The sequence below is a fragment of the Bacillus sp. EKM208B genome, assembly GCF_011800725.1.
Lineage (GTDB): Bacteria > Bacillota > Bacilli > Bacillales > Bacillaceae > Bacillus > Bacillus velezensis.
Map to the genome: position 1 here is coordinate 1 of NZ_JAANHO010000001.1, position 57,671 is coordinate 57,671.

Here is a 57,671-nt window from a genome sequence, read left to right on the forward strand (position 1 = left end):
TAGCTAATGCGCCGCGGGTCCATCTGTAAGTGGTAGCCGAAGCCACCTTTTATGTCTGAACCATGCGGTTCAAACAAGCATCCGGTATTAGCCCCGGTTTCCCGGAGTTATCCCAGTCTTACAGGCAGGTTACCCACGTGTTACTCACCCGTCCGCCGCTAACATCAGGGAGCAAGCTCCCATCTGTCCGCTCGACTTGCATGTATTAGGCACGCCGCCAGCGTTCGTCCTGAGCCAGGATCAAACTCTCCGATAAAGTGTTTGACTGACTACGCACATCGCTGTGCGATTTATTTAAAACTTTGAATTAACAGGTACGTTTTGTCTTGTTTAGTTTTCAAAGAACTTTGTTGCTCCTCTCGAAGCGACCTCTTAATCATAACATTTTCAGTTTGCTAGGTCAATACTTTTTTAAAAAATATTTTCGCTAGGCTTGCCTTTCTATTAAAAAGACAACAAAAAGAATTATATCAGCATCATCACTATGTGTCAAAGCTTTTTTTCATTTCTTTATATAGTAAAAGCGCAGCCTGTTACAGCTGCGCTTTTTCGTTTATACTTCTTCCGTTTCTTCCGGCTGCTCTTCTTCATTCTTTTCCACAAGCGCCACAGTGGCTACATGCTCTTGATCAGACATGCGGATCAGACGGACGCCTTGTGTTACGCGTCCCGTAGTGGAAATATCATTAATATCCATTCTGATTAACACGCCGCTTGCCGTAATAATCATTAAGTCCTCTTCGCCTTTTGTTGCTTTCACGGTTACTAACGGACCGTTGCTGTCAGTGATTTTACATGTTTTAAGGCCTTTCCCGCCCCGGCTTTGAACTCTGTATTCTGAAGCAGGTGTGCGTTTGCCGTAGCCGTTTTCTGTCACTATGAGGACGTGGGAGTCTTCTTCAAGAATCTCCATGCCTACAACGACATCATCGTCTGTCAGCGTGATGCCTTTAACACCCGCAGCTGTTCGTCCCATTTGTCTTACATCTTCTTCAGGGAAACGGATCAGCAAACCGTTCTTCGTTCCGATGATGATTTGTTTCTTGCCGTCAGTCAGGCGGACGGCCATCAGTTCATCGTCTTCCCGGAGACCCAGGGCGATCAGCCCGTTATTCCGTATATTCGCAAACTGGGACAGTGCCGTACGTTTCGACACCCCTTGTTTGGTCGTAAAGAAGAGGTATTGCTCCTCATCAAAAGTGCTGACCGGAATAATAGCATTAATCCATTCGCCTTTTTCAACCTCCAGAAGGTTAATAATCGGAATGCCTTTTGCCGTACGGCCGTATTCAGGGATTTCATATCCTTTAGAACGGTATACTTTCCCTTTATTAGAGAAGAACAGGATCGTATCGTGCGTTGATGTGGAAATTAAGTGTTCCACAAAGTCATCTTCATTCGTTCCCATTCCCTGTACGCCTTTTCCGCCCCGTTTTTGGCTGCGGTATGTGGACGCCGGGAGACGTTTAACATAGCCGTTATGGGTCAGTGTGATGACGATATTTTCTCTCTCGATAAGATCTTCATCTTCAATTGTTTCAAGACCGGACGTCACGATTTCAGTGCGTCTCTCATCATTGAAACGCTCTTTGATTTCATTGAGCTCTTCACGGATGATCTCAAGAACTCTTTCTTCATTGGCTAAAATATCTTTCAGCTCGGCGATAAGCGCAACAAGTGATTGATATTCCTCTTCAATCTTTTCGCGCTCCAGACCGGTTAATCGCTGAAGGCGCATATCCAGAATGGCTTGCGCTTGTTTTTCAGTCAGTGAGAATTGTTCGATCAAACCCGTTCTCGCAATTTCAGCCGTCTGGGAACTGCGGATAAGAGAAATAACGGCATCTAAATGATCGAGAGCGATTCTTAAACCTTCCAGAATGTGAGCTCTCGCTTCCGCTTTGCGGAGTTCGTAAGCCGTTCTGCGCCGGATCACAACCTTTTGGTGATCAAGATAATGCTCCAGACATTGTTTCAGGCTCAGCACCTTCGGCTGTCCGTCAACGAGCGCCAGCAGGTTGATTCCGAAAGACGTCTGCAGGGCCGTTTGTTTGTACAGGTTATTCAAAATGACGTGAGCATTGGCGTCACGGCGGATCTCAATGACGATTCTCATTCCGTTACGGTCGGATTCGTCTCGCAGGTCGGTAATTCCTTCGATTTTTTTGTCCCGGACAAGATCTGCGATTTTTTCAATTAATCTCGCTTTGTTCACCTGATAAGGAAGTTCCGTAACAATAATTCTTTCTTTTCCTGATGATGTCTCTTCGATTTCAGCCTTAGCCCGGATTGTGATTGATCCCCGTCCGGATTCATATGCCTTGCGGATGCCGCTCCGGCCCAAAATCTGACCAGCAGTCGGAAAATCCGGGCCCGGGATGTATTCCATCAGCTCCTGGTTTGTAATCTCAGGATTCTCACTTACGGCAAGCACGCCTTCAATGACTTCTCCAAGCTGATGGGGAGGAATGTTTGTCGCCATTCCGACCGCAATACCGGCAGCCCCGTTTACGAGCAGATTCGGAAATCTCGAAGGCATGACGGCAGGCTCTCTTTCTGAACCGTCATAGTTATCTTGATAGTCAATCGTGTCTTTCGTAATGTCACGCAGAATTTCCATTGCGATTTTTGACATTCTCGCTTCTGTGTAACGCATCGCGGCCGCTGAGTCGCCGTCAACCGAACCGAAGTTGCCGTGTCCGTCAACAAGCATGTAGCGGTAGTTAAAATCCTGCGCCATTCTGACCATTGATTCGTAAACCGCTGAGTCACCGTGCGGGTGGTACTTACCGATAACTTCACCGACGATACGGGCAGATTTTTTATATGGTTTGTCACTGGTCATGCCTAAATCATTCATTGCGTACAAAATCCGTCTGTGAACCGGCTTCAGACCGTCACGCACATCCGGAAGCGCCCGGGATACGATAACGCTCATTGCATAGTCCAGAAAGGATGTCCGCATTTCCTGACTGATATTGACTTCACGTACTTGTGGTGTGTTTTGTTCACTCATTAAAAAAACCTCCCTGAAGTATCACATGAAATAATGTGGGAGTAGATTGTCCATTATGATCTTCAATACGATTTCACTATTCTCCATTATATCAATAAACTTGTGTTTATACACATTAATTTAGTAGAATATACGGGTTTTGCGGGTTTTCAGAGGCTTTAGAAGCCACTTTGAGAAAAAAGCCTTATTTCTTAACGAAAATAAGGCTTTCTTGGTTAAATATCAAGATTTTTCACGTATCTGGCGTTTGCTTCTATGAAGTTTCTCCGCGGTTCTACTTTGTCACCCATCAGCATTTCAAAAGTCTCGTCAGCGTCCATTGCATCTTCAAGATTGACTTGCAGAAGCGTTCTGGTCGCAGGGTCCATTGTCGTTTCCCAAAGCTGAGTCGCGTTCATTTCTCCAAGACCTTTATAACGCTGGAGGCCGGGCTTAGGTGATTGCGGAAGCTCTTTTAACAGCTCATCAAGCTGCTTATCGTTATAAGCGTATTCCACCCGTTTTCCCTGCTGCACTTTATAAAGCGGCGGCTGGGCAATGTAGACATAGCCGTTTTCGATGATTTCCCGCATGTATCTGTAGAAGAACGTTAATAAAAGCGTTCTGATGTGGGCGCCGTCAACATCGGCATCCGTCATAATGACCACTTTATGATAACGCGCTTTTTCAAGATTAAAATCTTCTCCGATTCCTGTTCCGAGGGCCGTGATCATTGATCTGACCTCATTGTTTGAGAGAATCTTATCAAGTCTGGCTTTCTCAACGTTCAGAATCTTACCGCGCAGCGGCAGAATGGCTTGGAAATGGCGGTCCCGTCCCTGTTTCGCTGATCCGCCCGCAGAGTCACCCTCTACGATATACAGCTCGGAAATGCTCGGATCTTTAGAAGAACAGTCCGCCAGTTTGCCCGGCAGATTGGAAATTTCAAGCGCACTTTTGCGGCGGGTCAATTCCCGCGCTTTTTTCGCTGCCATCCGCGCTCTTGCGGCCATTAAACCTTTTTCAACGATTTTGCGGGCTGAGTCCGGATTTTCAAGAAGGAATGTTTCCAGCGCAGAAGAAAACAGCGTGTCAGTGATCGTTCTCGCTTCAGAGTTGCCGAGCTTGGTTTTCGTCTGCCCTTCGAATTGCGGATCAGGGTGCTTAATTGAAATAATGGCAGTCAGCCCTTCTCTCACATCATCCCCGCTTAAATTCGGATCATTTTCTTTGAAAATCCCTTTTCTTCTTGCATAGTCGTTTATGACACGGGTCAGACCGGTTTTAAATCCGGCTTCGTGCGTCCCACCTTCGTATGTGTTGATATTATTTGTGAAAGAATAAATATTGCTTGTATAGCTGTCGTTGTATTGCAATGCAACTTCAACCGTTATGCCGTCTTTCTCGCCTTCGATATAAATCGGCTCTTCATGAACGACTTCTTTGGAACGGTTTAAGTACTCAACATAGCTTTTGATTCCGCCTTCGTAGTGGTACTCGTTTTTCCGTTCTTGTCCTTCACGTTTGTCTTCGATCGTGATGTTTACGCCTTTTGTCAGGAAGGCCAATTCCCGGACACGGTTTGAAAGCAGATCATAGTCGTATACAGTTGTTTCTTTGAAGATTTCCGGATCCGGAACGAAGTGCGTAATCGTTCCGGTCTTATCAGTATCACCGATCACTTCAAGATCGGCCACAGGCACACCGCGCTCGTACGCCTGATAGTGGATTTTTCCGTCACGATGAACCGTAACGTCAAGAGTAGTCGACAAGGCGTTTACGACGGACGCCCCTACACCGTGAAGACCGCCGGATACTTTATATCCGCTTCCGTCAAATTTACCGCCGGCGTGGAGAACGGTCATGATGACTTCAACCGCAGGGCGGCCCATCTTCTCCTGGATACCGACCGGAATTCCGCGCCCGTTGTCCTTAACGGTAATGCTGTTATCTTTTTCAATCTCAATATTAATATCTGTACAATAACCGGCCAGGGCTTCGTCAATACTGTTGTCGACGATTTCCCACACCAAGTGGTGAAGGCCTTTGCTGTTAGTTGATCCGATGTACATCCCCGGTCTCTTTCGAACAGCTTCCAAACCTTCTAATACCTGTATCTGATTCTCATCATAACTATTTTGCTGCTGTTCCATAGCCATGCACATTCACCTACACTTTTCTTAAACGATATATTCATTGTAAAGATCCGCTAAGAATCTATTTCTAACATAAATTGCGCACGTTTCTTCAGTGTGCCGGAAGATAAGGGAGAGTAATATATATTCTCAGTCGTGACTACGATAGACTTTGGCGTGCCGTTTACGGACGGCACTACTTTTTCTTTCTGTCTGTCCAGAAATTCTTCAACAATCGGCGATACATTGACCTTGCAGTCAAAAATGCCGACGATATCGCGTGTTGAAACGACAAAGTCGTCACCTAAATGAATATACAATCGCTCACCTCATTTCTTCACTTCACTAACGTACCGTTTTCCACACGGAACATTCCTGCTTGATGTAAGGTATCGTGGTCAATGCCATCCACGCTTGTCGTGGTGACAAATGTCTGCACACGGCCTTGGATCGTATGAAGCAAATGGGACTGTCGGTAATCATCCAGCTCGCTTAGTACATCATCCAAAAGTAAAATGGGGTATTCTCCGATTTCTTCATGAATCAAATCTATTTCGGCCAGCTTCAAAGACAAAGCCGTCGTACGCTGCTGTCCCTGCGAACCGTACGTCTGCACATCGCGTCCGTTCACATAAAAAAGGACATCATCCCGATGCGGTCCGAATAATGTGACGCCTCGTTCTATTTCTTTTTCTTTTAATTTCGAAAAAGACTCCTGGTAGCTGTTACCTATTTTCGACAAATCTTTGGGATCTGATACATCAAGCGCCGTGTGATACTTAAGCGTCAGTTCTTCAAGTCCCCGGGAAATGCCGGAATGGATCGGCTGCGCCCATTTTTCAAGCTGCGCCGTAAACTGCAGACGTTTGGCGACAACTTTTGCGGCTGCTTCAATCAGCTGATCAGTGAGAACGTCAAGCATAGTCCGGTCAGTCTGTTTCCGGCTTTGCAGCTGTTTCAGAAAATGATTCCGCTGTGAAAGGATTTTTTGATAAAGAGATAAATCATACAGATAAACGGCAGAAACCTGCCCGATCTCCATATCGAGAAATCTCCTCCTCACCTGAGGGCTTCCTTTGACGAGATTTAAATCCTCGGGGGCAAACATAATGGTGTTCAGCGCTCCGACATACTGACTGAGTTTTTGCTGCTCTATATGATTGACCTTGCCCTTTTTACCTTTTTTGGAGATGACAAGCTGCATCGGGATGTCCCCGTTGCGCTTCATCACTCTTCCTTCTATTTTAGCATAGTCTTCGTCCCACCGTATAAGTTCTTTGTCATTTGAGGTGCGGTGTGATTTTGCCATCGAAAGGACATAGATGGCTTCCATCAGATTGGTTTTGCCTTGGGCATTTTCCCCGATGATCACATTCACCTTGTTTTCGAATTGAAGCTCAGCGCGCTCATAATTACGGTAGGATGTTAATTCTAAATTTTGGATATACAACCGCTGTCACCCGCTTTAATTGACGACTTGAAATGAACCAAATCCTTCAATCGCGACCACGTCTCCAACGTAAAGCTTTCTGCCGCGGCGATTGTCAGGTTCATTGTTGACAGTCACCTCATGCTCGCTCAGAAACCATTTCGCCATGCCGCCGGACTGAATCACATCGGCTAATTTTAAAAACTGGCCAAGCGTAATCATTTCTGTATCAATCGAAATCGGATTTGCCATAATATCGACCTCTTTCAAATATCACTAATATCTAATTGTACTAAAAAATCCTGAAATAAGGAAAGGGAAAACTTGAGGGAGCGGCTGATGAATAGAAAAGCTGCCGAACTAAGCCGGCAGCACATTCTGTTTGATTAATACGTTCTGACCGGAAGGATGAGCTGAACGATGGTTTCATCATTCGGCGTACGGATAAGAAACGGTCTCATCGCTCCCGTAAAGCTGATACGGATGTCCGCTCCTTCAAGTACTTTCAGTGCGTCCATCATATATTTTGGACTGAATGAAATATTTAATTCCTCGCCGTCAATCTGGTCAGCCAGCACAGCTTCGACCACTTTTCCGATTTCCGGAGAATTTGATGAAATCTCAAGCGAATCCGCCGGTTTGGCAGAAAGCTTTACAACGTTGTTGCGGCCTTCTCTCGCCAATAAAGAAGCACGGTCTATCGCCTGTAAAAATTCCTTCGTGTTCACGACGATTTCCGTTTTGCTTTCCTGCGGAATTAAGCTGGTCGTGTCCGGATAGTTTCCGTCAAGCAATCTTGAGAAGAACAATACGTTTTTCGCTTTGAACAGAACTTGGGTTTCTGTAATCACGATATCAACCAGTTCTTGGTTGTCATCAAGAATTTTGCTCAGCTCGGTTAAGCTTTTCCCGGGAATGACCACGTTATAAGAGCTGTCTTCCGGAATATCAAGCTTCGCCTTTCTTAAAGCGAGTCGGTGGCTATCCGTGGCAGTGCATAATAATTCACCGTTTTCGACTTTCCAGTTTACACCTGTCAAGATAGGGCGTGTTTCTGAGGCGGACACAGCGAACACGGTTTGGCGGATCAGGTTTTTCAAAAGATCCGTCGGAATCTGAATGGCGTGATGCTCTTCGATTTGCGGTAGATGCGGATATTCATCTGCATCAAGGCCGTTTAAATTAAATTCGGCTTTTCCGGAACGGATAATCGTTAAATATTGATTTTGAACTTCGATTTCAACAGTCGCCATCGGCAGTTTTTTAACGATTTCGCTGAAGAAACGCGCTTGCAGCACGATACTTCCCGGCTGATCGATCGTCACGATTTCTTTATCATCTTCTTCTTTCGGAATGAATGACTCGATTGAAATATCAGAGTCACTTCCTGTGAAAGATACTCCTTCATCTGAGGCGACGATCTTAATACCGGTGAGAATGGGAATTGTGGTTCTGGATGAAACGGCTTTTAGAACGTCTTGTACACTTTCGACTAAACGATCTTTTTGAATCGTAAATTTCATGTTTATCCCCCTAACGGATAATATAATTAATATATTTTAAAAATAGCAGTAGTAATAGTAGGGCCTGTGGATTTGTGGATAAGTTGTGAAAAAGACAGGAAACACAGCCTATCCACATGTGGACAGACTGTGTATGGCTATGAAAAAGTTATTCACACTTTCCCCGACTCATCCGAGGGCACTATTATTTAAGCAGTTCTTTTATTTCTTTCACCTGCTGCTGAAGCTGCTCGTCATCAATCAGCAGTTTTGAAATCTTTTCGTGGGCGTGAATGACGGTTGTATGGTCTCTGCCGCCAAATTCTTCCCCGATTTTAGGCAAAGAAGAATCCGTCATTTCTCTTGAAAGATACATCGCAATTTGTCTTGGGAACGCGACGGATTTCGTGCGCTTTTTCGCTTTGAAATCTTCAAGCTTAATGTTGAATTGCTGTCCGACAATCCGCTGAATCTCTTTTATCGTAATGACCTTCGGCTTTGAAGACGGAATAATATCTTTCAATGCTTCTGCAGCCAGGTCTGCGTTAATGTCTTTATTGATTAAGGATGAATAGGCGACAACCCGGATTAATGCCCCTTCCAGTTCGCGGATGTTGCTGTCAATCTGATTCGCGATGTAAAGCATGACCTCGTTCGGAATATCAAGGCCTTCCGCCTTCGCTTTCTTTCTCAGGATGGCAATCCGCGTTTCCAGATCCGGCGGTGTGATATCCGTAATCAATCCCCATTCGAACCGCGAACGCAGGCGGTCTTCAAGGGTCGGGATCTCTTTCGGCGGTCTGTCGCTGGAAATCACGATTTGTTTGCTTTCTTCATGAAGCGTGTTGAATGTATGGAAAAACTCTTCCTGTGTTTGTTCTTTTCCGGCTAAAAATTGAATATCATCTATCAAAAGTACATCAACGTTCCGGTAGCGGTTGCGGAAATCAACGGCTTTATTATCGCGGATTGAGTTGATGAATTCATTTGTGAATTTTTCAGAAGACAGGTACACCACTTTGGCTGAAGGATTATGATCAATGACATAATGGCCGATCGCGTGCATTAAGTGGGTTTTTCCTAAGCCGACTCCCCCGTATATAAATAAAGGGTTGTACGCTTTAGCGGGTGCTTCCGCCACAGCCAGTGATGCTGCATGGGCGAATCGGTTTCCCGATCCGATGACAAATGTGTCGAATGTATATTTCGGGTTGAGCATGCTTTGGGGAAAATCAGACGGTTCCTCTTTTGCCGCTTTTTTCACTTGCGGTTTCGGTAAAAAGTCTTCTTCGTCCTGATTTTGAGGAATGACAAATTTGACGCTCAATTCTTCCCCGGTTAATTCATATATGGTATCTGCAATGAGATGTAAGTACCTGGACTCCAGCCAGTCTCTGGCAAATTCATTGGGAGCGGTGATGGTTAAGGTATCTCCTTGCAGCGAATGGGCTTTCGTCGACTTCATCCAAGTTTCGAAACTCGGTTTGCTTAGCTTTTTCTCAATTTGAGCTAGAGCTTGATTCCAAAGATCCAATATATTCTCCATTATCCGGCACAGCCCTCCTTTTCTTTAAAAATCAGCGCCCTTTCCCTGTTATAGAACACAAAAAAAGAGCATATGGCTCTGACCATTCGTACACACGAAATGTTGAAAACATATAGTATAGTAGAAAAATAGCTTTTCGACAAATTCCACAAGTTGTGGACAACAATCTACACAAGCTGTGTGAAAACAATCCACAACTTATCCACAAATTGTGGATAAAGAGAATGGACTGGATAAGTAATTAAGAGTTAAAACACAAATATAATATCAAATTAAGCGAGGACTTGCAATGGTTCTCGTAATCTTATCCACAAACCTGACAACTTGTTGAAAAATCTTTGTCCACAGGGGTTAGCAATGTGAAAATGTTGTCGATAACGATTGTGGATATTAAAAAAAGACCGAAAAATTATCCACATGTCGTTTTTTCGAGGGAGCGCGGTTTTTTTTTGCGTTAAAAAAAGGAATATGAAAAATAAGGTTTCTAAACTGATTAAGGTATGTTATCCTATTATGGTTGTAAGAAATAAAAGCACTGCTGAAGTTGACAATGAATAGGCAGCACAAATATAATAAGTAAGACTGTCTTTAACAGCTATTCCTCGAGGGAGGTGTCATAAATGAAAAGAACATTCCAACCGAATAACCGTAAACGCAGTAAAGTTCATGGCTTCAGAAGCCGTATGAGTTCAAAAAACGGTCGTCTAGTATTAGCACGCCGTCGCCGCAAAGGCAGAAAAGTATTATCAGCTTAGGCCACTGAATAATGTCAGTGGTCTTTTTTCACATTAAGAGAGTGAGATGTCATGCGTCGCCCGGTACTGGAGAAATTTCTTCAGTATTCCGGCGGCCCGTTTTTTTTAGATAGAAATAAAAGTTTCTGCGAGTGAATATCGGAGTGAATTAAAGTGAAGAAGCGAAATCGGTTAAAGAAAAATGAAGATTTTCAAAAAGTGTTTAAACGCGGAACGTCTATGGCAAACCGCCAGTTCGTGCTGTATACGCTTGATCAGCCGAAACAGGAAGAGCTCCGGGTAGGGCTTTCTGTCAGTAAAAAAATCGGCAATGCCGTCGTGCGCAATCGGGTGAAGCGGTTAATAAGGCAGGCTGTTCAGGAGGAAAAAGAGCTGCTCAAGCCGAAAGATTTTATTATTATCGCAAGAAAACCCGCCGGCGACCTCAGTTTTGAAGAAACGAAAAAGAGTCTGCAGCACTTATTCAGAAAAACCTCATTATATAAGAAATCTTCGTCAAAATAGCTCATATTTTGTTTTCTTCACGTTTTTAAAAGCGCTTCCTTTTATTTGGCGAAAAATGAACGCCATTTGAAACTGAAAGATGCTAAAATACATACAAGGTTTATAAAGATTGGTATAGGAGGAAACGTTCTTGAAAAGGAGAATATGGTTACTACTGAGTATGGTCGGTATGCTCGTGCTGCTGGCCGGGTGCTCGAGTGTGAAAGAGCCGATTACGGCGAATAGTCCGCATTTCTGGGACAAATATGTTGTGTATCCATTGTCAGAAGTCATTACGTACGTAGCGAAACTGACGGGCGATAACTATGGTTTATCGATCATCATCGTTACGATTTTAATTCGTCTGCTGATTCTGCCGCTGATGATCAAGCAGCTTCGAAGCTCAAAAGCGATGCAGGCGCTGCAGCCTGAAATGCAGAAGCTCAGAGAAAAATACAGCTCTAAAGATCAAAAAACGCAGCAGAAGCTTCAGCAGGAAACAATGGCCCTGTTTTCAAAGCACGGGGTAAACCCGCTGGCGGGATGTTTCCCGATCCTGATTCAAATGCCGATTTTGATCGGATTCTACCACGCCATTATGCGTACGCAAGCCATTTCACAGCACAGCTTTTTATGGTTTGACCTAGGAGAGAAGGATCCTTACTATATTCTTCCTATCGTTGCCGGTGTGGCCACTTTTGTCCAGCAGAAGCTGATGATGGCCGGAAATCCGACTCAGAATCCTCAAATGGCAATGATGGTATGGATTATGCCGATCATGATCATCGTATTTGCGATCAACTTCCCGAGCGCACTTTCTCTGTATTGGGTAGTCGGAAACCTGTTTATGATTGCTCAGACATTCCTTATTAAAGGACCTGACATTAAACACGATCCGGAAACGCAGAAAGCGGGAGGAAAGAAAAAGTGAAGAAGGTGACTGCTGCGGGACGGAATGTCGAAGAAGCAGTTCAATCAGGCCTTCAGGAACTTCAACTGACGAAAGATCAAGTAGAAATAACGGTGGTGCAAGAAGAATATAAAGGGTTTTTGGGTATTTTCGGAAAAAAGAATGCGATCGTAGAACTGGAAGAGAAAAGAAATCCTGTTCAGGAAGCGAAAGCGTATTTGGAAGAAATCATCCATTCCATTGCCGGACCTTCTGAGATTGTTACGGAAGAAAACAAGAAAACAGTCTGTTTTCACATTAAAGGTGAAAAAGCGGCGCTGCTTATTGGCAAAAGAGGACAAACACTCAATGCCCTGGAAACATTGACGCAGCTTGTTTTGAACCGCGGCTCCGGCCAGTATCGCCAAGCCGCTGTCGACGCTGAGAATTATCGGCGGAAAAGAAGAGAAATTCTGGATCAGCTGGCAAACAGGCTGGCCAAGCAAGTGTCGAAAACGAAAAAAGATGTGCATTTAGAACCGATGCCGTCAGGTGAAAGAAAAATCATCCATGACGCGCTGTCAAAGCATCCAAATATCAAAACGTTTTCTACCGGTGAAGGCCGGTACCGCCATCTCGTTATTTCCCATAAAGATAGCAGAAAACCGAAGTCCGGCTAAAATCGGAACTTCGGTTTTTTTATTGGCAAAAATGGCTCTATTCCTAAGCAGAATCGCATTTTTAGCGTTTAAGTTTTTTCTTTTTCGGTCTATGCTGTTGATAAAAAAGGTTTTAGGAAATAAAATTAATTGTTATTCACATGTGGATAAGTTAAAGTAATAAGGGATGAATTTCTGCCTTTGTGGATAACGTATCTTCCACTTCAAACCAAACTATGTTATCTTTTAATTTTGGCGTAAATAAAATTTTTTATATAGATGGAAACAGAGATAAAGAGAGGTGAACAGCATGGATACAATTGCAGCGATTTCAACTCCGATGGGTGAAGGCGCGATCGCGATCGTTCGGCTGAGCGGCCCGGAAGCCGTAAAGATCGCCGACAAAATGTACAAGGGTCCGAAAGGCAAAACGCTCAGTTCGGCAGAATCGCATACCATTCATTACGGGCATATCGCGGACAGCACGACGGGACGGATTATTGAGGAAGTCATGGTGTCTGTTTTAAGAGCGCCCAGAACATTCACAAGGGAAGATGTCATTGAAATCAACTGTCACGGGGGTATTGTGACGGTTAATCAGGTGCTCCAGCTTGCTTTAAGAGAAGGTGCGAGACTGGCAGAACCCGGTGAGTTTACGAAGCGCGCATTTTTAAACGGACGGATTGACCTTTCACAGGCGGAAGCGGTGATGGATCTGATCAGGGCTAAAACGGACCGTGCCATGAATGTCGCCATGAACCAGATGGAAGGACGGCTTTCCGCGCTTGTCCGCCGTCTGCGTGATGAGTTGTTAGAAACACTTGCCCATGTTGAGGTTAATATAGATTATCCGGAATATGATGACGTCGAAGAAATGACGCATCAGCTTTTAGTGGAGAAGGCAAGCGGCGTGAAGAAAGAAATCGAGGCGCTGCTCCGTACGTCTGAGCAGGGGAAAATTTTGCGTGAGGGACTGTCTACCGTGATCATCGGCCGTCCGAACGTCGGAAAATCCTCTCTGCTTAACAGCCTTGTCCATGAAACGAAGGCGATCGTAACCGATATTCCGGGAACGACGCGTGATGTGATTGAGGAATATGTCAACGTGCGAGGCGTGCCGCTTCGGCTTGTCGATACCGCCGGAATCCGTGAGACAGAAGATATCGTCGAAAGAATCGGTGTGGAACGGTCGCGGCAGGTTCTGAAGGAAGCGGATCTCATTTTGCTTGTGCTTAACCACAGCGAAGAGCTTTCTGAAGAAGATGTAAAATTGTTTGAAGCGGTTGAGGGAATGGACGTCATTGTGATTATGAATAAGACGGACCTTGAGGCTAAGATTGACGCTGAGCGCGTCAAGGAACTGGCGAAAGGCCGGCCTGTCGTCACGACCTCATTGCTGAAAGAAGAAGGCATTCAAGATTTAGAGGAAGCGATTCAGTCGCTATTTTATACAGGAGCGATCGAAAGCGGAGATCTCACCTATGTCAGCAACACCCGTCATATCTCGATTCTGCATCAGGCAAAGCAAGCGATTGATGATGCGCTGAACGGAATTGAACAGGATGTTCCGATTGATATGGTCCAAATTGATTTGACAAGGTGCTGGGAGCTGCTGGGCGAAATCATCGGTGATGCCGTCCACGAAAGCTTAATTGATCAGCTCTTTTCACAATTTTGTTTAGGTAAATAAAAGGGAGGAAAAAACCATGGGGTATGAAGCAGGCCAATACGACGTGATTGTCATCGGCGCCGGGCATGCCGGTGTTGAGGCTGCCCTCGCATCCGCGCGCCAGGGAGCCAAAACGCTTGTTTTGACGATTAATCTTGATATGGTTGCGTTTATGCCATGTAATCCGTCTGTCGGCGGCCCCGCGAAAGGGATTGTCGTCCGCGAAATTGACGCGCTCGGCGGAGAAATGGCTAGAAATATAGATAAAACTCATATTCAAATGAGAATGCTGAATACAGGAAAAGGTCCGGCCGTACGGGCGCTGCGTGCGCAGGCGGATAAATTCCAATATCAGCACGAAATGAAGCATACGCTGGAAAAAACACCGAATTTGACACTTCTTCAAGGGATTGCCGAGCGTTTAATCATTGAAGACGGAGAGTGCCGCGGTGTCATTACGCAAACCGGTGCTGAATATAAGGCAAAAACGGTCGTGCTGACAACCGGAACGTATTTAAGAGGGCGGATCATTCTCGGTGATCTGTCTTACTCAAGCGGTCCGAATAACCAGCAGCCGTCTATTAAACTTTCTGAGCACTTAGAGGAGCTCGGTTTTGATCTCGTCCGTTTTAAAACGGGCACGCCTCCTCGTGTCTCAAGCGATTCCATTGATTACAGCAAAACAGAAATCCAGCCGGGGGACCCGGTTCCGCGCGCTTTCTCATATGAAACGGTTGAATACATTACCGATCAGCTGCCTTGCTGGCTGACTTACACGAGTCCTGAGACTCATGAGATCATCGACAGCAACCTGCATCGTTCGCCAATGTATTCCGGTATGATTAAAGGAACGGGACCGAGATACTGCCCTTCGATTGAAGATAAAGTCGTTCGGTTTAATGATAAACCGCGTCATCAGATTTTCCTCGAGCCGGAAGGCAGAAATACGCAGGAAGTATACGTTCAAGGTTTATCCACGAGTCTTCCTGAGGACGTGCAGCAGCGGATGCTGGCGACCATTCCGGGACTGGAAAAGGTGCAGATGATGAGAGCCGGATACGCGATTGAGTATGACGCGATTGTACCGACGCAGCTCTGGCCTACACTGGAAACGAAAAAAATCCCTAACCTGTACACAGCCGGTCAAATTAACGGTACATCAGGTTATGAGGAAGCAGCCGGGCAAGGAATTATGGCAGGGATCAACGCAGGCCGCAAAGCGCTTGGAAAAGAAGAAGTGATCCTCAGCCGTTCCGATGCTTATATCGGTGTATTGATTGATGATTTGGTAACGAAAGGAACCAATGAACCGTACCGTCTGCTGACTTCACGGGCGGAATACAGACTGCTGCTCCGTCACGACAACGCGGATCTTCGTCTGACGGAAATCGGCCACGATATCGGCTTAATTTCTGATGAGCGCTATGAAGCGTTTGAGAAGAAAAAAGCGGCGATCGAGGCAGAGAAAAAACGTCTCTGGTCTGTTATTATTAAGCCGTCTCCTGAGAATCAGGAATATATCCGTTCACTCGGCGGAAGTGAGCTGAAAGACGGAGTGCGCGGCACAGATTTAATGAAACGTCCGGAAATGAACTATGAAACAGTGACAAAACTTGCACCTGCAGATTCTCCGGTTCCGCAAGATGTGGCGGAACAAGTGGAAATTCAGGTGAAATATGAAGGATATATCGAAAAATCCTTGCAGCAAGTGGAAAAGCTAAAGAAAATGGAAAACAAAAAAATCCCTGATCGGATTGATTATGACGCCATTAAAGGAATTGCTACTGAAGCCCGTCAAAAGCTGAAAGAAGTGCGTCCTTTATCAGTTGCTCAAGCGTCCCGTATTTCCGGTGTCAATCCGGCAGACATTTCAATCCTGCTGGTATACCTGGAGCAGGGCCGTATTGCCAAGGTAGCTGAATAGAAAGGATGACGGCATGAATATAGAGGAATTTACATCCAGTTTAGCGGAGAAAGGGATTTCCCTTTCTGACCGCCAGCTGGAGCAATTCGAGTTGTATTACCGGATGCTCGTGGAATGGAACGAAAAAATGAATCTGACATCCATCACTGAAAAAAAGGAAGTTTATCTCAAGCATTTTTATGATTCAATAACGGCGGCATTTTATATTGATTTTGAAAAGGTCACCACTCTTTGTGATGTCGGCGCCGGCGCCGGTTTTCCAAGCCTGCCCATCAAAATCTGCTTCCCGCATCTGCATGTCACCATCGTCGATTCACTGAATAAGCGGATTACGTTTTTGGAAACTCTCTCTGATGCTTTACAATTAGAGCATACGACATTTGTCCATGACAGAGCGGAGACATTCGGACAGCGGAAAGACGTACGGGAAAGCTTCGATCTCGTGACGGCCCGTGCGGTGGCGCGTCTGTCGGTCCTGAGTGAGCTTTGTCTGCCGCTGGCCAAGAAAAACGGCGTATTTGCCGCACTGAAAGCAGCAGCCGCTGATGAAGAGCTGAAAGCGGGGCAAAAGGCGATTAAAGTATTGGGAGGAGAGCTTGAACAAGTTCATTCCTTTACACTTCCTGTTGAAGAAAGTGAACGGAACATTATGATCATTCGCAAGACGAAAAGCACTCCGAAAAAATATCCGAGAAAACCGGGTACTCCAAATAAATCGCCAATTGAAGGGTAATTTAGACAGCCTGATGTGACAATTCCATCATATTTTCTGCAAAATTGATGAAGATACAGCAGGAAAAACCATGAGAAAATAGAATTATAAAAATGGCAGTTTTTAAAGGTGGTGTAGGTACATGAAGCATTCATTCTCTCGTTTCTTCGGGTTTGGTGAGAAGGAAGAGGAACCGGAGATAGCTGAGCATGATACAAACAAAGAAGAGATACTCGAAATACCGGTACATGCTATCGTTCCCAACCGTTTTCAGCCACGCACCATTTTCTCAGATGAAAAAATCAAAGAGTTAGCAATGACTATCCATACACACGGCATCATTCAGCCGATTGTTGTCAGACATACAGAAGATGAAGGACAATATGAGCTCATTGCGGGTGAAAGGCGCTGGAGAGCGGTACAGACGCTTGAATGGGAGAAGATTCCCGCAATTATTAAAGATTTTTCTGATACGGAAACAGCATCTGTCGCTTTGATTGAAAACCTGCAAAGGGAAGAATTGTCCTCCATTGAGGAAGCTCATGCGTACGCAAGGCTGTTAGAACTTCATGATTTAACACAGGAAGCCTTGGCGCAGCGCTTAGGAAAAGGCCAGTCAACGATTGCGAACAAGCTCCGATTGTTAAAGCTCCCGGAACCGGTCCAGGATGCGATTATGGAGAAAAAAATTACGGAACGTCATGCAAGAGCACTGATTCCGCTCAAACAGCCGGAGCTTCAGGTCACATTGCTTGCGGAAATCATTGAGAAAAGCTTAAACGTCAAGCAGACGGAAGACAGAGTGGTGAAAATGCTTGAACAGAATAAGCAGAAACCAAAGCCGAGACGCAAAGCGTTCAGCAGGGATACAAGAATTGCGATGAATACGATTCGTCAGTCACTGTCCATGGTAGAAGACAGCGGCGTCAGACTGAATACTGAAGAAGAAGAATTCGAAGAGTACATCCAGCTTACCATTCGGATACCTAAATAAAAACTCTCCTGATGAGCAGGGGAGTTTTTATTTTAATCAAAAAACTATTTTGAGATAATGATAGATTTATTGTGCACTATACATTGTATATGTAAAATTTTATCTTTTTGTGTCGTGAATTGTCTTTTTACAGTCAAAAAAGTCACTTTATCGGAGAACTTATATTAGAAAGTGTCTTTTTCGTTTACATTTTTTTCACTTGCTGATAAACAAATTATGAAAAAAATAAAACGCTTTACTCTTTTTTTGATAAGATAGAAACAAGACAGTACATGTTCATGTGAAGGTAGGTGACATCGTGGGAAAAATCATAGCAATTACGAACCAAAAAGGCGGAGTCGGGAAGACGACGACTTCTGTTAATCTGGGGGCTTGCTTGGCTTACATAGGTAAAAGGGTTCTTCTTGTTGATATTGATCCGCAGGGCAATGCAACGAGCGGATTAGGGATTGAAAAAGCCGATGTGGATCATTGTGTGTACGACATTTTAGTAGATGATGCAGATGTTACAGATATTATTAAACCGACTTCAGTAGAGAACTTAGATGTCATTCCGGCCACGATCCAGCTTGCGGGAGCGGAAATCGAATTGGTTCCGACGATCTCACGGGAGGTCAGGCTGAAAAGAGCATTAGAATCAGTGAAACAAAATTACGATTACATGATTATTGATTGTCCTCCGTCTCTCGGGTTATTAACGATTAATGCGCTTACCGCTTCAGATTCAGTCGTTATCCCGGTTCAGTGCGAATACTACGCTCTTGAAGGATTGAGTCAATTATTAAATACAGTTCGGCTTGTGCAAAAACATTTAAATACCGACTTAATGATAGAAGGAGTGCTTCTGACGATGCTTGATGCCAGAACGAATCTCGGCATTCAAGTGATAGAGGAGGTAAAGAAATACTTTAGAGATAAAGTGTATCAAACCATTATCCCTCGCAATGTCCGTTTAAGTGAGGCGCCGAGTCACGGCAAGCCGATCATATTATACGATCCGCGTTCGAGAGGTGCGGAAGTATATTTAGATTTAGCAAAGGAAGTGGCAGCGAATGGCTAAAGGCGGGCTCGGAAAAGGGATTAACGCGTTGTTTAATCAGGTTGATTTGTCTGAAGAGACAGTGGAAGAGATTAAAATCAGTGATTTGCGCCCCAATCCTTATCAGCCAAGAAAACAATTTGACGATGAGTCATTAGATGAACTGAAGGAATCCATCATTCAGCATGGCATTCTTCAGCCCATTATCGTGAGAAAATCATTAAAGGGCTATGATATTGTAGCCGGCGAACGCCGTTACCGCGCCGCAAAACTTGCCGGTAAAGAGACAGTGCCGGCTATCGTGCGGGATTTATCTGAATCACTGATGCGGGAAATCGCTCTTTTGGAAAACCTTCAGCGTGAAGACTTATCACCGCTTGAAGAAGCTCTGGCATATGACTCACTGCTGAAGCATTTGGATTTAACCCAGGAACAGCTCGCTAAACGGCTCGGGAAAAGCAGGCCTCATATTGCCAACCATTTAAGACTGCTGACGCTGCCGGAAAGCATCCAGAACCTCATTGCAGAAGGTACGTTATCCATGGGACACGGCAGAACCTTGCTTGGTTTGAAAAATAAAAACAAGCTTGAACCGCTTGTGAAGAAAGTGGTTGAAGAACAGCTGAACGTCCGTCAGCTTGAGCAGCTGATTCAGCAGTTAAACAACAATGTTCCACGTGAAACAAAGAAAAAAGAACCTGTTCAAGATGTTGTGTTAAAAGAGCGGGAATCGTATTTGCAAAATTACTTCGGAACAACAGTAAATATTAAGAGACAAAAGAAAAAAGGGAAGATTGAGATTGAGTTTTTCTCAAATGAAGATCTTGAACGTATCCTAGAACTATTGTCTGAAAGAGAAGCGTAAAAACCATCTTTTTAAAAAAAGATGGTTTTTTTATATACGTCTTGTCAGCTTATGAAACGGACTGAGCCGTTCCTGCCGGCCTTCTGATTTATCTGTCAGCTGTAACCCCTCTGCTAAAACATTTGCCATGCTCATAACAAGATGAAGCCTCGTATTCTGCAGGACAAAATACTCCATAAACCCGCTGACATTGACGATTCCATTGATATGGACGTCACCGATTTCGGGAAGATCTTTTTGAACACCTGCTCCGGGCTTCAACGGCCCATCGCCGATTTGAAATGAGCCTACGCTTTTGACGCGGCCTAAACAAGCATCAACCGCTATAATAAACGGATTTTTATGTAGATGTTGAATATCTTTCAGCTTGTCTTTCATATTGACGGCGTGAACAGGATCTGACAGCGTGCCGTAAACGTGCAATCTGCCTAAATTCATTTTTTCTAACTTTGTTCCTACGAGCGGACCTAATGAATCTCCGGTCGACCGATCTGTACCGATACACACGGTGACTAACGGTCTGCCGGCTGCTTTACGTAAAGATGAAGTAAGGATCGCTTGTATTTGATTCGCAGCAGAAGAATCCGTATGAGATACATATTGTTTTGCCCGTTCTTGAGAAAAAAGCCCGCCTTTTCGATTCATAAGGTTCACTTCCTTGTCATGTCATACGAGTATTACATTGTTGTTTTTGGTGATGTAGGTTGTTTACAGTATATCCAGCGCTGCCTTTTTTTATGCTTATGTCATGATCAGCATGCCGGTTGTTTGAAAAGAGCGGGATAGAAAAAAGAACTCAGAGCAGTTATTCTTTAAGTTCATGAAAGAAATAAGACCATTTGATCTACATTACATATTGCTGATGATCTAATTTCAGCGCTCTTTTTTCTGTAGAAAAGAGGGTAAATCCTAACTGAGCGTAGAGTTTTTTTGCGGGTTCATTTGTTGAAGTAACAGAGAGATGGAGCTGTTCTGTGTCTTTCATCTTTTTTGCTTCCGCGCCTGACCTTCGATGTTTGGGGGAAATATACATAGAACCGATAACCGCAATGTATCTTAGGTTAAACAGCGAATGCTTGGAGATCTTGAGGATTCCCATCAGTCTGTCTTTTTCAAAGGCGCCAAGCACGATGGCATTGCCGGATTCAAGCCTCGCGTCCGGGTGATCTTTTAAGCTTTGAGCCTGATATCGGAGTAAGGCTTGGTATCACATACGGTTAAACGCCTGATGTACACGATTTGAGCTCCTTATATAAATAAAATTTTCTGAATAGTCAATCGTCGTTATCATACCATATTTGTCCCATTTGTATGAATGATTGCCGCTGTCACTCAATATAGTAGCAATATGCGGAGATTATCAGAAATTTTATGAGGTGATGAGGGTGTGGAGAGCCGGGATGAAGTGGATGCTGCTCATATTAAGCAGCCAGATTGGGGCTGGGTATGCAAGCGGGCAGGAAATATGGCAGTTTTTCGGTGTCGAAAGCGGACTGGCTATTGTATTGTTTACAGTCATGTTTACGATTTCGGCTTATATTGTGTTGAAGATCAGCTATCGGGTTCAATCAACGCACTTTTTACCTGTGCTTGAGCATCTGATGGGGCCGGCTCTTGCTAAAGTCTATGATGTGCTTATTATGTTTTATTTGTTTTCGATGACGATGGTTATGATTGCCGGCGGCGGTGTGACGCTGCAAATGTACAAGCTGCCGTTTTGGATCGGTATTTTTCTTCTTTGCATTGTGACCGTCGGTTTATTCTTTTGGGATATAAAAGGAATATTATCTCTGAATAGTATTTTGATACCGATTCTTGTAGCGGGGCTGTTATATGCATTGGTCTTTTTTCAGACAACCCATCATTACACGTGGACGATAGATTTGACCCGCCAGTATAATTGGCCGGCAAGCATTACCTTCACGTCCTTAAACATCCTTTCTGTTGTCGCTGTTCTTTCTTCAATCGGGAAAGATATGAAAGGACTGGGAGAAGCGAAAATCGCAAGTGTTGCAAGCGGGCTGATTTTCGGTGTGATTTCATTTGTTTACAATGAAACGCTTGTGCAGCTTTCAGGCAGTCTTACACAATATGAGATGCCTCTTTTCGCCGTCCTTGAAGGCGCTCCTTATCCGTTATTTCTTTGTATGGCCGCCGTGCTTTTTTTAGCCATCTATACGACAACCGTGACCGGTCTGTTCGGGCTGTCCAGCCGCATGCTTGCATTTTTGAAATTGCCGAGATGGACGCTCGTATCTCTTCTTTTAGCTGTGATGGTGCCTTTTACGACAATCGGTTTTTCAGATTTGATCGCCATTTTATATCCCATTTACGGGCTTTTAAGTCTTTATTTGCTGGTATGTCTTCTTCTTTACCCTATTTTAGGGAGATGGAAAAAAGTATAATGCTCATTTTGAGTGCGGCCGTTGCTCTTATCCTGTCTTTTTTTGTACAATAAATAAAGCAGTCTATGGAGAGAGGTGAAGGGTCTTGGCGGATAAAGACTTTGGCCTGAATGATATTGTTGAAATGAAGAAACCGCATCCTTGCGGTGAAAACAGGTGGAAAATCATTCGGATGGGAATGGATATTCGGATCAAATGCACGGGTTGTTCCCACAGTGTCATGATTCCGAGAAGAGATTTTGAGAGAAAGCTGAAAAAAGTACTCGTCAAGCATGAGGAGCCCACATCATAAGGGCTGGCGCTCATGCTTTTTCATATAGAGGAGAGGAAGAGGCCCGATGAGCAAAGTGCATCAGTCAGCGTGCCCGCTGAATTGCTGGGACAGCTGCGGCTTTTTGGTGACAGTTGAGGATGGAAAGGTGACGAAAGTAGACGGAGACCCGAATCATCCCATTACGGAAGGAAAAATTTGCGGCCGGGGCAGAATGCTGGAGACGAAAACGAATGCGCCGGAACGGCTTCGTTTTCCTTTAAAAAAGAAAGACGGCGAATTTGTCCGCATTTCCTGGGAGCAGGCGTTAGATGAAATTGCAAAAAAAATGGCGGTGATTAAGGAGACGTTGGGCACTGCCGCAGTGCTGCACAGTCATGATTACGCCAATAACGGTCTTTTGAAGGCGCTCGACCAGCGTTTTTTCAATGGATACGGCGGTGTAACGGAGATTGCGGGCAGCATTTGCTGGGGTTCCGGCATTGAAGCGCAGCGCTGGGATTTCGGGCGTTCTTACGGGCATGGACCGCTTGATATTTATCACAGCAAGCATGTGATCGTATGGGGCAGAAACGTGTCCCGGACGAATATGCACCTCTATCGTCATCTGCAGCAGGTGAAGAAAAAAGGAGCGACACTGACGGTCATTGATCCTATTTTTAACCCGACTGCAAAGCTTGCCGATCGGTATATATCCGTCAAACCCGGCATGGATGGCTGGCTTGCGGCGGGTGTTTTAAAAATATTATGCCAAACCGGCAGAACCGATTCCGATTTCATTCAAAGGCATTCGGTCGGTTTTGAAGAAATAGAAAAGCTTCTGAAGACGATTTCTTTTGAGGAGATCATTGAGAAAACAGAAACGTCTTTAGAAGTGCTTGAATATCTTGCTGATTTATATGCTGACGGTCCCGCCTCCACTTTTATGGGTCTTGGGATGCAGAGATATAAAAACGGGGGCGGGACGATACGGTGGATTGACGCTTTAGCTGCGGCGAGCGGAAATGTCGGTATCAAAGGCGGCGGCGCAAACTTCGGAAATGTGCAAGTCGGTGAAAGCTTTGCAAAGGCCGAGCTCACCCGTCCTGATCTGAAGAAAAGTTCGAGAACGTTTTCGATGATGACTCAAGCCGAAGAGGCGCTGAATGCAGCCGATCCGCCGATTGAGATGATCATCGTGACGTGCGGCAATCCGCTGACACAGGTGCCGAATACAAAAAAAGTGAAGGAAGTGTTTGAAAAAACACCGGTCACAGTGGCCATTGATTCGGTCATGACCGATACGGCGAAGCTCTGTGACTATGTGCTGCCGACGGCCGTTGTTTTCGAAGAGGAAGATATTTATTATTCCAGCATGTATCATCACTATGTTCAATATGGCAAGAAGCTTGCGGAACCGCAGGGAGAGGCAAAATCAGACCGTTGGATCTGGACGGAACTCGCAAAGCGTCTCGGATTCGGGGAGCTGTTTGATTACAGTACGGAAGATTTCTTGAAAATGGGGCTCTCTTCTTTGGAGAAAGAAGGAATCACCCTTGAGCAATTAAAGGAAAAAGGACATATGCCGCTTCCGGTCAAACAGGTTCCGTGGAGTGATTTTCAATTTTTAACCCCGAGCGGAAAATTTGAATTCGTCTCGTCACTGGCAGAAGAGAAAGGATACAGCGGCCTCCCTCAATTGGAGGTGCCGGAGGAGTCTGTTTATCATGACGCCGGGCTTGCCGGGAAATACCCGTATACGCTGCTGTCCATTCACCCGCAGCGCTCCAATCATTCACAGCACGTGCCGTTTATTGAAAAGCTTCAGCAGATTCAGGTGGATCTGTCGCCGGATATCGCCGAGGAGCTTTCACTTCAAGACGGAGATACGGCTGAGGTATACAATGACCGCGGCCGTCTGCGCGGCAGGGTGAAAATCATGAAGCAGGCTCACCCGAAGACGGTGAATATAGATGAAGGCATGTGGGCGGCATTCGGAGGCTCCGTCAACATGCTCACAAAGGATTCAAATTCCGATAATGGAATGGGAAGTACGCTTTTTGACTGTCTGGTAGCGGTTAAAAAAGGATAATCTAAGGAGAGAGAGGGCGGGAAATGCTTTTTTCTCAGCTTGTCTTTTCCTATGAACCTCCTTATAATTGCTCTAGGTTACAATACGTTTATACGATGATGGTTTGATATAGAGGAGATGAAAGAATGGCTTTAACTGCTGGAATTGTCGGTTTGCCGAATGTCGGAAAATCGACGTTATTTAATGCAATTACCCAGGCTGGTGCCGAATCAGCCAACTACCCGTTCTGTACAATTGATCCGAACGTGGGAATCGTGGAAGTGCCGGATGAACGTCTGCAAAAGCTGACTGAATTGGTGAACCCGAAAAAAACGGTGCCGACTGCGTTTGAATTCACTGATATCGCGGGGATCGTAAAAGGCGCATCTAAAGGTGAAGGACTCGGAAATAAGTTTCTTTCTCATATCCGTCAGGTAGATGCGATCTGTCACGTTGTACGGGCATTCGCTGATGACAATATTACGCACGTGTCAGGGAAAGTCGATCCGATTGACGATATTGAAACGATCAACCTTGAATTGATTCTTGCCGACATGGAGACAGTCGAAAAACGCATCACGCGTGTAAGCAAGCTTGCTAAGCAAAAAGACAAAGAAGCGGTTTTTGAATTTGACATTCTGTCTAAATTAAAAGAAGCTTTCGAACAAGAAAAGCCTGCCCGTTCCGTTGAATTTACGGAAGAACAGCAAAAGCTTGTGAAGCAGCTTCATTTGCTTACGTCAAAACCCGTGCTTTATGTAGCAAATGTAAGCGAGGATGAAGTGGCTGATCCTTCAGATAATGAATATGTTGCGAAAATCCGGGAGTACGCCGCGGGTGAAAACGCCGAGGTTATCGTCGTCTGCGCGAAAATTGAGTCTGAAATTGCTGAATTGGAAGGCGAAGAAAAGCAAATGTTCCTTGAGGAGCTCGGCATCGAAGAGTCAGGTCTTGATCAGCTGATTAAAGCGTCATACTCTCTTCTCGGTCTTGCGACATACTTTACGGCGGGCGAACAGGAAGTGCGCGCATGGACATTCAGAAAAGGCATGAAAGCTCCTGAGTGTGCGGGTATCATCCACACTGACTTTGAACGCGGCTTTATCCGCGCTGAAACGGTTGCTTATGAAGACCTTTTGGCAGGCGGCGGAATGTCCGGAGCGAAAGAAGCCGGGAAAGTGCGTCTGGAAGGTAAGGAATATGTAGTCCAAGACGGAGATGTCATTCATTTCCGATTTAATGTATAGGACACAGTTGTAAAGGGACAAGAGCTTTGGTATAATATAAACTTGTGAGTAATAGAATTATTGCTCCTTGCCCATTATAGGGCCGCTTAGACCAAAAGGAGGTGCAAACAGATGAAAAAGTACGAAGTTATGTACATTATCCGTCCGAACATTGACGAAGAGTCAAAGAAGGCAGTTATCGAGCGTTTCAACAACGTATTGACTTCTAACGGAGCGGAGATCACTGGAACAAAAGATTGGGGTAAACGTCGTCTTGCTTACGAAATCAATGATTTCCGTGACGGTTTCTACCAAATCTTAAACGTTCAGTCTGAAGCTGCAGCGGTTGCTGAATTCGACCGTTTAGCTAAGATCAGTGACGATATCATTCGCCACATCGTTGTTAAAGAAGAAGAATAAGCAATTTGAAATATATAATGTTAAAAGGTGGTCTTTCATATGCTTAACCGAGTTGTATTAGTCGGAAGACTGACAAAAGACCCAGAGCTTCGTTATACGCCAAGCGGTGCGGCTGTCGCCACGTTTACTCTTGCTGTGAATCGTACATTCACGAACCAGTCCGGAGAACGTGAAGCCGATTTCATTAATTGTGTCACTTGGAGAAGACAAGCCGAAAACGTTGCAAACTTTCTTAAAAAAGGAAGCCTTGCCGGCGTAGACGGCCGACTCCAGACAAGAAATTATGAAAACCAGCAGGGACAGCGTGTCTTCGTGACAGAAGTCCAAGCTGAAAGTGTTCAATTTCTTGAGCCTAAAAACAGCGGCGGTTCTGGATCAGGCGGATACAACGAAGGAAACAGCGGCGGAGGCCAATACTTTGGCGGAGGCCAAAATGATAATCCGTTCGGCGGAAATCAGAACAACCAGAGACGAAATCAAGGGAACAGCTTTAATGATGATCCATTTGCCAACGACGGCAAGCCGATTGACATCTCGGATGATGATCTTCCGTTCTAATAGATTATCGCTATATTCATAACGAGAAAGGTGGGAAATGACAATGGCAGGAGGACGCAGAGGCGGTCGTGCGAAACGCCGTAAGGTTTGTTACTTCACTTCTAACGGCATTACGCACATCGATTACAAAGATGTAGATCTTCTTAGAAAGTTTGTTTCTGAGCGTGGTAAAATCTTACCTCGCCGTGTAACTGGAACAAACGCGAAATACCAACGTAAATTGACTATCGCGATCAAACGCGCACGTCAAATGGCTTTACTTCCATACGTAACTGGCGAGTAAGCCGAAAGAAAAGAGCAAGAGCCTGCGGGCTCCTGCTCTTTTTTTATATCAGTCCCCCTCCATCCTGCCGAAATGTTTCACATGAAACATGGAAGTGCTCCTGACACCTATCTTTGTTATCTTGCTCCTCTATTCAAAAACGCGTACTTATGCAATGAATTTGTTTATACTGAAAAACAGGGGGTGGCTGAGATGGAGACAGACAGAAATATCCTGACTGATGAAAAGTGGAGCGCAATCATACGCAATGATGCTTCTTATGACGGAGTATTTTATTATGCAGTAAAAACGACGGGGATTTTCTGCCGGCCTTCTTGTAAATCGAGAGTTCCGAATAAAGAAAACGTGCTGGTGTTTGATACGGCTGATGCAGCGCTCGAGAGACATTTTCGTCCCTGTAAAAGGTGCCGGCCGAACGGTCTTCGTCTTCCTGATGAAGAATGGATTGCTCAAATCATTGAATACATTGAACGCCATTATCACGAATCCCTGACTCTGAGTGTACTGGCCGAAATGTGTCACGGCAGCCCCTATCATTTACAGCGGACATTTAAAAAAATCAGGGGAATGTCCCCGATTGCGTATATACAGAAAATAAGATTGTCGAAGGCGGAACACCTTTTAAAGCATACTGATATGACAGTCATGGAGATCGCTCTGACTGTCGGAATTCCAAACACAGCGCATTTCGCGACTCTTTTTAAAAAGAGAACCGGGAGTTCGCCCACAGAATACAGAAAAACGGCCAAAATGGGACAGGGAGGTTCAATATGAGTAAAGAGCCTATGATCTATTGGACACTCTTCACACGGAATGATTGGAGCCTGTATACAGCCGCCACATCTAAGGGGCTTTGCTTTATAGGTTCAAATCATGGAAGCTTTGAAGAGCTTGAGCAGTGGGCAAAAAAGCAATACCGCAATACCGATTGGCACGTGATGATGAAAAGCTGGCGCCTTACACGGCAGAGCTGTCCGAGTACATTGAAAATGGCAGATCAGCTTTTTCAGTGCCGGTGGATCTTTACGGAACAGAATTTCAGCTTGCTGTATGGAAAGCGCTTATGGACATACCGTACGGCGAGACATACTCCTATTCGGATATAGCAGAAATGATTCAGAAACCGGCAGCTGTAAGAGCCGTGGGCGCCGCGATTGGAAAAAATCCGGTATTGATTACGGTTCCGTGCCATCGCGTCATCGGGAAAAACGGGAAACTGACCGGATTCAGAGGCGGTTTAGAAATGAAAAAGCAGCTGCTGGCATTAGAGGGCGGAAACATTGAAACACTGGAATACCGGCTGAGCCGGACAGGAGGGAACACATGAAACTGATTTCTTGGAATGTAAACGGCTTGCGTGCCGTGATGAAAAAGATAGATATCAATACTTACGTTCAGGAAACGGAAGCCGATATTCTATGTCTGCAAGAAACAAAAGTACAGGACGGACAAGTATCATTACAGCCTGAAGGATATCACGCCTATTGGAACTATGCGGTGAAAAAAGGCTACTCAGGCACGGCTGTTTTTTCGAAAGAAAAGCCGCTGCACGTGTTCTATGGACTGGGGATTGACGACCATGATCAAGAAGGACGGGTGATCACGCTTGAATTTGAGCATGTGTTTGTCGTCAACTGTTATACGCCTAATGCCAAACGCGGATTAGAGCGAATTGATTACCGTCTTCAATGGGAAGCCGATTTTAAGGATTATCTGCAGAAGCTTGACCGGAAGAAGCCCGTGATATTATGCGGCGATCTGAATGTCGCACACAGGGAGATAGACTTAAAAAATCCGAAAGCCAACCGGAAGAACGCCGGTTTCTCGGATCAGGAGCGGGAAGCGTTCAGCGCCCTGCTGAACGCCGGATTTACCGACTCATTCCGCTATTTATATCCTGATCGGGAAGGCGCCTATTCCTGGTGGTCTTACAGGACGAACGCACGTGAGAAAAACATCGGCTGGCGGCTTGATTACGTTATTGTTTCAGACAGACTGAAGCAGCGGATCAGCGAAGCGGCCATTTGTGCCGATATCATGGGTTCTGACCATTGCCCTGTTGAAATGACAGTGGATTTATGATGAGATAGCAGTAAGAGAAATCCACTCTTGCTGCTTTTTTATCACCGAAAATGGAGGAGCACATGGCAAATATAAAAGAGATTGCGAAACTGGCGAATGTGTCGGTGGCCACCGTATCACGCGTATTAAACCGACACCCGTACGTATCTGAGGAGAAAAGGCGTCTTGTGAATCAAGTGATGAAGGAGCTGGATTATACCCCTAATCGAACCGCCATTGATCTGATTCGCGGAAAGACCAATACAATCGGCGTGATTTTGCCGTACAGCGACCATCCCTGCTTTGACAAAATTGTAAACGGTATCACGAAGGAAGCGTTTGCCCATGATTATGTGACAACCCTTCTCCCCACCAACTATGACCCCGCTATAGAGATGACATATTTCGAACTGCTGAAAATGAAAAAGATTGACGGACTGATTGTCACGTCCCGCGCGAATGAATGGGAAACCGCCGTGCCTTACCTGGAATACGGCCCCATTGTCGCTTGTGAATATACACAGCATCAAGAGATTCCCTGCGCTTATAATGACAGGCAGGCAGCATATAGAGAAAGCTTTTTGTATTTGAAAAACCGCGGGCATCAAGACGTTGCTTTTACATGTGTGCGGGAAGCGGAAAAAAGCCCGAGTACGGCCGACAAGGTAACCGCATATAAGGCGGTTTTCGGCTCTCTTGATGAAACCCGCATTCTGGTCGGATGCCATGATATGGACGACGGAAAGCGGGCGGGTGAGCACTTCCGGGGTTTCGACAAGGCGCCGACGGCCATCTATGCGCACAGTGATGATGTGGCTGCCGGCTTGTACCAGTTTGCGAAAGAACAGAAATGGGACGCGGAGATCATCGGCGAGGGAAATCTGAGCGTCAGCCGGGCATTGAATATTCCATCCTTGGAACTTCATTTGGAACGGGTCGGAAAGGAAGCATTTTTACTGTTTTTTCACGAAGAAACGGCTAAAAAACAAATTATGCATCAATTTCAGCGGAAAAAGTCTTGAGCTGAAATGGGTTTCATGCTTTATAAATAGATTGAGAAAAAAAGGGAGGCGGACATATGCGAATTGAACATGCAGCGATATGGGTGAAAGATTTAGAACGGATGAAAGAATTTTATGAGACATACTTCGGCGCCAAGGCCAATGACCTTTATCATAATGAGAAAAAAGATTTCAAATCGTATTTTCTGACATTTGACTCCGGATGCAGGCTGGAACTTATGAAAAAAGGCGGCATTGATGAAGTTCCGTCACAGAATATGACCGGATGGGCGCATCTCGCATTTTCTACAGGCAGCAAGGAGCGGGTGAATGAATTGACGGAGACGTTTAAAAACGACGGATTTCAGGTTGTAAGCGGCCCGCGTGTAACGGGTGACGGATATTATGAGAGCGTGATAGAGGATGGGGAAGGCAATTTGATAGAAATCACGGTGTAACAGTGCGGGGGAACCCGCACTGTTTTATTGATTAAATTTGCTGTGCATTTGTTTTCGGGCCGAAGAGGATTAACAAAACGGAACATAGAAGCCAGCAGCCGCCGATGAACAAAAAGACGCTGATGTAGCCGAGCTTAACGGCAATAAATCCGACGAGCAGGGAGCCGAATATATTGGAAAAACGGCCGAGCCCGTACGCCAGCCCGCTCCCGGCCGAGCGATATTCCGTAGGATACGGCTCCGATGTATATGCGTATAAGTTTGAGGTGAAAACCCGTTCCGTGACGTTGACGACAAATCCAAACACAATAATCATGACGGGAATAAACGTCATGCCGTATAACAGTCCGGCAATGGCAGTCAGAAAAGCGCTTGCGGCCAGAATCCATTTCCTTTGGAACGTCTCGGATATCATGGAACCGAGCAATGCGCCAAGCGGCGCGCCGACAGAGTGAAGCACATTGTACCACAGCGTTTTTTCCATGGTGATGCCGTTGCTTTTCAGCAGGCTGGGCACCCATGAAGCAAAGCCGTAAAAGCCAAAGGTTTCAAGAATCCATACCGCTGACAGGATGATGGTGATCTTTAAATTCCTGCCCTGAAACAGCCCTAAGTAGCCTGCGTGCTTCACTGTATGTACTTCAGCCGCCTCTTTTGGCGCGGGAAGCGGGCCTTTTTCTTTCTCTATACGTGCTTCAAGACGGTTCATAATGGCGTTTGCCTGATCATATGCGCCCCGATTTTCGTGCCAGCGCGGCGATTCCTCAAGCCGGCGGATAAAAAAGAAATAAATGAGACCGGCCGCCCCCCATACGAATACGAGCCGCCACCCCCATGAGCCTAAAGGAATGACAAAAGCGGAAACAACGTTTGTGACGGGAACGCCGATCAGTCCGATCATGGCGCAAAGGGAGATGTATTTTCCCCGTACGGAGGATGGAAAAAATTCCGCCAAATAGCTGTTCGTCACAATCATGGCGGCCGCGACGCCGAGCCCGGTCAAGAATCGGAAAATCATTAAGGACGGAATGTCCCATGCCAGCGCATTCAGAAAAGATGAGACCGAAAAGACAAGGACAAAACAATTCAGCGCTTTTTTCCTGCCGATCCGATCGGACAGCCTTCCGCCGATGGACGCGCCTAAAAACATGCCCAGGAAGGATGCGGCCGTAATGTCGGCAATGGTGGACAGCTTCACGCCCCAATGCTCAATCAGCGCCGGAGCCACGTTGCTGAGCGTAAACAGATCAGCGAGATCGAAAAAATAGATGATTCCGAGAGCGGTTAATACTTGATAGTGCACACGCGAAATGGGGAGACGGTCTAATCGGTTCGCTACATTTGAGAATGTCTGATGTTTCATAAAAAACCCCCTGACTTTGCAATTGTAATCAGAAAATACTGTAAATTTATCTGACGAATACATTATAAAGGTCTTTTTTTGGCAAAAACAGAGTGTAAATAACCAGAGCCAAAGGAAACGGCATAGCGCTTTCTTCTTAAAATATATAACATTTCCTATATCTGTTTCTGTTTATATTGTAAAATGTTGAAGGAAAGGAAGTTGATGCATAAATATGAATACGTTTGTACGGCCCGGAGAGGGAAGAAATAGTGTATCGAGATATCTTCTTTCTCTGTTGGTCATTGTGTGTTTGTTCTTTTTTGGAAGCATACTGACCGTGTTTTATATGTTTCTCACGTCCGCTTTCAACCCTTCACTGACGATAAATTGGGATGAGGCGGCATTAAGTGACCCGCTGGCGGATATTTATTTACAGCATATCGTCTATTTCATAGCGATTCCGGGCATTTGGATAGCGGTTCGTTTCATTATGAAGCGGCGGTTTTTATCCATCATCACACCGAATCAGTCGCTGAACTGGAAGAGAATTTTCTTTGGATTCGGCACATATGTTGTGCTGATGTTTGTCGCGGGGCTGATTGATTTTACAATTCATCCGGATCGTTTCATGCTTCAGGAATTCCATGCTTCACGTTTTCTGCTGCTGTTAGCGGCGGCCGTCTTATTGGTGCCGATTCAAACCTCTGCGGAGGAATTTCTCTTTCGCGGTTTTCTGCTTCAGTTCGCCGGAAAATTGACGGCAAACGCGGTGGTTCTGACAGTCATTATCGGCGGATTATTCGGCGCACTTCATTTCGGAAATCCGGAGATGGAAAATGGAGCTCTCTGGGCGGGAATCGGATATGTCACCATCGGCATGATCTGGACCTTTATCACGATTAAAACGGGCAGTTTGGAGATGTCCCTTGGCGGTCACGCTGCCAATAATATGTTTTTATTTATCTTTCTCACAGAGGATCATTCGGTGTACGGCGGCATTCCGTCGATATTTACAACAGCAGCCGGCGGCTATGAAATATATGATTGCATATCGACTCTGGTGATCAATATCATCTTCGTATGGCTCGCGTTCCGTTTTGTGAAAAAAGAAAAGCAGCAGGCCGCCTAGGCTCTGCTGCTGATTTGTAAGGTGTTCATCGCTTCATCAATATCCGTCGTCGGTCTCCGGCAGGCGAAATTTTCACAAATGTAGACAGTTGTCTTCCCATCGATCATTTGATAACCCGCGGCAAAGTCAGAAATGCCGGCAAGCTCTTCCGGATGTTCTGCGGCGAGAATCGTATAGGCGGGAGTGAAATGCTCCTGAAGCGCCTCAATGAAACGTTTTCTGTCCGGGTCATCTTTCCTTCCGAAAACAACGATTTCTTTTTGGGGCATTGTGTGTGCCAGTACGCTTTGCATGAAGAAAGCGTTGCTGCTCGGATAGGCCTCTATTTCCCGTTTGAACACGGAAAACATCGCTTCGGCTTTTTCAATCAGTGATATGTCACCCGTCAGGCGGCCGAGACGAAGCAGCTGTACGGCAGCCGCGCTGTTTCCGGAAGGCACTGCCCCGTCATAAACCTCTTTTTCCCTGACAAGAAGGGTTTCGGCATCATTCCCCGTAAAGAAGAAGCCTCCGTGCCGTTCATCCCAGAACAGCTCCAGCATGCTTGTACATAACGTTTTCGCTTTCTGCAGATAAGACGGATGAAAACCCGCTTCATACAGTTCAAGGTAAGCCCAGATGAGAAAAGCGTAATCATCGATAAACCCTTTGTTTTTCACTTCGCCCTCGCGATAGCGGACCATGACGCGCCCGTCCGGCATGAGGTGCCGTTCGAGAAAGCGGATCGCTGTTTCCGCCATGCTGAGAAAGTCAGGCTCGTGAAATACCTTTGCGGCCTTTGCCAGCCCGGCAATCATGAGCGCGTTCCATGAGGTCAGCACTTTGTCATCTGTATGCGGATAGCTTCTGTTTTCACGCGCCTCCAGCAATTTTGTTCTTGCCTCTTCAAGGCGTTCGGCCAGCTCATTTCCGGTGAGGCCGGTCTCTTCGAGGATGGCCTCACGCCGCGTGAAAATGAGGTGCGGGATGTTTTCGCCTTCAAAATTGCCTTGATCTGTGATGTTATACACCTTGCAGTAAAGCGGGCCGAGTTCATCACCGAGAAGGTTCATGATTTCTTTTTTGGACCATATGTAATATTTCCCCTCACGGCCTTCGGTATCAGCGTCTAAAGCTGAGAAAAAGCTGCCGTCTTCATGCATCATTTCCCGCTGAATAAACGTTACGATCTGCATCGCAATCTGTTTGTAGCGCTCATTACCCGTGACTTGGTAGGCTTCTGTATATGCGGTCAGGAGAAGGGCGTTGTCATACAGCATTTTCTCAAAATGCGGCACGAGCCATTCATTATCAGTCGAGTAGCGGGCGAATCCGAACCCGATGTGGTCAAAAATCCCGCCGTTCGCCATGCCGTCGAGTGTCTTGGTTACACCGGCCAAAGCCTGTTCCTTGCCCGTATAGCTGTAGTAGCGAAGCAGAAACATGAGCATATGCGGCATCGGAAATTTCGGAGCCTGGCCGAACCCGCCGTACACCGTATCAAACCCGCCGGCCAGCTGGCGATACGTGTCATGAACCGCCTGTTCGCCAAGCATGCCCTCAGCCGGGTGAACCTTAACTTCAAGATGAGCGGCGGCGTTTTCGGCGATATCCTCGACATGCTGCCGGTCATTCGCAAACGTTTCGGACAGATGTTCAAGCACATCGATAAAGCCCGGACGGTTATATTTGCTTGTCTTCGGAAAATACGTCCCCGCATAAAACGGCTTTTGATCTGGTGTGACGAACACGTTCAGCGGCCACCCGCCCTGCCCCGTCATCAGCTGGCAGATTCTCATATACACGGAATCCACATCAGGCCGCTCTTCACGATCAACCTTGATGGCTATGAATTTATCGTTTAACATACCGGCGATCTCTTCGTCCTCAAAAGATTCGTGGGCCATTACATGGCACCAGTGACAAGTCGAATAGCCGATGCTGACAAGAACCGGCTTGTTTTCGCGTTTCGCTTTTTCAAAGGCTTCTTCTCCCCAAGGGTGCCAGTTTACGGGATTATGGGCGTGTTGGAGCAGATAGGGGGACTTCTCCGTGATTAGACTGTTGGGTTTACTATTGTTTGGCATGGGCTCACCTGCTTTCTCTTATTATTTGTACGTTTAACATACCACAATCCTCTAAAAAAATTCATACACTCAACTTTGTGAACCAAACCCAAGTCATTAAAAAGGAGAACGGCTTATGACTCTATTTTCAGGGTTAAACTTCATCTACCTTATTGCTTTTTAGATAAGAAATAAGGATTTAAAATCTTTATCACTTTATTTACTGTTAGATAAGTGAAACACACCCCGGCGACTGTAACCATCCCGCCTGTCAGTGCAATAAACGCAGGTACTTCACCTAACCACACCCAAGAAATGGCCAAGGCTACGGCTGGTGTTAAATAAAGTGAAATGGTTGCTTCTGAAGTACCGACGAGTGAAGTTACATATGCAAGTGCAAAGTAAGGCACAACCGTTGGTAATAAACCTAAGTAAACGATAGACAATGTTGAGTTCATTGAAGCGTTCAAAAACTCTTCCCCTAAGCCAGGCAGAAATACAAGCATAGGAATTGTCCCGCCCCAAATAGTGAATGTAACGAATGGAATAAATCCATATTTTTTTATATAGCGGGCTTGAAAAACGAAATAAATACTCTCCGAAAAAGCTGCCAGCAGGATTAACAAAATGCCGTTCACTGAATGTGTATAGTTTCCTGCCCCAAATGTAATGATCGACACACCTAATAAACTTATGATAGAGCCAATCCATTTATAAAGCCCAAAATGTTCACCAAAAAACAGACGAGATAACATTGCAGAAAAAATAGGTGTCATGGTCACGAGTAAGCTTGCTACCCCTGCGCTGACGGTTTTTTCTCCGATATTCAGCAAAATGTGATATAGTGCAAAACCTAAAAATCCTAAAGATAAAATAGCAGGGATATCCTTCATGTCAGGTAAACGCATATGAGTCAAAACAGCAAAAACCACCAGTGCCATTGACCCAATCAACAAGCGAAACAAAGCGAGGTGTTCCGGCGTGTAACTCTCCAAACCCGCGCGAATTCCCGGGAAAGCTGATGCCCACAACCCAATCATCAGACTGTAAGATATACCGATTCGAACTGTTTTCTTTCGCATCTTTCTCACTCCTCTTTACAAAAACCAACCAGTTATTTAATGTGTTTCTATATTAATAAAGATTTGATGATATGACTTCAACCAGTTAAATAGATTTTGACCCAACCACTTTAAGGAGGATACTTTTTATGAGCGCTCCAGAAGAAAAAAAGATGAAAAAGCTTCCTAAGTACATACAAATCATTCAATTTATAAAAGAGAAAATAGGAAATGGAGAATGGCCGATTGGAAGTAAGATTCCAAGCCAGCGCACGCTTGCCAAACACTTTGAGGTGAACAGGAGCACAGTCATTACAGCTTTAGAGGAATTGATGGCGGATGGATTAATCGAAGGCAGAATGGGCAAAGGGACAGTTGTTACGAACAATACATGGACACTTTTGGCTAAGAATTCCGCCCCCGATTGGGATCAGTATGTAACCTCCGGAATCCAGCATCCAAGCCAAAAAATTGTTCAAGAGATCAATAAATCAGAATCAAATTCCGATCTTATACAGCTCAGTAAAGGAGAACTTTCACCTGAGATTTTTCCTTTAGCTGCTATGAAAAAGATGATGGGAAAGGTATCTCAAAACATAGAGGCATTCGGGTATGAGGAACCAAAAGGATATTTGCCTTTGAGAGAGGCATTAAGCGGCTATTTAAGAACAATCGGTATTCAAGCTTCATCTTCTTCCATTCTTATTGTTTCGGGCGCACTGCAAGCCTTGCAGCTGATATCAATGGGGCTTTTGCAAAGGGGATCGACCGTTTATCTTGACCAGCCTTCCTATCTTTATTCATTACACGTATTTCAATCAGCCGGTATGAAGCTGACTGGAGTTCCTATGGATAATGATGGACTTTTGCCGGAACATATCCACATGGCAAGGGGGGAACGGGGAAGGGCTATTTTATATACAAATCCTTGTTTTCATAATCCGACAGGTATTTTAATGTCAAAAAAGAGACGAGAAGAAATCCTTGCGGCAAGTGAGAATGCACAGCTTCCCATTATTGAAGATGACATTTATCGTGAGTTATGGATAGATGAGATTCCTCCAGATCCTATTAAAACAATTGATAAAAATGGGCATGTGCTTTACATAGGCAGTTTATCGAAAACATTAAGTCCGGGCTTAAGGATTGGATGGATCGTCGGGCCGGAACCAGTGATTGAACGTTTATCCGACATAAAAATGCAAACAGATTACGGCTCCAGTTCGTTATCCCAGAGAGTAGCGGCAGAGTGGTTTACATCCGGTGAATACCAGCAGCATCTAGAACAGGTGAGAAGTCAATTAAAGGTGAGAAGACAATTGGTCATGAGTCTCTTAGAAACCAATTTGAAGAATGTCGCTACATGGAATATGCCGAAGGGAGGATTCTTTGTCTGGGTAAAAATATTGCCTTCACTATCTATGAAATTACTTTATACAAAAGCTTTGACAAAAGGGATACTTCTCAATCTCGGCAGTATCTATGCTCAAGAAAAAGGGAACTATATTCGCTTATCATATGCTTATGCATCTCTTGAAGACCTTCAAAAGGGAATTTATGAATTGGGTTTGATGATTAAGGAATTGGCAAGCAGATAAATATATAATGATTACTTTAATAGAAAGAGACATGCTATCAATGACAAGAATCGGCTTGTTTTCGCGTTTCGCTTTTTCAAATGCTTCTTCTCCCCACGGGTGCCAGTTTACGGGGGTGTGGGCGTGTTGGAGTAAATGGAGACATCTCAGCGATTAATCTATTGGGTTTGTTGTTAATTGGCATGGGCTCACCTGCTTTCATGATCCTGGGAAGTTTTCGAGATAAAAAGAGAAAACTCCGGTGATCAAATTCGATTAAGTTAAATGGCGGATTGTTCGCTGACTACGGTTGGGGTACTGGTTTAAAAATAATGAGGAGAACTTGATATTCAAAGAACCGTAAGAGAAAGATTATCTATAAAACCGTCACTAGCAGAAGTCTTCAAAATTATTTAAGTTAATATGCCAGTCTTTATTGAGATTTGTTTTAAATATGTATTTGAAGGTCAATTTTCTTTATAGTGACTAAGAAATACACTACTTTATAACTGCAATTTATTAATGAAATATTTCCTAAAATAACTTTGATTTTTAATTGTAGATTGATATAATATATTTGTTATTCTTGGCCAAGGATGAGAATATTTACAAATCTTCAAAAAGTGGTGTTATCAATTAAAAAACCTCATATTTTATTATTTATATTAATCTTTACATTAGGTTTTTTTGCGTGCTTTTTATTCATTTTTAAGCATATAGAGAGAAATGGAACAGAAAAAATTAATCATAACCGTGTACAAGAAGTACCGTGGGGGGTGAAAAAAATCAATGCTGCTTCAATATGGACTTCAAGAGAGAAACAGAAAGTGAAAGTTGCTATATTAGACAGTGGTATTGATAAAGAGCATAAAGATTTAAAAGGGAAAGTTAAAGGAGAATTTAATCCAATAAACATGACTTTAACCTCAGATGATGATGTGGGGCATGGAACTGCTATTGCAGGCATTATAGCAGCTAAAGATAATAGTTTTGGATTAGTTGGAATTGCTCCAGACACTGAAATATATTCAGTTAAAGTACTAAATTCAAAAGGAAAAGGTTCATTAGATAACCTTGTTAAAGCTATAGAGTGGTGTATTGATAATAATATTCAGGTAATAAATTTGAGTTTTGGATTATCCAAAGATAAACCGTTGTTAAGAGGTGCAATTGATAAAGCAGTAAACAGTGGGATCATAATCGTTGCGGCCGCAGGTAACAATTATGGCGGAGATGTTGATTATCCAGCAGCTTATGAAAAAGTTCTCTCTATTAATGCTGTAGATAGAAATAATAAAATAGCTAACTTTTCACCTAAAGGAAAGATTGACTTTTCTGCACCTGGTGTAGATATACCGATACTATCCCTCAATAATGGCTATAAAACTGAAAGTGGTACATCTTTAGCAGCTGCACATGTTACCGGTGTAATATCATTAATTTTACAAAATAGAGATAAATTCGGAATTAATTCAAAAGAGGATATTTATAATCAGGTTAACCATGTATTGTCCAAATTGTCCATCGATCTTGGAAAGAAAGGAAGAGATGAAATTTATGGAAAAGGTTTTTTATCTTTTAAGTAAAGGGGTTAATTTGAATGAAATGTTTTAAAAAGAGTATTGCAGTTATTTTAAGCCTAGTATTAACTTTCACTTTTATTTTACATAATGAATCAAAAGCTGAGGCATTAAACAATAAGGATTACCAAATTGTAACAAACGATGAAGAGAAATTAGTAATCACAGCAGAAAAAGGCGGAGTTAAAGGTTTAATGACTTTAGATAAAGAAAATATGAAACTTTCATTAATAACCGATGAAATTTCGCAGAAGACTGGTGAAAAAGGTAAAGAATATAAAGTTAATATTGAAAATGCTACAAATGAGAAGATAGAAGCAACTTTTACTGATACGGAAACAAATAAAAAATATGAGATTAATTCAGATGAGGTAACAGCTTCTTTTGTTTGGTTTATACCTATAGGAATAGTTATTGGAGAGGCACTTTTAGCGCATTTAATTTCAATTGGATTAGCTGTGACTATTTCAGGAGTGACTTATGTTGCCTATTCTGAGTTTAAGAAGCGTAAAAGAACCTATTCTCATTATATGGCAGTAAGAAAGTCTAAAGGATTATTTATCGGTAATGGTTTGAAAAGACCTGCTGCAATTGCACGCCTTAAAAGGGGTGATGACACTTGGTCTACGTCGAAGAACAATGCCAAATCTATTGCTAAAGCCGCAAGTCCGATTAAAAAAATAGTTGGTCCGGAGATAGATAAAAAGGGTAAAGGTAAACATTATCATTATCACTCGATCTCTAGGTATAAACATGGAAAAGGTGTCCGTATGAAAGCTCATGCTTTCTATGGTGCAGCAAGATAATATAGATTAATTTATAAACATCTAACTTTAAAGTAATTAAAAGTTAGGAGAAGGAGGTAACTATGTTAATTATTGATCACAACCCAAAGGATCAGCTGTATTCAGAGTTAATTGATTTGGCTTTCGAAATTTGCGACGAATTTCATTTAGTTTTAAGAAAAGATATGGGATCTTTAAAATCATTTGATCCTCTGTTAAAAAAACTTGAAAGTTCGTTGAAAGTAATGAAAGAGCAATCAGAATGGGCCAGTACTATTCTAGGAGACAATCAAAAAGCAAAAGTTTATTACTATTATACAGATGAAAACGCAAAAAACATTCTGAAAGAATCCGCAAATTCTTTATATGCTTGGGAGCAGCCACATTTACCAGAAGACTTGTCTTTTTTCAAAGATGGAAAGGAGTGGTTGGTAACATGCTCTCATGAAGAAGAAAGTTATATCGATACTGAAGATGATAAAGAAATACAAAGAATATTGAGTATACCAGGATTAAAAGTGCATTTTGAAAAATGGGATTAAAATCATTCAACTTTTTATAAAAGAGTTGCATGGTTTTTAGTGAATAATAATATATATAAGTAAGGAAACCGTATAGAATGGTTTCCTTACTTATTAAACTAACATTATTCAATTGGGATTTTTCTTGTTTATTTCTTGACTAATACATATTGTTTATCTTCCAAATAGAATATATGACTAAGGTGATTTATATCTTTAAACTTTATATGTTTTCCAAATTGTAAAGTATTTAAATTGATAAATACATCCATACTGTCATCTTTATCTTCATCTTCATATCCATCTAAGCAGGAATATATTTCAACTGATTCACCTTTTGACAAGTGTTTTTCAATGAAAAGAAAAAGTGATTTAATAGATTTACGTTGGCCAGGTGTATTGTTGGCGTGTAAGTACCCTTGTAATTCATATATATAAGGATGTGTGAATTTGTTTCTGACTGCTTCATATCCAGGATCTAAATGAACAATATCAATTCCGTATGCATCTTCTTCTGTGTCATAAACCTTTACAAGTGAATTTTCGCTATTCTTTCGATTTTTTTTAAATTGAGAGCGTTTGTTGACATCAATTCCTTTTATTTCTAGTTCGGAGATGGGCTTAAGTGTAGGATTCCTGCCATACTCACCAATAGGAAGTTCTTTGTCAGCCCCAATAAAATGATGTAAAGTCAATCTATTTCCTCCTTTATTTTATACAACTAAAATACTCAATCTGACTTTGGATAATGAGATCTTTTTTGTTGTGTCTAACTATGATACTCCGTGTTTGCTTGCCTCATCAAGGCTTGATAATGTTTGGAGGCTGAAGATGGATGATGTGACTGATTTTTAGGGACAAGTTTTTCTTTAGGGAAAGAGGAACCGAATTGAATTAATTTAATTGTTATATTGTCGACGCATACTCTATCAATGTCCATTTAGATTGTATGTTTACAGCTGCAGCTTTTTCTTCGACTATTTCTAACGTTCTTTCAAGTTGATTATATATGTATCCGGAAAATTAAGTATACCGTTTGACCAATTCCAGCGTTATGAAGATTTCGTTGCCAGAATGCCAACAATTGAAGAAAAATTGAAGCAGAATAGCATTAAATCTACTCTGCCGGATGCAGCGCCAACAAATCTGCATTGGGTTCTTCCTCAATATGTAACAGAAGCAGTGGAGGAATTTTTAAATCATTTGTCTTTATTATCTGAAGACCTTATTAATGGTGATACCTTACTGCACGCTCCGGTATGGGAACTATGCTGGGATTGTGTTCAAGCAGAAAAGGGTCTTCGTACCAATGTACCTGGATTCTATGTTGCCGGAGATGCCATTGGATGGGCACGCGGAATTATTCAAGCAGCGACTACTGGAATCGTTATTGCAAGAGATATTCTTAATGGTAAAAAACCTAGCGATAAGGAGCTGACATCTACTGTCTAAAAGGAGGACTAACAGTGGAAAAAACAGAGCACCCAAGAGTGGGAGTCGGAGCATTTATTCTGAATAAGGAACAGGAATTACTATTAGTTTTACGAAAGAAGGACCCTGAAGCTAATCATTGGAGTATACCCGGCGGTAAAGTTGAGTGGATGGAAAAGGCAGAAGATACAGTTATCCGTGAAATAAAAGAGGAAGTAGGGGTCACTATTCAGGTTGATTCTTTACTTTGTGTCACAAACCATATTTTACATGATGAGGAGACTCATTGGGTATGTCCGACGTATCAATGCAGTATTCAAACTGGGACTGTAAGAAACTGCGAGTTAAATGCAATAATTGATGTTGGCTGGTTTTCTCTTCAAAATTTGCCTGATCCCTTAACGTTAACTACTAAAAATGCTTTAGAGAGTTATCTTAATAAATTTGAAAGTCAGAGAAAATAAAAATGCATACAATTCTATTCGATTTAGATGGAACCTTGGTAAATAGTGAATGGTTGGCAAAAGAGGCTTATAATCATGGAATTGAAACAGTATTAAAGAGAAAATTAACGAATGAAGAGAGAGAGTCTCTTGTCGGTAAGCCTATTGCGGTTTTTTTGAGAAGATTTCCAAACGAGGCAGAGCAAATACGTTCCTCGATATTGCAGTATTTCGAAAATAAAATCCATCAAATCAGACCGTATCCGGGTGTTATCTCTTTGCTGGAAAGTTTAAGTGAAAGAGGATATGGTTTGGTGATTGTGACCTCACAATTGAAAAAATTTGCTTATGGCGAGTTAATCAATAATAAATTAGATGGGTTTTTTAAAGTCGTTCTCACGGCTGAAGATTGTGATGAGTACAAACCGAGTCCTAAGCCATTACTAACAGCGGTAAATCACTTACATGCAGATGTAAGCGATTGTTTATATATTGGAGATCAAATGACAGATATTGAGGCAGCTCATGCTGCTGATATGAAAAGTGCGGGCGCTTTATGGGGAGAGGGGAATCTTACACACTTATCTGCAGCTTCACCGACATACTTTGTAAAAGAACCCCATCAACTTCTTCGGATTCTGCAAGACAACAACTATTCCGCTGCTTTTTAACATTCTCACATTAAAGGATTCAGGATAAAAAAGCCGCCGACAAAGCGGCTTTTCTTAAGTTAAGATGCCAAATATAAAAAAAAGGCTAACCTCTGCTCTCCTTGTTTTATTCAAACTTCAATCTGTATGGTTATGTCTTTCCTAGAGGCACATAGGCTTGGTTTTTGAAGAGTAAATCTTTTTTGTTTTCGGTTGATCATATGTAAAAGCGATTATTTTAATCGCTTTTTGATACTTCAAAACATGCTAAGCTTTGACCTCTTTATCAGTAAGCACTCTTAAAGCATCTCTCACTTTTAAGGCGAAGTTGACAGGTTTATCAATCGATTCGAAATGAATATACATCAGTCTCGGTTTATCAAACAGCCAGTGATTGTGAAGTGACGTTACAGTCAGATCATGTTTCCGAAGGACGCTGATAAATGGATTGATTTCTTTTTGCAGAATTACAGTTTCTCCGCTGCAAAGAGCACGGCCGTCTTTTGTCATTGATTCAAATGAAAACATTTGCGGAATGAGCAAAAATGATCTTCCGGGCCGTCCCAGTACTACTGGTTTTATATTCGTTCGGGATCTCATTACTGTACAAATTCCATTTTCAAACGTATGCATGGTTCCGCCTAGAATATCGTTGAATTCGTCACAAAGACCATGCCGTTCAATCATTTCCCCGTCAGTTTTTGGTACCGCACGCACAGTTTTAGTAGTTAGAACTCTCAGGGCCTCTCTCACTTTTCTTGCAAAATTGAGAGGTTTATCAATTGATTCAAAATGCATAAACATCAGACGCGGTTTATCGAACAGCCAATGGTTATGAACGGCAGTTACGATGATACCGAATTTGCGCAGCTCACTCATTAACGGGTTCACTTCTTCTTGCAGTAAAACAGTCTCACCTAAACATAAAGCTCTGCCTTCCCGATCCATGCTTTCAAATGAAAAGGCCTGAGGAATAAAAGGAAATGCCTCGGCTCTTCTTCCGAGTACCACCGGATGAATGTTGCTTCGAAATCTTGTCGCCGTACATACGCCATTTACGACACTGGGCGTTGAATTGAGAATTCTAGCAAATTCTTTGCAGAGCCGTGATGGCTCCATACTCGTTTCTTCCACTTCATATCTCCTCCTGGAATCTATTTATAACGTACTTAGTATTAAAGATATGTGAAGATAGAAAGAATGTAACGCGTCAGCAGTCCATATTAGAGAGAATCAGCCTTTCTTGCATAATTCAGGATTTCATTCCCTTTTTATAATCTCTTTAACTGTTAATTTTTAATAGATTAAAAGCTTTTGATCGGACTATTTAAGAAATGAAAACACTATAAATTGGTAGTTTTATCCTGGGTTTGATTTTTTTAAGGCGTTCAGGCTAAGAAAAAAAGCCTTTATACAAGGCTTTCGGTAAATAATTCATACAGCCGTTTGGCTGCTCATTCAGTGACAGCTCACAGCTCTTTTGTCATCAAGACATGCGGGATGCCGTCTTCCATAAATTCCGGTGAATCTGTCTGATAGCCTAGTTTGTGATAAAAGCCTTCCGCATGTGTTTGTCCATGCAGTTTACATTGGGTGATGCCTTTTTCTTTTACCATGTTTTCTAATTCGCTTATGATGACTTTGCCCAACCCGTATTTGCGGTAAGGCTTCAGGATGCAGATTCGTTCGAGCTTGCCTGTATGGTTTACGATGCGGACGCGTCCTGTGCCGGCAGGCTGATTTTCATGATAAACCAAGACATGCCCGCACTGATCCTCAAGCGTATCGAACTGGTCAAATTCATCGGATTCAGGTACTTGCTGTTCCTCAATGAATACTGCTTTTCTAATCTCAAGCGCTGCTTGTAAATCAATTTCCGTTGTTATCCTTTTTATCTGCATGATCAACCAATCCTTTTCACATGTTAGTCTGGACTGCACGGCTTGCTTGTGTTCTTATAGAAGTAACGATAAAACAATTATATTGCAAATGCAACAAAAACATGAAGGGTTTGAAAAAGATATGACTGATATTTTGCGGGAAATCGGCATGATCGCACGGGCATTGGATTCCATCAGCAATATTGAATTTAAGGAATTAGACTTAACAAAAGGGCAGTATCTCTATCTTGTGCGTATATGTGAAAACCCGGGAGTGATACAGGAAAAAGTGGCGGAAATGATTAAAGTTGACCGAACAACAGCGGCGAGGGCAATCAAAAAATTGGAAATACAAGGGTTTATTGAAAAGCGTCCTGATGATCAAAATAAAAAAATAAAAAAACTGTTCCCGACTGAAAAAGGGAGAAAGGTTTATCCGTTATTGCAAAGAGAAGGAGAGCATTCTGCGGAGGTAGCCCTGTCCGGCTTTACATCTGAGGAAAAAGAAACCATTTTCGGACTTCTTCAGCGGGTGAGAAAAAATATAGAACATGATTGGGAATATGTGAAGAAGGGGAATAAAAGAGATTATTGATGGTTATTAATTCCTTTTGGTGAATGATTAAAGTCATAAATGGATACGTTATCTGTGAAATCTCCTTCCTCGGTTCCTGCTTCAACATAGCCGATAGGCTTATTTTTAACGAAAAGTATCAATTATGGTATATTTAAATAAGAAAAAATAATTGAAGCGGGGAATGATATGAGTACAATCGAAAAACAAAGACGTAAGAAATTCAGAGTGAAATCAATCGTACGGGCCATCATGGTCATCATCGGCGGAATTATTGCCGCGTATGGACTGGAAACCGTATTGATTCCGAATAGTGTATCTGACGGCGGTGTAACCGGACTCAGCATTGTCGGTTCACAGCTGTTTCATTTGCCTCTTGGGATCTTAATTGCGGTGATCAATATACCGTTTGTCTGGTTAGGATATAAGCAAATCGGGAAAGGTTTTGCGTTTCTATCAATTATCGGTATTGTCTCACTTGCCGCGGGCACGAGTTTTTTCCACCACACACCGGCTATCATCGAGGGAGACACCCTGTTAATCACCGTTGTCGGCGGGATTATTCTCGGCTTTGGAATGGGATTGGCATTGCGCAACGGCGGCGCATTAGATGGAATTGATATGCTGGCTGTGCTTCTGTCACGGAAATTGCCGTTTGGCACGAGCGACCTCATTTTATTTTTAAACATGTTTGTGTTTATTTTTGTTTCTTTTGTATTTGGGCTGCAAGGCGCATTGCTTTCGGTCATTGCTTACTACATTGCATCTAAGGTGATTCATGTGGTTGAGGAAGGCTTAAGCGGTTCTAAAACATTTCAGATTATCACCAATGAGCCTGCATTAATGGTAGAGACCATTCGTGAAGAATTGGGCCGGAGCGCTACTTATAAAGAAGCATACGGCGGTTTTTCTCATGAAAAATTCCAAGAAATCACATGTGTCATCAACCGTTTGGAAGAAACCAAACTGAAGGAAATTATTAATGACATTGATAAACAAGCCTTTGTGACGGTATATGATGTCGCAGAAGTAAAAGGCAGTAATTTCAGAAAAGTCCATAATCATTAAGTAGAGAGCTGCCGTTAACCGGCAGCTTTTTTTAAAAAAGGAGAAAAAACTTGCAAAAAAAGAATGGCGGCTGTATATTGTTGATATATCAAACATTGACTAGTCAATTAATTGCGCAAAAGAAAGTGGGGATGGGTTTTGACAGCATGTTGTTCAGAGGAAGGCGAGATTTTATATCAGCTCCAATCACTGCACAAAGTGATCGGCACGAAGTTTGAAGCGTGCACCGGAATCAGCCAATCCCGCCTTGAGCTTCTCGCCGTGCTTTTTTACGTCGACGAGATCAGCCAAAGCGATCTTCAGAAAAAGGTGAATATTGATGGCGCAGCCGTGACAAGACACTTGAAACAGCTTGAAGCCAAAGAAATGGTCACAAGAAGGCGGAAGCCCGAGGACAACCGAATTATACTTGTCCGGCTTACTGATCAGGGGCGGGAGAGAATTGAGGCTTCCAAAAAGGAGAAGGAGCGTTTCATAAAGGAAATGCTTGCCGGTGTCAGCGAGGAAGAACGCAGTATGTTAAAAAACGTATTGTCGCAGATGCAGAATAATATAGAAAATATGAAAGCATAGGAGTGTATTACACATGAAAACAGAACTGAAAACAAACGACTTTATGGACATTATGAAAGGCCGCCGTTCCATTCGGAATTACGATCCGGCTGTTAAAATCAGCAAAGAAGAAATGACTCAAATTCTGGAAGAAGCAACGACAGCACCGTCTTCAGTCAACGCGCAGCCGTGGCGTTTTCTTGTCATTGACAGCCCTGAAGGAAAAGAAAAACTCGCGCCGCTTGCCAGCTTTAACCAAACACAAGTCAGCACATCATCTGCGGTGATCGCGGTTTTCGCAGATATGAACAATGATGACTATTTAGAAGAAATCTATTCGAAAGCGGTCGAACTGGGCTACATGCCGCAGGAAGTAAAAGACAGACAAATCGCTGCGTTGACGGCGCACTTTGAAAAACTTCCGGAGCAAGTGAACCGTGAAACGATTCTGATCGACGGAGGCCTCGTTTCCATGCAGCTGATGCTTACGGCACGCGCGCACGGCTATGACACAAACCCGATCGGCGGCTACGATAAAGAAAAGATTGCCGAGGTTTTCGGAATGGATAAAGAGCGTTATGTACCGGTCATGCTGTTATCAATCGGAAAAGCGGCAGACGAAGGATATGCTTCCTACCGTCTTCCTATCGAAACAATCGCACAATGGAAATAAGGTTGAAGTGAAGCTGAGGGGAGAGGGACAGTGGACATGATTGCGGCTGTTTTCGTCGGAATTGTAGCTTTAGAACATGTATTTATCATGATACTTGAAATGTTTTTTATCAATTCGAAGGCAGCTAAGCGGTCCTTCAAATTGCCGAAGCATTTAGAAGGTGACCGGAATGTGGCGGTCATGTTTGCAAATCAAGGTCTGTATAATGGATTTCTGGCTGCCGGTCTCATTTGGGGGCTGATCCTCGCTGATCCGGTGGGCCATATGATTCAAATGTTTTTCGTCATCTGTGTGGTCATCGCGGCCATTTTCGGAGGCTTTACTTCAAACAAATCAATTATCGTAAAACAAGGACTTCCGGCTGTTTTAGCGCTTATTTTTCTTTTATTGGCGTAGGCAGAACGGAGTGAGGGCTTCCGGAATGGGAGCCCTCTTTTTTATTTCCGTTTTGAAAAACATTCCTTATATGCATCACTTTCATGCAAACTAACAATTAGAAGTTATAGATTGGGTAACGTATGATAAATGAAAATAACAAATCAGCGGGGGCAATCAATGGATTGGCATCAGATTAATTATTTTCAGATAGTGGCGCAAGTGCAGCATATCACACAGGCAGCGAAACAGCTGTCTATATCTCAGCCCGCTCTCAGCCGTTCTATTTCAAAGCTTGAAGATGAGCTGGGCGTTCAGCTTTTTGATCGCAGAGGCAGAAATATTTATTTGAATCGGTACGGGAAATTGTTTTTGCATCGTGTGGAACAATCTATCAGACAAATTGAAATCGGTAAGCAAGAAGTGTGGAATGAAATCCATCCCAACAACGGCACAATATTGTTATCTTTTTTGCCATCGCTTGGAATGAGTATGGTTCCGGACATGATCAGTTCGTTTCAACACATGTATCCTCATGTCAATTTTCAGTTGACCCAAGCATCAAATCAGCAGATTATCGAGCAATTAACGTCAAGAGAAGTGGACATCGCATTGACTTCGCTTCGTGATGAAAACGAAGAGGTGATCTGTCATCCGCTTTTAACAGAAGAGTTATACTTAGCCGTTTCTGCTGAACATCCGCTCGCTTCATATGATGAAATTGATTTGAAAATGGCGGAGCATGAACCGTTTATCTCTTTTAAAGATACGAATGTTCTTCATGGCATGATTAAAGAGTTGTGTGAAAAAGCCGGATTTTCACCGGATGTCGTATTCGAAGGAGAGGATATTGTGACAGCGTCCGGGTTAGTCGGCGCGAAATTAGGGGTGTCTCTTATCCCTGACTTGCACGTTTTTGATAAACGAAAGGTCAAACTGCTTAGCGTCACAAATCCTGTTTGTGAAAGAGAGATTGGTTTGGCCTGGAGAAAAGACGGCTATTTATCACCGGCAGCGGAGAATTTTATAGCGTTTATTCAAACACGGCTTAACAGAAAGGGGTAAACAAATGGCTTACATTCGCCGCGGCACACGCCAATTTAAAAAGGTGAACTTCGCTTTGTTTGCAGGCGGATTCTGCACGTTTACCATCCTTTGGGGAACGCAGCCGCTGCTGCCTGACATCGCAAATGATTTTCACCTGTCACCGGCGGTCTCAAGCTTAAGCCAATCTGCTACAACGATTGCTTTGGCCATCAGTCTGTTATTCGCCGGTTTTATATCAGAAATGTACGGGCGGAAGAAGATAATGGGCGTATCATTAATTGCTGCATCCGTACTGGCCGTTCTCTCAGGATTTGTTTCGAATTTTCAGCTGCTTGTCGTTTGCAGGGCGCTTCAGGGAGTCGCATTAGCGGGGCTTCCGGCAGCGGCAATGGCTTATTTGGCTGAGGAAATCGAGCCGGAAAGCTTAGGGATGGCAATGGGGCTGTATATCAGCGGCAATTCGATTGGCGGCATGACGGGGCGTATCATCAGCGGCTTTCTGACGGATGTCTTCAGCTGGCATACGGCTTTGCTGACAATCGGCATCATAAGTTTGCTGGCAAGCACTATTTTTTGGAAGGTACTTCCTTCTTCTTCTCATTTTACATCCCGCTCATATAATGGAAAGCAAATTCTCATCTCATTTTGCCGTCAGTGCAAGACGCCCGGTTTCGTCTGTCTTTTGATTATCGGTTTTTTATTGGAAGCCGGATTTGTATCTTTATATAACTATATCGGCTTTCAATTGATGAAGCCGCCTTATTCACTTAGCCAAACGGCAGTCGGCTTTATTTTTCTCGTATATCTTGTCGGTACGTTCAGTTCAACGTGGATGGGCATGTTAGCAGACAAATACGGCAAAAGAAAAATCCTGCCGCTCTCATTAGCGATTGTCATGATTGGTGTCTGCATTACTTTATTCACTGATATACGGATCATGATTTTAGGAGTTGCGATTTTCACATTCGGTTTTTTTGCTGGCCATTCGATCTCCAGCAGCTGGGTTGGCGAACTGGCCGGCCGTGATAAGGCGCAGGCCGCCGCAGTATATTTGTTTTCCTATTATGTCGGAGGAAGCACCGGGGGGACTGCAAGCGGTGCATTCTATCACCAATTCGGGTGGAACGGTATTGTCGCCATGATCACGGTGCTTTCAGCCGTTTCGGCCTCCGTTTCAATCTGGTTGGGTTTATTGACAAAACAAACAATCACATTGATTCAAACGAAAAAAGATAAACACCAATAGGCGTTTATCTTTTTTGAATTACAGATAAATGCTTACCGCAGAATAAATGAGCAGCAGACACATCACGATCCGAAACGCTTTATCGTGTTTCTCAAAGAGATGTTTAAAAACAGAGCCGAACGCCGACCACAGCAGTAGAGCCGCCCAGCCCAGGAGAATAGCCGAGGCGAGCCAGAACGTAATCAATGGGTACGTGTGCTGAAACGGCAATATAAAAGCACTCATCAACGTTAAAAAGAATAAAATACTTTTTATATTGATCATTTGAAACAGAAATCCCGATAGAAAAGACGAGCGGGTTTTTTCAGAATCGCCTTTTGATGTTTTGGGAAGAGAAAACTGCCAGGCCAAATAGAGCAAGTAGACGGCTCCGGCAATTTTAAAGTAAGGTTCCACGACGGGAATCCAATGATAAACACTCATTGTAAACAGACCGCTGAGAATGCCGAGCACTGCAAATCCCGTCAGGATTCCGCCGTTAAAACGCCATGAACCGATAAAGCCGGCTCTGCGCGCTTCATTCATCATTAAAATATTGCTCGGCCCGGGTGTAATAGATGTCATCAGGACATAAGAAAGAAAAGCTATGATACTCATTAAATCACCTTCATTTGCTAATGTGATGGAGCCGTTTTTTATTGTATGATAAGAATAGGTATAAATAAAATTGAAAAATAAAATCGCATTATTGATTTTTTCGATACATTCAGTAGAGGTGAAATCGTATGGAGATCAGACATCTTATTACATTTCAGGCCATTGTAGATAAGGGAAGCTATACAGGAGCGGCGGTGAAGCTGGGATATACGCAATCGACGATTACGACTCATATTCAAGCGCTTGAACAGGAGATCGGCGGCGCATTATTTACGTACGAAAAAAGGCGTTTGAAGCTGACGCCTTTAGGAAGAGAGCTGATACCGTTAGCCGAGGATTTACTTTCCGCCCATGACAAGATCAAAAATATGCAAAGCACTCACGAGGTTAAGGGCGTTTTAAAAATTGCGGCGCCGGAGTCTTTGACCATTTCCAGACTGGGGCCGATTATCAGGGAATATTCCATGAAGTATCCGAACGTCAATATCATATTGAGCAACGGAACATGCGGACAGAATCAGGTGGAATTAGTAAGCGGCCGTGTGGATATTGCATTTATGGTGTATCCGGAGATACAAATGGAAAAATGCATACATTATTCTTTATTGGAGGAACGCATCGTCCTCGTGGCGGGCAGTGACGCACCGGAACATTTTGACGACTATCAACAAAGCGGCAAGCATTTTTTTATTACAAATGAAGAAGGATGCAGCTATCGGACTATGTTTGAACGATTTCTCGTCAAACATGATATCAGTCATTTACAAACAATGGAACTGTGGAGCATAGAGGCCATTAAGCAGACGGTGATGAGCGGACTCGGTTTCTCCGTTTTACCTTATATTACGGTAAAAGAAGAGGTAAAAGCGGGGAAGCTGAAAATTCTTCAGCAGTCTGAGCCGTTCGAGCGGCTTTATTCTCATATGCTGGTCAAAAAGAAAAAATGGCAGCTTCCGGCCGCTGAAGCTTTTGTGTCCCTTGTTCTTGAGATGATAGGTTAATTTGAAAGCCGATGCCTGCGCGCATCGGCTCTTGTTTTTGTCCGAAATTCTGTACATCATTTACTCTTTCATCTGACTCAAAATATCATGATAAGTGCCGATTTTCTTTTTCGTTAAAGAAATGACATTTTCGATGTCGGTCAGCTGTTTTTCCAGCTTGCTGACGTGTTTCGTTAAGATTTCCACCTTCGTTTTGACGGAAGCTGCATATTCTTCGGTCATAGGGGTTTTATGAGCGAGAGCAAAGCCTCTGGCGTGAATGAATTCAGTCATCTCTTCAACAGAGAGCCCCGTCTTTTTTAAGCATCGCAAAAAAGATAGTGTGTCGATGTCTTTTTGAAAGTAAATGCGCACACCGCTTTCTTTTCTTTGCGGCGGGGGAAGCAAGCCGATTTTTTCATAATAACGAAGGGTATCAATGGAAAAGCCCGATATTTTTGATACTTGTCCGATTGTGTACATAACAGCCTCTTTTCAATCTCCGCTCTTATACGATGGTGTAAGAGTTTTTTGTTGTATTTTTCCCTAAGCTGATTTCTTTATCTCGTTTTTCGGTTTTCGGATGCGCAATTTCACTGAAGCAAAGAAAATACCGAGACAGACAAACACTGCTCCGTAAATAATGTTTGCAGTCAGTGGCTCGTGCAGCTGGAGCCACCCGAAAAATAAACCAAGTATCGGCACGGCCATCAATGCGATGGAAGCGATCGAAGCATCAATATGCTGCAGTATCCAAAACCACAATACAAAGGCAACGGCTGAGCCCATTAATCCAGCATACAGCAGTGACCATATTAAAGGAGCTGACCAGTTGGTTTGCATGATCGGCTCTTTGACAGCCGATATGACCAGCAGCATGAGTCCGCCTATCAGCATCTGCCAGAAAGTCATCTTTAATGTGTCATAGCCGGAAAATGTTTTTTTGCTGTAAATATTAGCGCATGCCCAAAAGAAAGCCGCAAGAATAATCGTCAATTCCCCAAATAATGTATGGCTTCCTTCCATATCAGACCATTGCGGGCCGATAATGACCAGCAAACCGGCCAAGCCGATAAACAGACCGATAATCTTATTTACCGTCAGTCTTTCTTGTAAAAAAAAGTGCGCCAAAGCGCTGACGATAATCGGCATCGTATAGACAAGAACGGAAGCCAGACCTGAATTGACATATTGCATGCCGAATGTTGAAAGTCCGTAATACCCCAGGCACATAAACAAACTCATCGTTATCAGCTTTTTCCAGTCTCTTTTGGCCGGAATCCAGTCTTTTTGACGCAAGATTTGTATAAGGAACAATGGCAGAGCTCCTGTAAAAAGCCGCAGGGCCGTAAAGAAAAACGGTGAAATATAACCGAGTCCGATTTTGGTGGGCACCCACAAATACCCCCACACGAACGTAACAATGATAATCGCACTGATGATTTTAAACATGTGTCACTCCATCCTTCTTAATTGTTATTTGCTGAAAGTCTTCTTTCTGCTAATAAAGCCTAATAGATGGAGTGGACTCCATGTCAATCTGTTTTTTTAAAAAAAGCTGATCAGCAAATATGGTATGATTTACATAATCAGGGAGTGAGGTTGCTGAGGATGAATATGAAGAGAGCGTATTATGCTATTTTATACAGCCAGACCGCTATCAACTTGGGGTTCTCACTTTATACGATGGCTGTCATCTTGTTTTTGTTTACAAAAACCGGTTCGACGGCGATGGCCTCTCTTATGACGTTCGTCAGCATTGTATGTCGCGTATTGGGCAGCGCCGTTTTGCCGCTGGTCACCGGCCGGTTCACGCTTCGGTCTTTGTTAATCAGTTCTCAATTGATACAGATCACACTGTTAGTCTGTTTGTTTTTTGTCATCCAAACCGGTTCATCCGCATTCTTTTTTCTGCTGTTTTGTCTGATCGGAGGCATCTCTTTTTGCAACGGATGGTTTGCTCCGATAAAAAGCGCGCTGATTGGGGAAATCATTCCTCCTGATCGAAGGGCGAAAGCGAACGGTTTATTATCTGCGGCGGATCAAACCGTTCAGTTTGCGGGGTGGTCTCTCGGCGGCGTCATCATAGCCTTCTTGGGAGAGAGCGATACAATGATCGTCACTGTCATGTTATTGGTTTCTTCGCTTTTGGGCATCATTCTGTTTCTTCAAGTACGCATGTGTGCGCCGGCAGCAGTCAGGGAACGTTCCCTTTTTGCAGATGCGGCAAGCGGCTGGGTGTATTTATTTCAGCAAAAACAGCTCAGGGTTCTCATTGTGATGGATGTGATCGAATCGTGGGCAGGCATGATATGGATCGGGTCTGTGTCCTTAACTTATGTGCATGACGTCCTTCATAAAGGAGAGGCTTGGTGGGGGTATGTCAACGGAGTCTATTATGCAGGGACGATGATCGGCGGACTGATCATCTATAAGCTATCCGGTAAGTTTCAGCATCATCTCATTCCGCTTATGTTGACGGGAGCTTTGGCATATGGAATGTTCACGTTTATTTATGGGTTGATCACAAGCGCCGTTACGGCCCTTTTTCTGGTGCTGTGTATGGGGCCGGCTTGTGTATTACGAGATCTCACGCAGGAAACATTACTTCAAAACATCACGACCGAAAAGACAAGGGTCAATATATTAGCGGCGAGATCAGCTTTAGTTCAGTTCATTTTTATGTTTTCCATTATCGGAACGGGGGTTATCTCGGATGTATTCGGCGTGCGGTTTATTTATATTGGCGCAGGCCTCCTCTTATTAATTTCGGCTTTTATCGGATTTTCTCAGCTGCGAATGAAGAAGATGGTACAAAGCCGCATGTAGTGTAGTATAATTAGGAACGTACGTTCTATATCGAGAGAGGAGAGGGTAATGTGGGACATCTGGCACTGAAATTGTATGATTATCATCTTTGGGCAAATCAGCAAATATTCACCCGGCTTAAAGAGCTTCCGGAGGATGTGTATCGTAAGGAGATTCAAAGTGTCTTTCCGTCGATAGCCGGTGTATTGACTCATGTGTATCTGTCGGATAAGGGGTGGTTTGATGTGTTCTCCGGAGAGCGTCTGGAGGATACGCTGAAATCAGCTGAACAGCAAAAAGAGGACATCTTGTCTAAAGAGATAGAAGAGCTGGAAGATATGTTCTCGGAATTATCAGACCGGTATCAATTATTTTTGCAAAAGGAAGAAAATATCAGTCTCCCCCTTGAAATAGAGCATCCGTCAGGTGACATCATGAAAACCGCAGCGGCCGATATGATCCTCCATGTTGTGAACCACGGAACGTATCATCGCGGGAATATAACAGCCATGCTCAGACAGATGGGGTATGCTTCTGTGCCTACGGATTACGGTATTTATTTATATATAAACAAAAAGTAAACAAGACAGCCAACGCGGCTGTCTTGTGATATCAGTAAAAAAGCCAAATCATATAAGTGATTTGGCTTTTTCGTTTGCTATGCCATGTTCTGCAGCCGTTCTAAACTGTTTTTCCAATTCGCTTCAAGCGCTGTAAAAGCAGCGGCGGCATCTTGCTGTTCTAATGCGTGAATGATATCAGAATGTTCATTATATGATCTGTTTAAAGCGCCGTTTTCACTGAAATAGCGGATTTCCATTCTCTGAATTTTGACTTTCAGGCTTACTAGCAATTTGTGAAGTTCGGCGTTGTCCGCAAGCAGAATGATGCGATGGTGAAATGCATTGTCCGCTTCCAGGGTGGCCAGTTTATCGCCGTCTTTCATCATTTGAAGAAGATTTTCATTCAGCTGTTTCAATTCCTGAATCACGGCATCGTCCACATGCGGGAGAGCTTGCTGCAATGCGAGTTTTTCAAGCGTCCAGACGATGGAATACAAGTTTTCCGCTTCTTTTAACTCAATCGGAGCGACAAGCGTCCATCTGTTCGCTTTTGTTATCACCAAGCCGTCATCTTCCAGCCGCAATAAGGCTTCCCGTATCGGGGTGCGGCTGATTCCCAATGTTTCCGACAAATCCTTGTCCTTTAACTTTGTTTCCGGTTTGAGCTTGCCCGTTATGATCCAGTTTCTGAGTGTGCGATACACTTCGTCCCGCATGATGGTTCTTTTCAGCACAGGTTCTTTGTTTTGATTATCCAATGGAACACCTCATGAATCGTAGTATACATATTTGCATTTTACCACAGTCCGGGCGCTGGTTAGAAATGAAGAGGGACGTCTAAGAATGAATCGAACCGAGATGCTTCATCTCAATATGCTGAAAGTCAGCGGAGCCGCCTTCAGAAAAGAGCGTGATTCCCTGATCTTCGTGTTTTGGGAACACTTCATTTGTCAGAACGGTTTTTCCGTCGTCTGCAAATACTTCAATACTTGTTTTGTCTACGAGAATTTTCAGATGGACGCGCCCTTTGTTTCCGTCAAATGGGGCTTTGCTTTCGGCGTATGCGCCGGTTTTATCAGGCTGGCCTGTAAACGATCTGTTCACATAGGCGTAGCCGCCTTCTGCTGAAATACCGACATCAATATGCCGACTTTGGTCTGCCGATTCTCTGAGTCTGACGCCTGCATTTTTGATATCTGACCAAGCGATATCCATATCAAGCTGATATGTATCACCTTTGATCGGCAGTGTCTCTGAACCGTTCACCTGTTTGTGTTCTATGCTGTCAGTTGAAGAGGTTAATTGGTTCAATGCTTCAACCGGCTCTGACACAAGGCTGTATGTGCCGCCGTCCTGCTGCTGAAGGCGGATTTCACGGACGATAGAATCCGTGCCGTTAAAGCCGTTTTTTAGTGTCGGTGTTTCATTCGGATAATCCCAATTGTTCATCCATGCCAGCGCATAGCGTTTTGTCAGCGGATCTTCGCTTTTACCGTCCTCAAATGTGACGCCGCCGTACCAGTCAAAGCCGTAATCGAGCCATTGCGGTTCTTCTTGATCGGCGGTAAATTCCTTCCCGTCAAAGTTTCCGGTCCAATACGCATACGTATTCGGTTTGCCTGCGGGTTTGCCGTTTGCGCTTACGCCTAGAACCCACTTGGCTGTTCCGTCATCTGCACGCATCATATAAAGGTCGGGGCATTCGACGAGGCCGATCTGCTGAGTGATAAAACCGCCCGTGTATGTCCAATTTTTCAAATCGGGTGATTCATAAAAACCGATTTTTTCGCCTTCGGCCATGGCCATCACCCATTTGTCATCCTGTTCATCCCAGATCACTTTCGGGTCCCTGAAATCCTTAGTTCCCGGGTTTTTCATCACGGGCTGATCACTATAGGAAGTAAACGTTTTTCCTTTATCCGTGCTGTACCATAAATATTGTTCCTGGGCTTTTGTTTTGGCTGTCGGCTGCGTTGTGACGGCGACCAGCGCGTTTTTGCCGAAGCCCGCGGTGTTGTGTTTATCAATGACGACAGAACCGGACCAGATATCGCCGTTTTCGTTGGTGTATTTCGGAATAGCCGTGCCTTCGTCCGTCCAGTGCACCAAGTCCTCTGATACGGCGTGCCGCCATTCTGTGCCGTTGCCGTTCGGGTAATCCCGATTATAAAGATAGTAGTAATGATATTTCCCCTCGAAAAAAATGGGCTTTTGAGGGTCGTTTTTCCATTTGTCCGGGGTCGTAAAATGATACGCCGCCCGGTAATCCTTCTTATGCTCCGTGTTTGTGTCAGAGGAATTGTGGGTTTTGTTCGGCAGTAAGCCGACAAACAGGAACGCACCCAAAAAGATCAATATTACAATGGGCCATTTTCGTACCATGATTGAATTCACCATCTTGTTGAGAAATAA

The 57,671-nt window shown here is 43.7% G+C and carries 59 protein-coding genes, 1 rRNA gene and 2 pseudogenes; 40 read left to right on the forward strand and 22 right to left on the reverse strand.

Translation table 11 applies throughout. The features are described from left to right. From G9F75_RS00005 to dnaA, 8 genes are all read right to left on the reverse strand, one after another. Positions 1-256 (reverse strand): 16S ribosomal RNA (locus G9F75_RS00005); the annotation flags it as partial. A 297-nt stretch (positions 257-553) separates the two neighbouring features. Next, positions 554-3,016, reverse strand: coding sequence for a DNA gyrase subunit A (gene gyrA / locus G9F75_RS00010; RefSeq protein WP_021494587.1), 2,463 nt, complete (start codon positions 3,014-3,016; stop codon positions 554-556). A 215-nt stretch (positions 3,017-3,231) separates the two neighbouring features. Continuing rightward, positions 3,232-5,148, reverse strand: coding sequence for a DNA topoisomerase (ATP-hydrolyzing) subunit B (gene gyrB, locus G9F75_RS00015; protein WP_014720600.1), 1,917 nt, complete (start codon positions 5,146-5,148; stop codon positions 3,232-3,234). A gap of 56 nt (positions 5,149-5,204) precedes the next feature. Then, on the reverse strand, positions 5,205-5,450 hold the full coding sequence (gene remB, locus G9F75_RS00020; protein WP_004392908.1) for an extracellular matrix regulator RemB: 246 nt from the start codon (positions 5,448-5,450) through the stop codon (positions 5,205-5,207). A gap of 17 nt (positions 5,451-5,467) precedes the next feature. Beyond that, the gene (gene recF, locus G9F75_RS00025; RefSeq protein ID WP_007409910.1) at positions 5,468-6,580 is read right to left on the reverse strand and encodes a DNA replication/repair protein RecF; all 1,113 of its coding nucleotides are present in this window, start codon (positions 6,578-6,580) and stop codon (positions 5,468-5,470) included. A gap of 15 nt (positions 6,581-6,595) precedes the next feature. Beyond that, on the reverse strand, positions 6,596-6,811 hold the full coding sequence (rlbA, locus tag G9F75_RS00030; protein WP_004392910.1) for a ribosome maturation protein RlbA: 216 nt from the start codon (positions 6,809-6,811) through the stop codon (positions 6,596-6,598). A 134-nt stretch (positions 6,812-6,945) separates the two neighbouring features. Continuing rightward, positions 6,946-8,082, reverse strand: coding sequence for a DNA polymerase III subunit beta (gene dnaN / locus G9F75_RS00035; protein WP_014416704.1), 1,137 nt, complete (start codon positions 8,080-8,082; stop codon positions 6,946-6,948). Positions 8,083-8,266: 184 nt separating this feature from the next. Further along, positions 8,267-9,607: a chromosomal replication initiator protein DnaA gene (gene dnaA / locus G9F75_RS00040; RefSeq protein ID WP_004392913.1), complete on the reverse strand. Its 1,341-nt coding sequence runs from the start codon at positions 9,605-9,607 to the stop codon at positions 8,267-8,269. A 620-nt stretch (positions 9,608-10,227) separates the two neighbouring features. On the opposite strand from dnaA, the gene rpmH reads away from it, so the two are divergent. The 10 genes from rpmH (at position 10,228) to G9F75_RS00090 (ending at position 19,596) form a co-directional block, all read left to right on the forward strand. Then, entirely contained in the window at positions 10,228-10,362 is a 135-nt protein-coding gene (gene rpmH / locus G9F75_RS00045; RefSeq protein WP_003178075.1) for a 50S ribosomal protein L34, read from the forward strand. 153 nt (positions 10,363-10,515) lie between these two features. After that, positions 10,516-10,866 carry a ribonuclease P protein component gene (rnpA, locus tag G9F75_RS00050; RefSeq protein ID WP_004392944.1) on the forward strand — a complete coding sequence of 117 codons (351 nt, stop codon included), beginning with the start codon at positions 10,516-10,518 and terminating at the stop codon, positions 10,864-10,866. Between the two features lie 160 nt (positions 10,867-11,026). Further along, positions 11,027-11,776 (forward strand): YidC family membrane integrase SpoIIIJ, encoded by a 750-nt coding sequence (spoIIIJ, locus tag G9F75_RS00055; RefSeq protein WP_007409906.1) that lies wholly within the window; start codon positions 11,027-11,029, stop codon positions 11,774-11,776. Then, positions 11,773-12,414, forward strand: coding sequence for an RNA-binding cell elongation regulator Jag/EloR (jag, locus tag G9F75_RS00060; RefSeq protein ID WP_014419390.1), 642 nt, complete (start codon positions 11,773-11,775; stop codon positions 12,412-12,414). The genes spoIIIJ and jag overlap by 4 nt, the downstream gene beginning before the upstream one ends. A 289-nt stretch (positions 12,415-12,703) precedes the next feature. Continuing rightward, the gene (gene mnmE / locus G9F75_RS00065) at positions 12,704-14,083 is read left to right on the forward strand and encodes a tRNA uridine-5-carboxymethylaminomethyl(34) synthesis GTPase MnmE (RefSeq protein ID WP_007409903.1); all 1,380 of its coding nucleotides are present in this window, start codon (positions 12,704-12,706) and stop codon (positions 14,081-14,083) included. A 16-nt stretch (positions 14,084-14,099) separates the two neighbouring features. After that, positions 14,100-15,986 (forward strand): tRNA uridine-5-carboxymethylaminomethyl(34) synthesis enzyme MnmG, encoded by a 1,887-nt coding sequence (gene mnmG, locus G9F75_RS00070; protein ID WP_007615086.1) that lies wholly within the window; start codon positions 14,100-14,102, stop codon positions 15,984-15,986. 13 nt (positions 15,987-15,999) lie between these two features. Beyond that, positions 16,000-16,719 carry a 16S rRNA (guanine(527)-N(7))-methyltransferase RsmG gene (gene rsmG / locus G9F75_RS00075; RefSeq protein ID WP_007409901.1) on the forward strand — a complete coding sequence of 240 codons (720 nt, stop codon included), beginning with the start codon at positions 16,000-16,002 and terminating at the stop codon, positions 16,717-16,719. 121 nt (positions 16,720-16,840) lie between these two features. Continuing rightward, entirely contained in the window at positions 16,841-17,692 is an 852-nt protein-coding gene (noc, locus tag G9F75_RS00080; RefSeq protein WP_007615083.1) for a nucleoid occlusion protein, read from the forward strand. A 298-nt stretch (positions 17,693-17,990) separates the two neighbouring features. Next, the gene (gene soj / locus G9F75_RS00085) at positions 17,991-18,752 is read left to right on the forward strand and encodes a sporulation initiation inhibitor protein Soj (protein WP_007409899.1); all 762 of its coding nucleotides are present in this window, start codon (positions 17,991-17,993) and stop codon (positions 18,750-18,752) included. Next, positions 18,745-19,596: a ParB/RepB/Spo0J family partition protein gene (locus tag G9F75_RS00090; protein ID WP_014419388.1), complete on the forward strand. Its 852-nt coding sequence runs from the start codon at positions 18,745-18,747 to the stop codon at positions 19,594-19,596. The genes soj and G9F75_RS00090 overlap by 8 nt, the downstream gene beginning before the upstream one ends. A gap of 30 nt (positions 19,597-19,626) precedes the next feature. Here G9F75_RS00090 and yyaC read toward each other — a convergent pair whose 3' ends face one another. Then, entirely contained in the window at positions 19,627-20,241 is a 615-nt protein-coding gene (gene yyaC, locus G9F75_RS00095) for a spore protease YyaC (protein WP_004392969.1), read from the reverse strand. Positions 20,242-20,440: 199 nt separating this feature from the next. Next, entirely contained in the window at positions 20,441-20,725 is a 285-nt protein-coding gene (locus tag G9F75_RS00100) for a GNAT family N-acetyltransferase (protein ID WP_260399074.1), read from the reverse strand. Positions 20,726-20,975: 250 nt separating this feature from the next. On the opposite strand from G9F75_RS00100, the gene G9F75_RS00105 reads away from it, so the two are divergent. The 12 genes and pseudogenes from G9F75_RS00105 to G9F75_RS00160 all read left to right on the forward strand — a co-directional run bounded on the left by G9F75_RS00105 (position 20,976) and on the right by G9F75_RS00160 (position 30,329). Next, on the forward strand, positions 20,976-22,001 hold the full coding sequence (locus G9F75_RS00105; protein WP_088056347.1) for a YkvI family membrane protein: 1,026 nt from the start codon (positions 20,976-20,978) through the stop codon (positions 21,999-22,001). 85 nt (positions 22,002-22,086) lie between these two features. Beyond that, positions 22,087-22,293: a DUF951 domain-containing protein gene (locus tag G9F75_RS00110; protein WP_004392973.1), complete on the forward strand. Its 207-nt coding sequence runs from the start codon at positions 22,087-22,089 to the stop codon at positions 22,291-22,293. A 46-nt stretch (positions 22,294-22,339) separates the two neighbouring features. Further along, positions 22,340-24,343 carry a molybdopterin-dependent oxidoreductase gene (locus G9F75_RS00115; RefSeq protein WP_167408856.1) on the forward strand — a complete coding sequence of 668 codons (2,004 nt, stop codon included), beginning with the start codon at positions 22,340-22,342 and terminating at the stop codon, positions 24,341-24,343. Between the two features lie 125 nt (positions 24,344-24,468). Then, positions 24,469-25,569 (forward strand): redox-regulated ATPase YchF, encoded by a 1,101-nt coding sequence (gene ychF / locus G9F75_RS00120; protein WP_004392975.1) that lies wholly within the window; start codon positions 24,469-24,471, stop codon positions 25,567-25,569. 111 nt (positions 25,570-25,680) lie between these two features. Beyond that, positions 25,681-25,968: a 30S ribosomal protein S6 gene (gene rpsF / locus G9F75_RS00125; protein ID WP_004392977.1), complete on the forward strand. Its 288-nt coding sequence runs from the start codon at positions 25,681-25,683 to the stop codon at positions 25,966-25,968. Between the two features lie 39 nt (positions 25,969-26,007). Beyond that, the gene (gene ssbA / locus G9F75_RS00130; protein WP_004392979.1) at positions 26,008-26,526 is read left to right on the forward strand and encodes a single-stranded DNA-binding protein SsbA; all 519 of its coding nucleotides are present in this window, start codon (positions 26,008-26,010) and stop codon (positions 26,524-26,526) included. 43 nt (positions 26,527-26,569) lie between these two features. Next, positions 26,570-26,809, forward strand: a complete 240-nt coding sequence (rpsR, locus tag G9F75_RS00135; RefSeq protein WP_004392983.1) for a 30S ribosomal protein S18 — start codon at positions 26,570-26,572, stop codon at positions 26,807-26,809. 192 nt (positions 26,810-27,001) lie between these two features. Continuing rightward, positions 27,002-27,583 (forward strand): bifunctional transcriptional activator/DNA repair enzyme AdaA, encoded by a 582-nt coding sequence (locus G9F75_RS00140; protein ID WP_014419384.1) that lies wholly within the window; start codon positions 27,002-27,004, stop codon positions 27,581-27,583. Beyond that, positions 27,580-28,136 (forward strand): annotated as a pseudogene (locus tag G9F75_RS00145) (methylated-DNA--[protein]-cysteine S-methyltransferase). The gene G9F75_RS00140 and the pseudogene G9F75_RS00145 overlap by 4 nt, the downstream one beginning before the upstream one ends. Continuing rightward, on the forward strand, positions 28,133-28,891 hold the full coding sequence (gene xth / locus G9F75_RS00150) for an exodeoxyribonuclease III (RefSeq protein ID WP_025650115.1): 759 nt from the start codon (positions 28,133-28,135) through the stop codon (positions 28,889-28,891). Before G9F75_RS00145 ends, xth begins: the two are co-directional and overlap by 4 nt. Before the next feature lie 62 nt (positions 28,892-28,953). Beyond that, positions 28,954-29,892 carry a LacI family DNA-binding transcriptional regulator gene (locus tag G9F75_RS00155; protein ID WP_095060463.1) on the forward strand — a complete coding sequence of 313 codons (939 nt, stop codon included), beginning with the start codon at positions 28,954-28,956 and terminating at the stop codon, positions 29,890-29,892. Positions 29,893-29,948: 56 nt separating this feature from the next. Then, positions 29,949-30,329 carry a VOC family protein gene (locus tag G9F75_RS00160; RefSeq protein ID WP_095060461.1) on the forward strand — a complete coding sequence of 127 codons (381 nt, stop codon included), beginning with the start codon at positions 29,949-29,951 and terminating at the stop codon, positions 30,327-30,329. 31 nt (positions 30,330-30,360) lie between these two features. On the opposite strand, the gene G9F75_RS00165 is transcribed toward G9F75_RS00160, so the two are convergent. Continuing rightward, entirely contained in the window at positions 30,361-31,692 is a 1,332-nt protein-coding gene (locus tag G9F75_RS00165; protein ID WP_159353682.1) for an MFS transporter, read from the reverse strand. Positions 31,693-31,906: 214 nt separating this feature from the next. On the opposite strand from G9F75_RS00165, the gene G9F75_RS00170 reads away from it, so the two are divergent. Further along, a complete protein-coding gene (locus G9F75_RS00170) occupies positions 31,907-32,803 on the forward strand; it encodes a CPBP family intramembrane glutamic endopeptidase (RefSeq protein ID WP_160183179.1) in 897 nt (298 codons plus the stop codon). On the opposite strand, the gene G9F75_RS00175 is transcribed toward G9F75_RS00170, so the two are convergent. Continuing rightward, complete coding sequence (locus G9F75_RS00175; RefSeq protein WP_167408857.1) at positions 32,800-34,869, reverse strand: thioredoxin domain-containing protein; 2,070 nt, start codon at positions 34,867-34,869, stop codon at positions 32,800-32,802. The two genes, G9F75_RS00170 and G9F75_RS00175, sit on opposite strands and share 4 nt — an antisense overlap. A 149-nt stretch (positions 34,870-35,018) precedes the next feature. Then, entirely contained in the window at positions 35,019-35,930 is a 912-nt protein-coding gene (locus tag G9F75_RS00180; protein WP_095271424.1) for a DMT family transporter, read from the reverse strand. A 128-nt stretch (positions 35,931-36,058) separates the two neighbouring features. Between G9F75_RS00180 and pdxR the strand changes: the two genes are divergently transcribed. After that, complete coding sequence (pdxR, locus tag G9F75_RS00185; protein ID WP_167408858.1) at positions 36,059-37,507, forward strand: MocR-like pyridoxine biosynthesis transcription factor PdxR; 1,449 nt, start codon at positions 36,059-36,061, stop codon at positions 37,505-37,507. Between the two features lie 42 nt (positions 37,508-37,549). On the opposite strand, the pseudogene G9F75_RS19985 reads toward pdxR, so the two are convergent. Continuing rightward, positions 37,550-37,691, reverse strand: a pseudogene (locus tag G9F75_RS19985) (DUF255 domain-containing protein); the annotation flags it as partial. Positions 37,692-38,082: 391 nt separating this feature from the next. Between G9F75_RS19985 and G9F75_RS00195 the strand changes: the two are divergent. The 3 genes from G9F75_RS00195 (at position 38,083) to G9F75_RS00205 (ending at position 40,393) form a co-directional block, all read left to right on the forward strand. Then, a complete protein-coding gene (locus tag G9F75_RS00195) occupies positions 38,083-39,072 on the forward strand; it encodes a S8 family peptidase (RefSeq protein WP_022554051.1) in 990 nt (329 codons plus the stop codon). Positions 39,073-39,086: 14 nt separating this feature from the next. Then, positions 39,087-39,872, forward strand: a complete 786-nt coding sequence (locus G9F75_RS00200) for an SAR2788 family putative toxin (RefSeq protein ID WP_014419374.1) — start codon at positions 39,087-39,089, stop codon at positions 39,870-39,872. Positions 39,873-39,934: 62 nt separating this feature from the next. Beyond that, on the forward strand, positions 39,935-40,393 hold the full coding sequence (locus tag G9F75_RS00205; protein ID WP_014419373.1) for a hypothetical protein: 459 nt from the start codon (positions 39,935-39,937) through the stop codon (positions 40,391-40,393). Positions 40,394-40,521: 128 nt separating this feature from the next. Here the strand turns inward: G9F75_RS00205 and G9F75_RS00210 are convergent, their stop codons facing one another. After that, positions 40,522-41,067 (reverse strand): hypothetical protein, encoded by a 546-nt coding sequence (locus G9F75_RS00210; RefSeq protein WP_167408859.1) that lies wholly within the window; start codon positions 41,065-41,067, stop codon positions 40,522-40,524. 379 nt (positions 41,068-41,446) lie between these two features. On the opposite strand from G9F75_RS00210, the gene G9F75_RS00215 reads away from it, so the two are divergent. Genes G9F75_RS00215 through G9F75_RS00225 form a run of 3 tightly spaced genes read left to right on the forward strand, consistent with a single transcriptional unit; the run spans position 41,447 to position 42,917 of the window. After that, on the forward strand, positions 41,447-41,824 hold the full coding sequence (locus G9F75_RS00215) for a hypothetical protein (protein WP_224759928.1): 378 nt from the start codon (positions 41,447-41,449) through the stop codon (positions 41,822-41,824). Positions 41,825-41,838: 14 nt separating this feature from the next. Next, positions 41,839-42,267, forward strand: a complete 429-nt coding sequence (locus G9F75_RS00220) for an NUDIX domain-containing protein (protein ID WP_072176776.1) — start codon at positions 41,839-41,841, stop codon at positions 42,265-42,267. Between the two features lie 2 nt (positions 42,268-42,269). Then, positions 42,270-42,917, forward strand: a complete 648-nt coding sequence (locus G9F75_RS00225) for an HAD family hydrolase (RefSeq protein WP_167408860.1) — start codon at positions 42,270-42,272, stop codon at positions 42,915-42,917. A gap of 246 nt (positions 42,918-43,163) precedes the next feature. On the opposite strand, the gene G9F75_RS00230 is transcribed toward G9F75_RS00225, so the two are convergent. Both G9F75_RS00230 and G9F75_RS00235 read right to left on the reverse strand, forming a co-directional pair. Then, a complete protein-coding gene (locus G9F75_RS00230) occupies positions 43,164-44,030 on the reverse strand; it encodes a DUF1259 domain-containing protein (protein WP_021494606.1) in 867 nt (288 codons plus the stop codon). Between the two features lie 335 nt (positions 44,031-44,365). Next, a complete protein-coding gene (locus tag G9F75_RS00235; protein WP_061861715.1) occupies positions 44,366-44,797 on the reverse strand; it encodes a GNAT family N-acetyltransferase in 432 nt (143 codons plus the stop codon). Positions 44,798-44,918: 121 nt separating this feature from the next. Here G9F75_RS00235 and G9F75_RS00240 point away from each other — a divergent pair, with 121 nt between their 5' ends. The 7 genes from G9F75_RS00240 (at position 44,919) to G9F75_RS00270 (ending at position 50,311) form a co-directional block, all read left to right on the forward strand. Next, the gene (locus G9F75_RS00240) at positions 44,919-45,371 is read left to right on the forward strand and encodes a MarR family winged helix-turn-helix transcriptional regulator (protein WP_029973037.1); all 453 of its coding nucleotides are present in this window, start codon (positions 44,919-44,921) and stop codon (positions 45,369-45,371) included. Positions 45,372-45,539: 168 nt separating this feature from the next. After that, positions 45,540-46,418, forward strand: a complete 879-nt coding sequence (locus G9F75_RS00245) for a YitT family protein (RefSeq protein WP_012118921.1) — start codon at positions 45,540-45,542, stop codon at positions 46,416-46,418. Positions 46,419-46,529: 111 nt separating this feature from the next. After that, positions 46,530-46,991 carry a MarR family winged helix-turn-helix transcriptional regulator gene (locus tag G9F75_RS00250; RefSeq protein WP_014722085.1) on the forward strand — a complete coding sequence of 154 codons (462 nt, stop codon included), beginning with the start codon at positions 46,530-46,532 and terminating at the stop codon, positions 46,989-46,991. Between the two features lie 13 nt (positions 46,992-47,004). Next, positions 47,005-47,643: a nitroreductase family protein gene (locus G9F75_RS00255; RefSeq protein WP_014419365.1), complete on the forward strand. Its 639-nt coding sequence runs from the start codon at positions 47,005-47,007 to the stop codon at positions 47,641-47,643. A 30-nt stretch (positions 47,644-47,673) separates the two neighbouring features. Beyond that, positions 47,674-48,039 carry a DUF1304 domain-containing protein gene (locus tag G9F75_RS00260; protein WP_025650101.1) on the forward strand — a complete coding sequence of 122 codons (366 nt, stop codon included), beginning with the start codon at positions 47,674-47,676 and terminating at the stop codon, positions 48,037-48,039. A 159-nt stretch (positions 48,040-48,198) separates the two neighbouring features. After that, entirely contained in the window at positions 48,199-49,083 is an 885-nt protein-coding gene (locus G9F75_RS00265) for a LysR family transcriptional regulator (RefSeq protein WP_021494609.1), read from the forward strand. Between the two features lie 4 nt (positions 49,084-49,087). Then, positions 49,088-50,311 carry an MFS transporter gene (locus tag G9F75_RS00270; RefSeq protein WP_167408861.1) on the forward strand — a complete coding sequence of 408 codons (1,224 nt, stop codon included), beginning with the start codon at positions 49,088-49,090 and terminating at the stop codon, positions 50,309-50,311. A gap of 18 nt (positions 50,312-50,329) precedes the next feature. Here the strand turns inward: G9F75_RS00270 and G9F75_RS00275 are convergent, their stop codons facing one another. Beyond that, positions 50,330-50,908: a LysE family translocator gene (locus tag G9F75_RS00275; RefSeq protein WP_058906494.1), complete on the reverse strand. Its 579-nt coding sequence runs from the start codon at positions 50,906-50,908 to the stop codon at positions 50,330-50,332. A 128-nt stretch (positions 50,909-51,036) separates the two neighbouring features. On the opposite strand from G9F75_RS00275, the gene G9F75_RS00280 reads away from it, so the two are divergent. Then, positions 51,037-51,909, forward strand: coding sequence for a LysR family transcriptional regulator (locus G9F75_RS00280; RefSeq protein WP_160216678.1), 873 nt, complete (start codon positions 51,037-51,039; stop codon positions 51,907-51,909). A gap of 60 nt (positions 51,910-51,969) precedes the next feature. On the opposite strand, the gene G9F75_RS00285 is transcribed toward G9F75_RS00280, so the two are convergent. Both G9F75_RS00285 and G9F75_RS00290 read right to left on the reverse strand, forming a co-directional pair. Next, positions 51,970-52,371 (reverse strand): MerR family transcriptional regulator, encoded by a 402-nt coding sequence (locus G9F75_RS00285; RefSeq protein ID WP_021494613.1) that lies wholly within the window; start codon positions 52,369-52,371, stop codon positions 51,970-51,972. A 63-nt stretch (positions 52,372-52,434) separates the two neighbouring features. Next, the gene (locus tag G9F75_RS00290) at positions 52,435-53,340 is read right to left on the reverse strand and encodes a DMT family transporter (protein ID WP_021494614.1); all 906 of its coding nucleotides are present in this window, start codon (positions 53,338-53,340) and stop codon (positions 52,435-52,437) included. Between the two features lie 159 nt (positions 53,341-53,499). On the opposite strand from G9F75_RS00290, the gene G9F75_RS00295 reads away from it, so the two are divergent. Then, complete coding sequence (locus tag G9F75_RS00295; protein ID WP_053285275.1) at positions 53,500-54,717, forward strand: MFS transporter; 1,218 nt, start codon at positions 53,500-53,502, stop codon at positions 54,715-54,717. Between the two features lie 50 nt (positions 54,718-54,767). After that, positions 54,768-55,277: a DinB family protein gene (locus tag G9F75_RS00300; protein WP_014419361.1), complete on the forward strand. Its 510-nt coding sequence runs from the start codon at positions 54,768-54,770 to the stop codon at positions 55,275-55,277. Between the two features lie 77 nt (positions 55,278-55,354). Here G9F75_RS00300 and G9F75_RS00305 read toward each other — a convergent pair whose 3' ends face one another. Continuing rightward, positions 55,355-56,017 (reverse strand): GntR family transcriptional regulator, encoded by a 663-nt coding sequence (locus G9F75_RS00305; RefSeq protein ID WP_014419360.1) that lies wholly within the window; start codon positions 56,015-56,017, stop codon positions 55,355-55,357. A 79-nt stretch (positions 56,018-56,096) separates the two neighbouring features. Further along, positions 56,097-57,641, reverse strand: a complete 1,545-nt coding sequence (locus tag G9F75_RS00310; RefSeq protein ID WP_109567349.1) for a glycoside hydrolase family 32 protein — start codon at positions 57,639-57,641, stop codon at positions 56,097-56,099. Positions 57,642-57,671 lie beyond the last annotated feature (30 nt).

Excerpts from the sequence above, each read along its gene's own strand:
- gyrA (WP_021494587.1), bottom strand. The coding sequence starts at position 3,016 with ATGAGTGAACAAAACACACCACAAGTACGTGAAGTCAATATCAGTCAG.
- gyrB (WP_014720600.1), bottom strand. The coding sequence starts at position 5,148 with ATGGAACAGCAGCAAAATAGTTATGATGAGAATCAGATACAGGTATTA.
- rlbA (WP_004392910.1), bottom strand. The coding sequence starts at position 6,811 with ATGGCAAATCCGATTTCGATTGATACAGAAATGATTACGCTTGGCCAG.
- dnaN (WP_014416704.1), bottom strand. The coding sequence starts at position 8,082 with ATGAAATTTACGATTCAAAAAGATCGTTTAGTCGAAAGTGTACAAGAC.
- dnaA (WP_004392913.1), bottom strand. The coding sequence starts at position 9,607 with ATGGAGAATATATTGGATCTTTGGAATCAAGCTCTAGCTCAAATTGAG.
- rpmH (WP_003178075.1), top strand. The coding sequence starts at position 10,228 with ATGAAAAGAACATTCCAACCGAATAACCGTAAACGCAGTAAAGTTCAT.
- spoIIIJ (WP_007409906.1), top strand. The coding sequence starts at position 11,027 with ATGGTCGGTATGCTCGTGCTGCTGGCCGGGTGCTCGAGTGTGAAAGAG.
- mnmE (WP_007409903.1), top strand. The coding sequence starts at position 12,704 with ATGGATACAATTGCAGCGATTTCAACTCCGATGGGTGAAGGCGCGATC.
- mnmG (WP_007615086.1), top strand. The coding sequence starts at position 14,100 with ATGGGGTATGAAGCAGGCCAATACGACGTGATTGTCATCGGCGCCGGG.
- rsmG (WP_007409901.1), top strand. The coding sequence starts at position 16,000 with ATGAATATAGAGGAATTTACATCCAGTTTAGCGGAGAAAGGGATTTCC.
- noc (WP_007615083.1), top strand. The coding sequence starts at position 16,841 with ATGAAGCATTCATTCTCTCGTTTCTTCGGGTTTGGTGAGAAGGAAGAG.
- G9F75_RS00090 (WP_014419388.1), top strand. The coding sequence starts at position 18,745 with ATGGCTAAAGGCGGGCTCGGAAAAGGGATTAACGCGTTGTTTAATCAG.
- yyaC (WP_004392969.1), bottom strand. The coding sequence starts at position 20,241 with ATGAATCGAAAAGGCGGGCTTTTTTCTCAAGAACGGGCAAAACAATAT.
- G9F75_RS00105 (WP_088056347.1), top strand. The coding sequence starts at position 20,976 with ATGAGGGTGTGGAGAGCCGGGATGAAGTGGATGCTGCTCATATTAAGC.
- G9F75_RS00115 (WP_167408856.1), top strand. The coding sequence starts at position 22,340 with ATGAGCAAAGTGCATCAGTCAGCGTGCCCGCTGAATTGCTGGGACAGC.
- ychF (WP_004392975.1), top strand. The coding sequence starts at position 24,469 with ATGGCTTTAACTGCTGGAATTGTCGGTTTGCCGAATGTCGGAAAATCG.
- rpsF (WP_004392977.1), top strand. The coding sequence starts at position 25,681 with ATGAAAAAGTACGAAGTTATGTACATTATCCGTCCGAACATTGACGAA.
- ssbA (WP_004392979.1), top strand. The coding sequence starts at position 26,008 with ATGCTTAACCGAGTTGTATTAGTCGGAAGACTGACAAAAGACCCAGAG.
- rpsR (WP_004392983.1), top strand. The coding sequence starts at position 26,570 with ATGGCAGGAGGACGCAGAGGCGGTCGTGCGAAACGCCGTAAGGTTTGT.
- G9F75_RS00140 (WP_014419384.1), top strand. The coding sequence starts at position 27,002 with ATGGAGACAGACAGAAATATCCTGACTGATGAAAAGTGGAGCGCAATC.
- xth (WP_025650115.1), top strand. The coding sequence starts at position 28,133 with ATGAAACTGATTTCTTGGAATGTAAACGGCTTGCGTGCCGTGATGAAA.
- G9F75_RS00155 (WP_095060463.1), top strand. The coding sequence starts at position 28,954 with ATGGCAAATATAAAAGAGATTGCGAAACTGGCGAATGTGTCGGTGGCC.
- G9F75_RS00160 (WP_095060461.1), top strand. The coding sequence starts at position 29,949 with ATGCGAATTGAACATGCAGCGATATGGGTGAAAGATTTAGAACGGATG.
- G9F75_RS00165 (WP_159353682.1), bottom strand. The coding sequence starts at position 31,692 with ATGAAACATCAGACATTCTCAAATGTAGCGAACCGATTAGACCGTCTC.
- G9F75_RS00170 (WP_160183179.1), top strand. The coding sequence starts at position 31,907 with ATGAATACGTTTGTACGGCCCGGAGAGGGAAGAAATAGTGTATCGAGA.
- G9F75_RS00175 (WP_167408857.1), bottom strand. The coding sequence starts at position 34,869 with ATGCCAAACAATAGTAAACCCAACAGTCTAATCACGGAGAAGTCCCCC.
- G9F75_RS00180 (WP_095271424.1), bottom strand. The coding sequence starts at position 35,930 with ATGCGAAAGAAAACAGTTCGAATCGGTATATCTTACAGTCTGATGATT.
- pdxR (WP_167408858.1), top strand. The coding sequence starts at position 36,059 with ATGAGCGCTCCAGAAGAAAAAAAGATGAAAAAGCTTCCTAAGTACATA.
- G9F75_RS00195 (WP_022554051.1), top strand. The coding sequence starts at position 38,083 with ATGAGAATATTTACAAATCTTCAAAAAGTGGTGTTATCAATTAAAAAA.
- G9F75_RS00200 (WP_014419374.1), top strand. The coding sequence starts at position 39,087 with ATGAAATGTTTTAAAAAGAGTATTGCAGTTATTTTAAGCCTAGTATTA.
- G9F75_RS00205 (WP_014419373.1), top strand. The coding sequence starts at position 39,935 with ATGTTAATTATTGATCACAACCCAAAGGATCAGCTGTATTCAGAGTTA.
- G9F75_RS00215 (WP_224759928.1), top strand. The coding sequence starts at position 41,447 with ATGCCAACAATTGAAGAAAAATTGAAGCAGAATAGCATTAAATCTACT.
- G9F75_RS00225 (WP_167408860.1), top strand. The coding sequence starts at position 42,270 with ATGCATACAATTCTATTCGATTTAGATGGAACCTTGGTAAATAGTGAA.
- G9F75_RS00235 (WP_061861715.1), bottom strand. The coding sequence starts at position 44,797 with ATGCAGATAAAAAGGATAACAACGGAAATTGATTTACAAGCAGCGCTT.
- G9F75_RS00240 (WP_029973037.1), top strand. The coding sequence starts at position 44,919 with ATGACTGATATTTTGCGGGAAATCGGCATGATCGCACGGGCATTGGAT.
- G9F75_RS00245 (WP_012118921.1), top strand. The coding sequence starts at position 45,540 with ATGAGTACAATCGAAAAACAAAGACGTAAGAAATTCAGAGTGAAATCA.
- G9F75_RS00255 (WP_014419365.1), top strand. The coding sequence starts at position 47,005 with ATGAAAACAGAACTGAAAACAAACGACTTTATGGACATTATGAAAGGC.
- G9F75_RS00265 (WP_021494609.1), top strand. The coding sequence starts at position 48,199 with ATGGATTGGCATCAGATTAATTATTTTCAGATAGTGGCGCAAGTGCAG.
- G9F75_RS00270 (WP_167408861.1), top strand. The coding sequence starts at position 49,088 with ATGGCTTACATTCGCCGCGGCACACGCCAATTTAAAAAGGTGAACTTC.
- G9F75_RS00275 (WP_058906494.1), bottom strand. The coding sequence starts at position 50,908 with ATGAGTATCATAGCTTTTCTTTCTTATGTCCTGATGACATCTATTACA.
- G9F75_RS00280 (WP_160216678.1), top strand. The coding sequence starts at position 51,037 with ATGGAGATCAGACATCTTATTACATTTCAGGCCATTGTAGATAAGGGA.
- G9F75_RS00285 (WP_021494613.1), bottom strand. The coding sequence starts at position 52,371 with ATGTACACAATCGGACAAGTATCAAAAATATCGGGCTTTTCCATTGAT.
- G9F75_RS00290 (WP_021494614.1), bottom strand. The coding sequence starts at position 53,340 with ATGTTTAAAATCATCAGTGCGATTATCATTGTTACGTTCGTGTGGGGG.
- G9F75_RS00295 (WP_053285275.1), top strand. The coding sequence starts at position 53,500 with ATGAATATGAAGAGAGCGTATTATGCTATTTTATACAGCCAGACCGCT.
- G9F75_RS00310 (WP_109567349.1), bottom strand. The coding sequence starts at position 57,641 with ATGGTACGAAAATGGCCCATTGTAATATTGATCTTTTTGGGTGCGTTC.